The organism is Paraburkholderia gardini (genome assembly GCF_907164545.1).
In the GTDB taxonomy this organism is placed as follows: Bacteria; Pseudomonadota; Gammaproteobacteria; order Burkholderiales; family Burkholderiaceae; genus Paraburkholderia; species Paraburkholderia gardini.
On the sequence record NZ_CAJQZB010000017.1, the window covers coordinates 57672 to 114807 of the forward strand.

General features: G+C 63.0%; 49 protein-coding genes and 2 pseudogenes (1 of these 51 running past the window's edge). 26 read left to right on the forward strand and 25 right to left on the reverse strand.

Annotated features, from left to right (window positions below; translation table 11 throughout):
- The 3 genes from treS to LPA37_RS13910 all read right to left on the reverse strand — a co-directional run.
- Positions 1–2191, reverse strand: the 5' portion of a protein-coding gene (treS, locus tag LPA37_RS13900; protein WP_228978452.1) for a maltose alpha-D-glucosyltransferase. It extends 1268 nt beyond the left edge of the window; the window shows 2191 of its 3459 coding nt (coding positions 1–2191); it begins with the start codon at positions 2189–2191; its stop codon lies beyond the left edge, outside the window.
- Entirely contained in the window at positions 2188–5631 is a 3444-nt protein-coding gene (locus LPA37_RS13905) for a maltotransferase domain-containing protein (protein WP_228978454.1), read from the reverse strand. The genes treS and LPA37_RS13905 overlap by 4 nt, the downstream gene beginning before the upstream one ends.
- A 385-nt stretch (positions 5632–6016) precedes the next feature.
- A complete protein-coding gene (locus LPA37_RS13910; RefSeq protein WP_228978460.1) occupies positions 6017–6679 on the reverse strand; it encodes a DUF1345 domain-containing protein in 663 nt (220 codons plus the stop codon).
- A gap of 359 nt (positions 6680–7038) precedes the next feature.
- On the opposite strand from LPA37_RS13910, the gene LPA37_RS13915 reads away from it, so the two are divergent.
- From LPA37_RS13915 to LPA37_RS13930, 4 genes are all read left to right on the forward strand, one after another.
- A complete protein-coding gene (locus LPA37_RS13915) occupies positions 7039–7623 on the forward strand; it encodes a sorbitol dehydrogenase family protein (RefSeq protein ID WP_228978462.1) in 585 nt (194 codons plus the stop codon).
- A gap of 46 nt (positions 7624–7669) precedes the next feature.
- The gene (locus LPA37_RS13920) at positions 7670–9271 is read left to right on the forward strand and encodes a GMC family oxidoreductase (RefSeq protein ID WP_229012900.1); all 1602 of its coding nucleotides are present in this window, start codon (positions 7670–7672) and stop codon (positions 9269–9271) included.
- Positions 9272–9295: 24 nt separating this feature from the next.
- The gene (locus LPA37_RS13925) at positions 9296–10729 is read left to right on the forward strand and encodes a cytochrome c (RefSeq protein WP_228978465.1); all 1434 of its coding nucleotides are present in this window, start codon (positions 9296–9298) and stop codon (positions 10727–10729) included.
- Between the two features lie 152 nt (positions 10730–10881).
- Positions 10882–11619 carry a metallophosphoesterase gene (locus LPA37_RS13930; protein WP_228978467.1) on the forward strand — a complete coding sequence of 246 codons (738 nt, stop codon included), beginning with the start codon at positions 10882–10884 and terminating at the stop codon, positions 11617–11619.
- 47 nt (positions 11620–11666) lie between these two features.
- Here LPA37_RS13930 and LPA37_RS13935 read toward each other — a convergent pair whose 3' ends face one another.
- From LPA37_RS13935 to LPA37_RS13945, 3 genes are all read right to left on the reverse strand, one after another.
- Positions 11667–12368 (reverse strand): RES family NAD+ phosphorylase, encoded by a 702-nt coding sequence (locus LPA37_RS13935; RefSeq protein ID WP_229012901.1) that lies wholly within the window; start codon positions 12366–12368, stop codon positions 11667–11669.
- A complete protein-coding gene (locus tag LPA37_RS13940) occupies positions 12365–12802 on the reverse strand; it encodes an MbcA/ParS/Xre antitoxin family protein (RefSeq protein WP_228978472.1) in 438 nt (145 codons plus the stop codon). Before LPA37_RS13940 ends, LPA37_RS13935 begins: the two co-directional genes overlap by 4 nt.
- A 74-nt stretch (positions 12803–12876) precedes the next feature.
- Positions 12877–13728 (reverse strand): LysR family transcriptional regulator, encoded by an 852-nt coding sequence (locus LPA37_RS13945; protein WP_228978473.1) that lies wholly within the window; start codon positions 13726–13728, stop codon positions 12877–12879.
- 102 nt (positions 13729–13830) lie between these two features.
- On the opposite strand from LPA37_RS13945, the gene LPA37_RS13950 reads away from it, so the two are divergent.
- A complete protein-coding gene (locus tag LPA37_RS13950) occupies positions 13831–14214 on the forward strand; it encodes a tautomerase family protein (RefSeq protein WP_228978475.1) in 384 nt (127 codons plus the stop codon).
- 28 nt (positions 14215–14242) lie between these two features.
- On the opposite strand, the gene LPA37_RS13955 is transcribed toward LPA37_RS13950, so the two are convergent.
- Complete coding sequence (locus LPA37_RS13955) at positions 14243–14911, reverse strand: transglycosylase SLT domain-containing protein (RefSeq protein ID WP_228978477.1); 669 nt, start codon at positions 14909–14911, stop codon at positions 14243–14245.
- Between the two features lie 167 nt (positions 14912–15078).
- Between LPA37_RS13955 and LPA37_RS13960 the strand changes: the two genes are divergently transcribed.
- Positions 15079–15918, forward strand: a complete 840-nt coding sequence (locus tag LPA37_RS13960) for a TOBE domain-containing protein (protein WP_229012902.1) — start codon at positions 15079–15081, stop codon at positions 15916–15918.
- 23 nt (positions 15919–15941) lie between these two features.
- On the opposite strand, the gene LPA37_RS13965 is transcribed toward LPA37_RS13960, so the two are convergent.
- Together LPA37_RS13965 and LPA37_RS13970 are read right to left on the reverse strand one after the other, a co-directional pair.
- A complete protein-coding gene (locus LPA37_RS13965; RefSeq protein WP_407672525.1) occupies positions 15942–16088 on the reverse strand; it encodes a hypothetical protein in 147 nt (48 codons plus the stop codon).
- A 25-nt stretch (positions 16089–16113) separates the two neighbouring features.
- On the reverse strand, positions 16114–16812 hold the full coding sequence (locus tag LPA37_RS13970; protein WP_228978482.1) for a phosphatase PAP2 family protein: 699 nt from the start codon (positions 16810–16812) through the stop codon (positions 16114–16116).
- Between the two features lie 299 nt (positions 16813–17111).
- Between LPA37_RS13970 and LPA37_RS13975 the strand changes: the two genes are divergently transcribed.
- A complete protein-coding gene (locus tag LPA37_RS13975) occupies positions 17112–18287 on the forward strand; it encodes an extracellular catalytic domain type 1 short-chain-length polyhydroxyalkanoate depolymerase (RefSeq protein WP_229012903.1) in 1176 nt (391 codons plus the stop codon).
- A 107-nt stretch (positions 18288–18394) separates the two neighbouring features.
- Positions 18395–18571 (forward strand): DUF3563 family protein, encoded by a 177-nt coding sequence (locus LPA37_RS13980; RefSeq protein ID WP_228981499.1) that lies wholly within the window; start codon positions 18395–18397, stop codon positions 18569–18571.
- 57 nt (positions 18572–18628) lie between these two features.
- Here the strand turns inward: LPA37_RS13980 and LPA37_RS13985 are convergent.
- The 7 genes and pseudogenes from LPA37_RS13985 to LPA37_RS14015 form a co-directional block, all read right to left on the reverse strand.
- Positions 18629–18910, reverse strand: a pseudogene (locus tag LPA37_RS13985) (FAD-binding domain-containing protein); the annotation flags it as partial.
- On the reverse strand, positions 18811–19047 hold the full coding sequence (locus LPA37_RS13990) for a hypothetical protein (protein WP_229012922.1): 237 nt from the start codon (positions 19045–19047) through the stop codon (positions 18811–18813). The gene LPA37_RS13990 and the pseudogene LPA37_RS13985, both read right to left, overlap by 100 nt.
- 61 nt (positions 19048–19108) lie before the next feature.
- Positions 19109–19528 carry an organic hydroperoxide resistance protein gene (locus LPA37_RS13995; RefSeq protein ID WP_090536660.1) on the reverse strand — a complete coding sequence of 140 codons (420 nt, stop codon included), beginning with the start codon at positions 19526–19528 and terminating at the stop codon, positions 19109–19111.
- Positions 19529–19666: 138 nt separating this feature from the next.
- Positions 19667–20119 carry a MarR family winged helix-turn-helix transcriptional regulator gene (locus LPA37_RS14000; protein ID WP_228981330.1) on the reverse strand — a complete coding sequence of 151 codons (453 nt, stop codon included), beginning with the start codon at positions 20117–20119 and terminating at the stop codon, positions 19667–19669.
- A gap of 181 nt (positions 20120–20300) precedes the next feature.
- On the reverse strand, positions 20301–21107 hold the full coding sequence (locus tag LPA37_RS14005; protein WP_228981332.1) for a BPSS1780 family membrane protein: 807 nt from the start codon (positions 21105–21107) through the stop codon (positions 20301–20303).
- Positions 21098–22093: a homoserine kinase gene (locus LPA37_RS14010; protein WP_228981334.1), complete on the reverse strand. Its 996-nt coding sequence runs from the start codon at positions 22091–22093 to the stop codon at positions 21098–21100. The genes LPA37_RS14005 and LPA37_RS14010 overlap by 10 nt, the downstream gene beginning before the upstream one ends.
- A 150-nt stretch (positions 22094–22243) precedes the next feature.
- The gene (locus LPA37_RS14015) at positions 22244–22639 is read right to left on the reverse strand and encodes a hypothetical protein (RefSeq protein WP_229012904.1); all 396 of its coding nucleotides are present in this window, start codon (positions 22637–22639) and stop codon (positions 22244–22246) included.
- A gap of 185 nt (positions 22640–22824) precedes the next feature.
- On the opposite strand from LPA37_RS14015, the gene LPA37_RS14020 reads away from it, so the two are divergent.
- The gene (locus tag LPA37_RS14020) at positions 22825–24351 is read left to right on the forward strand and encodes an AMP nucleosidase (RefSeq protein ID WP_228981337.1); all 1527 of its coding nucleotides are present in this window, start codon (positions 22825–22827) and stop codon (positions 24349–24351) included.
- 60 nt (positions 24352–24411) lie between these two features.
- Here LPA37_RS14020 and LPA37_RS14025 read toward each other — a convergent pair whose 3' ends face one another.
- The gene (locus LPA37_RS14025) at positions 24412–24942 is read right to left on the reverse strand and encodes a chromate transporter (protein WP_229012905.1); all 531 of its coding nucleotides are present in this window, start codon (positions 24940–24942) and stop codon (positions 24412–24414) included.
- Positions 24939–25502 (reverse strand): chromate transporter, encoded by a 564-nt coding sequence (locus LPA37_RS14030; protein ID WP_228981341.1) that lies wholly within the window; start codon positions 25500–25502, stop codon positions 24939–24941. Before LPA37_RS14030 ends, LPA37_RS14025 begins: the two co-directional genes overlap by 4 nt.
- Before the next feature lie 101 nt (positions 25503–25603).
- Between LPA37_RS14030 and LPA37_RS14035 the strand changes: the two genes are divergently transcribed.
- A complete protein-coding gene (locus LPA37_RS14035; protein WP_228981343.1) occupies positions 25604–26485 on the forward strand; it encodes a transcriptional regulator GcvA in 882 nt (293 codons plus the stop codon).
- A gap of 69 nt (positions 26486–26554) precedes the next feature.
- Here LPA37_RS14035 and LPA37_RS14040 read toward each other — a convergent pair whose 3' ends face one another.
- Positions 26555–27298, reverse strand: coding sequence for an LOG family protein (locus LPA37_RS14040; protein ID WP_229012906.1), 744 nt, complete (start codon positions 27296–27298; stop codon positions 26555–26557).
- 1 nt (position 27299) lies between these two features.
- Between LPA37_RS14040 and polA the strand changes: the two genes are divergently transcribed.
- The 3 genes from polA to LPA37_RS14055 all read left to right on the forward strand — a co-directional run bounded on the left by polA (position 27300) and on the right by LPA37_RS14055 (position 32703).
- Positions 27300–30083: a DNA polymerase I gene (polA, locus tag LPA37_RS14045; protein WP_229012907.1), complete on the forward strand. Its 2784-nt coding sequence runs from the start codon at positions 27300–27302 to the stop codon at positions 30081–30083.
- Positions 30084–30268: 185 nt separating this feature from the next.
- A complete protein-coding gene (locus tag LPA37_RS14050) occupies positions 30269–31618 on the forward strand; it encodes an NAD(P)/FAD-dependent oxidoreductase (protein ID WP_229012908.1) in 1350 nt (449 codons plus the stop codon).
- Positions 31619–31830: 212 nt separating this feature from the next.
- The gene (locus LPA37_RS14055) at positions 31831–32703 is read left to right on the forward strand and encodes a dienelactone hydrolase family protein (protein WP_229012909.1); all 873 of its coding nucleotides are present in this window, start codon (positions 31831–31833) and stop codon (positions 32701–32703) included.
- Positions 32704–32763: 60 nt separating this feature from the next.
- Here the strand turns inward: LPA37_RS14055 and LPA37_RS14060 are convergent, their stop codons facing one another.
- Positions 32764–33633, reverse strand: a complete 870-nt coding sequence (locus tag LPA37_RS14060; RefSeq protein WP_229012910.1) for a sulfurtransferase — start codon at positions 33631–33633, stop codon at positions 32764–32766.
- Positions 33634–33806: 173 nt separating this feature from the next.
- On the reverse strand, positions 33807–34532 hold the full coding sequence (locus tag LPA37_RS14065) for a GntR family transcriptional regulator (protein ID WP_228981357.1): 726 nt from the start codon (positions 34530–34532) through the stop codon (positions 33807–33809).
- A 162-nt stretch (positions 34533–34694) separates the two neighbouring features.
- Here LPA37_RS14065 and LPA37_RS14070 point away from each other — a divergent pair, with 162 nt between their 5' ends.
- The 4 genes from LPA37_RS14070 to LPA37_RS14085 all read left to right on the forward strand — a co-directional run bounded on the left by LPA37_RS14070 (position 34695) and on the right by LPA37_RS14085 (position 41241).
- A complete protein-coding gene (locus tag LPA37_RS14070) occupies positions 34695–35915 on the forward strand; it encodes a pyridoxal-phosphate-dependent aminotransferase family protein (RefSeq protein ID WP_229012911.1) in 1221 nt (406 codons plus the stop codon).
- 231 nt (positions 35916–36146) lie between these two features.
- A complete protein-coding gene (locus LPA37_RS14075) occupies positions 36147–37433 on the forward strand; it encodes an MFS transporter (RefSeq protein WP_228981362.1) in 1287 nt (428 codons plus the stop codon).
- A gap of 14 nt (positions 37434–37447) precedes the next feature.
- On the forward strand, positions 37448–38197 hold the full coding sequence (locus LPA37_RS14080; RefSeq protein WP_228981363.1) for a 2-keto-4-pentenoate hydratase: 750 nt from the start codon (positions 37448–37450) through the stop codon (positions 38195–38197).
- A gap of 23 nt (positions 38198–38220) precedes the next feature.
- Positions 38221–41241 carry an FAD-binding and (Fe-S)-binding domain-containing protein gene (locus tag LPA37_RS14085; protein WP_229012912.1) on the forward strand — a complete coding sequence of 1007 codons (3021 nt, stop codon included), beginning with the start codon at positions 38221–38223 and terminating at the stop codon, positions 41239–41241.
- A 25-nt stretch (positions 41242–41266) separates the two neighbouring features.
- Here LPA37_RS14085 and LPA37_RS14090 read toward each other — a convergent pair whose 3' ends face one another.
- Positions 41267–42373, reverse strand: coding sequence for an aromatic ring-hydroxylating oxygenase subunit alpha (locus tag LPA37_RS14090; protein WP_229012913.1), 1107 nt, complete (start codon positions 42371–42373; stop codon positions 41267–41269).
- A gap of 276 nt (positions 42374–42649) precedes the next feature.
- Here LPA37_RS14090 and LPA37_RS14095 point away from each other — a divergent pair, with 276 nt between their 5' ends.
- From LPA37_RS14095 to folE2, 4 genes are all read left to right on the forward strand, one after another.
- Positions 42650–42958: an exodeoxyribonuclease VII small subunit gene (locus LPA37_RS14095; RefSeq protein WP_228875824.1), complete on the forward strand. Its 309-nt coding sequence runs from the start codon at positions 42650–42652 to the stop codon at positions 42956–42958.
- Positions 42955–43836, forward strand: a complete 882-nt coding sequence (locus LPA37_RS14100; protein ID WP_229012914.1) for a polyprenyl synthetase family protein — start codon at positions 42955–42957, stop codon at positions 43834–43836. Before LPA37_RS14095 ends, LPA37_RS14100 begins: the two co-directional genes overlap by 4 nt.
- 88 nt (positions 43837–43924) lie before the next feature.
- Positions 43925–45823 carry a 1-deoxy-D-xylulose-5-phosphate synthase gene (dxs, locus tag LPA37_RS14105; protein ID WP_229012915.1) on the forward strand — a complete coding sequence of 633 codons (1899 nt, stop codon included), beginning with the start codon at positions 43925–43927 and terminating at the stop codon, positions 45821–45823.
- A 134-nt stretch (positions 45824–45957) separates the two neighbouring features.
- The gene (folE2, locus tag LPA37_RS14110) at positions 45958–46767 is read left to right on the forward strand and encodes a GTP cyclohydrolase FolE2 (RefSeq protein WP_229012916.1); all 810 of its coding nucleotides are present in this window, start codon (positions 45958–45960) and stop codon (positions 46765–46767) included.
- A 79-nt stretch (positions 46768–46846) separates the two neighbouring features.
- Here the strand turns inward: folE2 and tsaD are convergent, their stop codons facing one another.
- A complete protein-coding gene (tsaD, locus tag LPA37_RS14115) occupies positions 46847–47872 on the reverse strand; it encodes a tRNA (adenosine(37)-N6)-threonylcarbamoyltransferase complex transferase subunit TsaD (protein WP_228981376.1) in 1026 nt (341 codons plus the stop codon).
- A 109-nt stretch (positions 47873–47981) separates the two neighbouring features.
- On the opposite strand from tsaD, the gene LPA37_RS14120 reads away from it, so the two are divergent.
- The 5 genes from LPA37_RS14120 to rpoD all read left to right on the forward strand — a co-directional run bounded on the left by LPA37_RS14120 (position 47982) and on the right by rpoD (position 54649).
- A complete protein-coding gene (locus LPA37_RS14120) occupies positions 47982–49199 on the forward strand; it encodes a BaiN/RdsA family NAD(P)/FAD-dependent oxidoreductase (RefSeq protein ID WP_229012917.1) in 1218 nt (405 codons plus the stop codon).
- A gap of 68 nt (positions 49200–49267) precedes the next feature.
- Positions 49268–49480, forward strand: a complete 213-nt coding sequence (rpsU, locus tag LPA37_RS14125) for a 30S ribosomal protein S21 (protein WP_228981379.1) — start codon at positions 49268–49270, stop codon at positions 49478–49480.
- 254 nt (positions 49481–49734) lie between these two features.
- The gene (locus LPA37_RS14130; protein ID WP_228981380.1) at positions 49735–50181 is read left to right on the forward strand and encodes a GatB/YqeY domain-containing protein; all 447 of its coding nucleotides are present in this window, start codon (positions 49735–49737) and stop codon (positions 50179–50181) included.
- Between the two features lie 75 nt (positions 50182–50256).
- Positions 50257–52128: a DNA primase gene (gene dnaG, locus LPA37_RS14135; protein WP_229012918.1), complete on the forward strand. Its 1872-nt coding sequence runs from the start codon at positions 50257–50259 to the stop codon at positions 52126–52128.
- A 94-nt stretch (positions 52129–52222) separates the two neighbouring features.
- Positions 52223–54649 (forward strand): RNA polymerase sigma factor RpoD, encoded by a 2427-nt coding sequence (rpoD, locus tag LPA37_RS14140; protein WP_228981385.1) that lies wholly within the window; start codon positions 52223–52225, stop codon positions 54647–54649.
- 783 nt (positions 54650–55432) lie between these two features.
- Here rpoD and LPA37_RS27915 read toward each other — a convergent pair.
- Together LPA37_RS27915 and LPA37_RS14145 are read right to left on the reverse strand one after the other, a co-directional pair.
- Positions 55433–55651 (reverse strand): annotated as a pseudogene (locus LPA37_RS27915) (IS3 family transposase); the annotation flags it as partial.
- A 12-nt stretch (positions 55652–55663) separates the two neighbouring features.
- The gene (locus LPA37_RS14145) at positions 55664–56713 is read right to left on the reverse strand and encodes an IS110 family RNA-guided transposase (RefSeq protein ID WP_407672523.1); all 1050 of its coding nucleotides are present in this window, start codon (positions 56711–56713) and stop codon (positions 55664–55666) included.
- Positions 56714–57136: the final 423 nt, after the last annotated feature.

Below are 57136 nucleotides of genomic sequence, written 5' to 3' on the forward strand. Positions count from 1 at the left end.
GCTTGCGCAGCACGCCGTGCGCGAATTGCGGCAGCGAAAAGGCATCCGTCAGATGCCCGATGTTGCGCACGCGCCGCACGCGTGCAAGCGCGAGCTGCATGAAGAGCGGTGTAGTGGTGTCGCTCCCCCAGGTGATCGCGAGCGGCACGACGTAGCGTTCCGTGTGACCGCCGACGTCCGCTTCGATTTCGGTGAAGGCAAAGCCCGCATCGGGAATCGTTGTCAGTGCGGCGAGGCGCACGGCCTGCAGCTTCTGGTCTTTCGACGCAAACCAGCGCCGGCGGGTGAGCCATGAAGGCAGCACTTCCGATTCGAGCAGACGCACGTTCTCCGGCGTCGGGCCGAGCTGGCCCTCGCGGATCACGATCGTGACGAATTCGGGCAGCGGCTCCGAATGCGCCTGGCTCCATGTCGGGCGCTGGTTGCCCGGGCAAAGCAGGAACCACAGAAAACCATATGGCGGGAACGTCAGCAGATAGGTCAGCTGCCCGATCGCCGGGAACACGGAATCGGCGGTCATTTCGATCGGCACGGTGCCGGCGAATTCGGACAGATCCAGTTCGACCGCCTGCGGCGCGCGCGAAAGATTGGCGACGCAGAGAATCGTCGGCTCATCCGGCACTTCGCGCAGATACGCGAGAATCTTGCGGTTGTCAGGCCTCAGAAAGCGGATCGTGCCGCGGCCGAACGCGCGCTTGGCGCGCCGGGTGGCGAGCATGCGGCGCGTCCAGTTCAGCAGCGAGTGGGGATCGCGGCTCTGCGATTCGACGTTGACCGCGTCGTAGCCATAGAGCGATCCCATCACGGGTGGCAGCACCAGTTGTTCAGGATCGGCGCGCGAAAAGCCGCCGTTACGGTCGGACGACCATTGCATCGGCGTGCGTACGCCATCGCGATCGCCCAGGTGAATGTTGTCGCCCATGCCGAGCTCGTCGCCGTAATAGATGACCGGCGTGCCCGGCATCGAGAGCAGCAGCGAATTGATCAGTTCGATGCGTCGGCGGTCGCGCTCCATCAGCGGCGCAAGCCGGCGACGAATGCCGAGGTTCAGACGCGCGCGCCGGTCGCTCGCGTAGGTATTCCACAGGTAGTCGCGCTCGGAATCGGTGACCATCTCCAGCGTGAGTTCGTCGTGATTACGCAGGAAAATCGCCCACTGGTTCGTCTCGCCGATATCCGGCGTCTGCCGCATGATGTCGGTGATCGGAAAGCGGTCCTCGCTCGCAATCGACATGTAGATGCGCGGCATCAGCGGAAAGTGGAACGCCATGTGGCATTCGTCTTCGTCGCCGAAATATTCCTTCACGTCTTCCGGCCACTGGTTCGCTTCGGCAAGCAGCATCCGGTTCGGATATTCGGCGTCGATCGTCGCACGAATCTTCTTCAGGACCGCGTGGGTTTCCGGCAGGTTTTCATTGTTCGTGCCTTCGCGTTCGACGAGGTACGGCACCGCGTCGAGCCGCAGACCGTCGATGCCCATATCGAGCCAGAACCGCATCACCTGCAGCACTTCCCTGAGCACCGCGGGATTGTCGAAGTTCAGATCCGGCTGATGCGAGTAGAAGCGATGCCAGTAGTACGCGCCCGCAACCGGATCGTGTGTCCAGTTCGACGGCTCGGAATCGATGAAGATGATGCGCGTTTCCGTGTACTTCTGGTCGGTATCGGACCACACGTAATAGTTGCGATGATTCGAGCCGGGCTTCGCACGACGCGCGCGCTGGAACCACGGATGCTGGTCCGACGTGTGGTTGATCACCAACTCGGTAATCACGCGGATACCGCGCGCGTGCGCTTCCTGGATGAAGTGTCTGACGTCGGAGAGATTGCCGTAATCCGGATGGACGTTGCGGTAATCGGCGATGTCGTAGCCGTCGTCGCGACGCGGCGACGGATAGAACGGCAGCAGCCAGATCGCATCCACACCGAGTTCGGCGATGTAGTCGAGCTTCGCGATCAGCCCGGGAAAATCGCCGACGCCGTCGTTGTTCGCATCGAAGAACGACTTGATGTGCACCTGGTAGATGATCGCGTCCTTGTACCAGAGCGGATCGTCGCTCAACGCCGAGGGCTTGCCGCGCCGCGCGCCGGCCTTGTGCGGTGTGGGGTGGCCAACCGGTGCCGCCACGCTGGTCGCCGCACCGGTCGTGCGGGCATGCGAGGCGCTTTCGGGGGTGTCGTCGCGTTTCATATCGCACCTTCGTTCGGTGAGTCGACGTCGAAGTCCGTGCCGGTCTCGCCGTGGTTGTCGGGGATGTCGCGGGGTAATCCGTCAGCGGGTGCAATGCGCCAGATCGCGAACGGTCGCGTGCCGGGATCGAGCCGCACGTGTTGCCACCTTCCGTACCATTCGAAGTGCTGACCCGTCATCTGGTCGACGACTTCGATTGCCGCCTGATCGTTCAGGTGCCAGTGCGCGAACGTCGCCCACGAAAGCTCGATATCCGCGCCCTGTTCGTTGAACGGATCGAGATTGATCGCGACGACGATCACGTTGTCGCGCGCTTCGGTTGCCTTTTCGAAGAACAGGATGTGCTCGTTGTGCGCGGGCAGGAACGTGACGCCCAGATGCGTGTGCAGCGCGGGATGCGCGCGGCGAATGCGGTTGAGCGCGGTGATTTCGCCGACGATGTTTCCCGGGCGGTTCCAGTCCCATGCGCGCAGCTGGTACTTCTCGGAGTCGAGATATTCCTCGCTGTTCGGCAGTGCGGCGGCCTCGCACAGTTCGAAGCCGCTATAGACGCCCCACAGCCCCGAGAGCGTCGCGGCCAGCGCCGCGCGGATCACGAAACCCGCACGCCCCTGCGACTGCAGATGGCGCGGATTGATATCGGGCGTATTGACGAAGAAATTCGGCCGGTAGACCTCGCGCGCGCTGCTCTGCGTGAGTTCGGTCAGATACTCGATGAAATCGCGCTTCGACTCGCGCCAGGTGAAATACGTGTACGACTGCGAGAAGCCGATCTTCGCAAGGCGGTTCATCATGCGTGGCCGCGTGAAGGCTTCGGCGAGAAAGATCGTGTCGGGGTGACGCGCGCGCACGTCCGCGATCATCCATTCCCAGAACGGCAGAGGCTTCGTATGCGGGTTGTCGACGCGGAAGATATGCACGCCCGCGTCGATCCAGAACAGGATCACGTCGCGCAACGCGATCCACAGGTCGGGCTTCGCGTCGTGCGTATAGAAGTCCGGATTCACGATGTCCTGATACTTCTTTGGCGGATTTTCCGCGTAACGCAGCGTGCCGTCGGGGCGCCACGCGAACCACGTCGGATGTTCCTTCAGCCACGGGTGATCGGGCGAGCATTGAATCGCGAAATCGAGTGCGATTTCGAGGCCGTGTTCGTGCGCGGCGGCCAGCATGCGCTTGAAGTCGTCGAGCGTGCCGAGTTCGGGATGCACGGCCGTATGGCCGCCTTCCTTGCCGCCGATCGCGTACGGACTGCCGACGTCGCCTTCGAGTGCGTTCAGCGTGTTGTTGCGTCCCTTGCGGTTCGTGACGCCGATCGGATGGACCGGCGGGAAGTACAGCACGTCGAAGCCCATGTCGCGGATGCGCGGCAGCTTCGTGACGACATCGGCGAACGTGCCGTGACGGTTCACGTCGTCGCTCATCGAGCGCGGGAAGATTTCGTACCAGCTTGCAAAGCGCGCGGCGGCACGTTCCGACTCGATCCGGTAGATCACCGGGTCGCGCGTGAGGAACGGCCGGTGGCGCGCGGCGGCGACGGCTTTCGCGGTGGCCGGCGCGAGCAGCAGTTCGAGGCGGCCCGCGGCGTCGGCTTTGGTGAATTCGCGGACGACGTGCGTGAGCGGCCCGGTGACCGCGCTTTCAGCGGTCTCCACTTCGGCAAGCACGAGTGCGAAGAGATGACTCGCTTCGTCGATTTCGAGTTCGACGGTCTGGCCGGCTTTCAGCTTCTTCTGTATGTGTTCGGTCAGCGACGCGAAGTCGTCGCGCCATGCGGTCACCGTGAACTCATGACGGCCGACCCGTTCGAGCGGAATGTGCGCGGACCAGAGATCGTTGCCGGCAGGCTGCGCGGGAAACATCGGCGCTTCGTGCCAGACGGTTTCGTCGGCGGCGCGCCAGATGACGGCCGCGGCGATCCTGTCGTGGCCCTCGGCGAAGATGGCGGCTCGCACCTCGACGTGCTCGCCCACGATGCGCTTGACCGGGAAACGTCCGTCGTCGATCGAGGGCGTCACGCTTTCGATCGCCACGCGCGCCGCTGCAATGGCGTCCATCACCGTCTTGTGGCCGCTATGCTTGCTGCTGGCCTTGTCGACAGGCGGCGCGAGGATCACGGGCTTGCCGGCGAGCGCGCTGAAGAGCCGGCACGCGCCGGGTTGCAGTGTGAAGGACGGCAACGCGTGCGTTGGCGCTTCGGCGGTTTCCCTGTCGAGCGACGCGAAGCGCGTGAAGCTGCCCGGCACGCCATCAAGGAAGCGCGCGGGATCGATTGGTACCGGTACATCGCGATCGGGATTGACGACGATGAGCACCGCTTCGCTCGCGTCGCGCAGATCGGCACGGTTGCCGCGCAACAGCACCGTGGCCGGCGCGCCGGGTCCGCTCAGCGCGCGCAGTTCGCCGGACGTGCCGAGCGTGTTCAGATCGCGCTGGAGCGCGTTCGCGTGAGCAACTTCTTTCGTCAGGTCAAAGTGTGCCGACTGGCGCGCGGCCGCGTAATCGGCTGCGTTGCCGCGTGTGTACGACATCGGCAGCGCCATGCCGTATTCGAAACCCATCGGCACGAGCCAGCCGGTGCCGACGGCCGCCGCCACGTTCAGCGCGCGCCGGTACGCGCGCTCGATGGCGCCCGCGTCATGCACGCCGGGCAGGTCGGCGACGAGGCGCGTGCCGTACGGTGCCTCGGGAAACGCGATGGGCGGCGCGATACGCGTGAGCGTCGCGTGTTCCTCGGTGAGCCACGGGGCGCGAAAATCCCACCAGCGCACCGACGAGAACACGCTGTCGAAGCCCGCGCCCGCAAGTTTCATCATGTCGTCACGTGTGAGACCGGGCGTGGCGGCGAGAAACCGCGCGCGCGGATGGCGCGCGCGCACGCCTTCGCCAAGCCGTCGCCATCCGTCGGCAGGCACGTGTTGCGGGGAGTCGAGGCGAAACCCGCCGACGCCCGCCGCGGCGAGCGCGGAGAGCTTCTGTGTCCACCAGTCGAGCAGATGGCCCGATGCTTCGGGGTTCGCGAAGTTCGCGTACGCCACGTTGTCTTCGCGTAGCCCGTGGCGCGGGTCGAGCCGCGCTTCCTCGGGTTCGAACGGATGAAACCAGCCGGTGTGATCGCGAAACAGCGCGCCATCGGCGGCGACGCGATCGAGCACGATGTCGAGCAGCAGCGTCAGCCCATGCTCGCGCGCCGCGGTAGCGAGCTCCTGCAGCGCGGCGGTGGCGGGCTGATGTGCGTCGAATACGGGATGCAGCCGGTCGTGATCGGCGACGATCTGACCATGGTTCGCGTTGCCGGGCTGGAACGGCGCGCCGATCAGCACGTGATCGAAGCCGAGCGATGCCGCATGTTCAAACTGGGCTGCCCAGGCCCTGAGTGGTCCGACGAGGGTGGGATGAAGGAAATAGATCCGCGGCGCGTAAGCGTGAGGAGGTTCCATCTGTCGTGTCCAGTTTGGTCCTGCCACGGTGTGGATGCACGTACGGTGCGATCACATCGCTCGTTGGGCTTCCAGAGCCGGATGCCGCGCGATGCCTGACGGATGCCTGGGGCACGTGCGCGTACTGGTCAATGTAGTGCAAAGATCGACATGTCGCCGCATGGAATCGCGAAGCGGTCCGCAAAGATGCCCGCAACGGCGCCAGGCCGGATCGACCGAGCGGATGCAGCAAGCGCTGTGCCAGACAGGGCGCAGCGGACGATACCCGGCCCTGCCCAGCCTCACGCAGCCGCACGCCGGCCACACGGCAAGGCAGCGTGCGGTGCGCGTGTAAATCGGTTGGTCGACGCGCGGCTTTTACACGGCCACGGGGAATATCAGGGAATCAGGAACCGAGCAGGCCGGCGGCGATGTTCACACACAGCCCGAGTACCGCGACGTTGAAATAGAACGAGAGCACCGACTGCGCAAGCACGGCGCGCCGCATCGGGCGTGAACGCAGCGCGATGTCGGCCGTCTGCGAGGCGACGGCGATCGTGAACGAGAAATACAGGAAGTCCCAGTAGTCGGGCTTGAGACCGTGATCGGGAAACTGCAGCGGGGTTTGCTCGTGGTCGCCGCCGTAGTAGAGGCGCGCGTAGTGCAACGTGAAGATCGTCGGGATCAGGAACCAGGCGCCCATCAGCGTCGCGCCGGTGATCGCGTAGTGCAGCGCGCCGGTGCCGCCCTTGAAGCTCTTGACCGTGGCCAGTTCGAGCACGATTGCAGCGATGCTGGCGACCGTCGCGAGGCAGACCATGAAAAGCACGACGCCCGCATTCTCGTCTTCGCGCACGGCGAACTTGCGTACCTGGGCCTGCTCTGCGGTCGCCATGTGGAACCACAGGAACACGAGATACGCCCACACCGCGACGTCCCATGCGAACAGGATCCGCACCATCGGACGCAGACCGCCCGGCAACAGCAGCGCGGCCGCCACGCCGACGGCGAGCCCGAGGACCATGCGTGGCCGGTTGCGAAGCACCTGCGGATACGGATTCATGTTCATGTTGATGTGAGAAGAAGCGTTCTCTTCGTTCGCGGGGCTGGGCGTGCGCAGGTCTGGACAGCCTCGTTGATTCTACCGGGATGTCCGGCCCGCAATTGTCGAATACGCACACTTTGGCTATAGTCTGTCGCAACGGACGTCGGTCTTCCCGCACCGCCTTCACAGATGAAAGGCTGATGTCAGGCCGGTAGCCGCGTGTATTCCGCCAGCATCACCATGACATCAAGAGACCGCACAAGCGGCGATGACCAGGTTTGGGGCAGACAGCCCGCATGCCGGCCCTGGCATAACGAACGTAACGTACGCACCGCGTTGCCGCTGGCCTGCTGGCTGATCCAATAACATCATCTGGAGCCCCCATGACAGATGTTCGCGAGAACGATGCACCCGCCGCTCACGTGACGGCGCCGCAATCCGCTCGCCGCCGGGCACTGGTCCTCTGCGCGTTCGCCGGCGCGGCCGTGCTCGCTTTCACGACGGCGGGCCGTCCCGGCCTGCCATACGGCTTCTCCGCCATTTCTCCCGCATTCGCCGACGCTCCCCAAGGTGGCGGCCTCGATGCCTTCCTTGCCCTGTCGCAGCATCTCACCGGTCGTTCGAGCTTCGATCCGGTACTGGGACGTCGCATCTACGACACGTTGCTGAAATCGGACAGTGTGTTTGCCCAGAACGTCGCCGCGCTCAACACATGGCTGCAGAGTCACGGCGGCGTGCCCTCCGATACGGTCACGCAGGCGCTGCAGGCCGACCAGCCGCCGCTTGCGAAGGCCGTCGGCGCGATCATGCGCGCGTGGTATCTCGGCCTTGTCGGCGAGGCGCCGCACGTGCAGGTCGTGGCATACGAGCGTGCGCTGATGTTCGACCCGGTGAAGGACGTCCTCACGATCCCGTCGTATTGCCTCGACGTGCCGTTTTACTGGACACAAAAACCGCAACATGTCTGAGCAGCGCCGGCTGCCGGGCATCGCCGGTCGACACTAGAGGGTAACAATGGCAAATTCACATTCCGCCGACGTGGTCGTGGTCGGCTCGGGTGTCGCGGGTGGTCTGATCGCGCATCAGCTGGCACTGGCCGGTGCGTCCGTGATCCTGCTCGAGGCCGGGCCACGCATTCCGCGCTGGCAGATCGTCGAGAATTTCCGCAACTCGCCGGCAAAGGCCGATTTCGCGACACCGTATCCTTCGACGCCCTACTCACCGCATCCCGAGTACACCCCCGCGAACGGCTATCTGATCCAGAAGGGCGAGTATCCGTATAACTCGCAGTATCTGCGGCTTGTCGGCGGTACGACATGGCACTGGGCGGCGGCGGCCTGGCGCCTGCTGCCGTCGGATTTCAAGTTGAAGACGTTGTACGGCGTCGGGCGCGACTGGCCGCTTCCGTACGAAGCGCTGGAACCGTGGTACTTCGCCGCCGAGGTGCAACTGGGTGTGTCCGGTCCGGATGCGTCGGTCGATCTGGGCTCGCCGCGCTCGAAGCCTTATCCGATGAGCGCATTGCCGCTCTCGTACATGGACCAGCGTTTTTCCGACCTGCTGAATCCGCAGGGCTTCAAGGTCGTGCCTGAGCCGGTCGCGCGCAACAGCCGCCCGTACGATACGCGTCCAACCTGCTGCGGCAACAACAACTGCATGCCGATCTGTCCGATCGCGGCGATGTACAACGGTGTCGTGCACGCGGAAAAGGCCGAACAGGCAGGCGCGACGTTGATCCCGCAGGCGGTCGTCTACAAGGTCGAATCGGACGAAAAGGGGCTTGTCACGGCGGTGCACTACAAGGACCCCAATGGCAACAGCACGCGCGTGACCGGCAAGCTCTTCGTGCTCGCGGCGAACGGTATCGAAACGCCCAAGCTGATGCTGATGTCGACCTCCGACCGGTTCCCGAAGGGCATCGGCAACAGCTCCGACCAGGTGGGCCGCAACCTGATGGACCATCCGGGCACGGGCGTCACGTTCCTCGCGAACGAGCCGCTATGGCCGGGGCGAGGGCCGATGGAGATGACCTCGATCGTCAATTTCCGCGACGGCGAGTTTCGCTCGGAATACGCGGCAAAAAAGCTGCATCTGTCGAACGGCGTCGCGACGATGGGCGTGACTGCCGATCTGCTCAAGAAAGGCCTGACGGGCGCCGAACTCGACCGGCAGATTCGCGACCGTGCGGCGCGCACGCTGAACATCAACAGTTTCCACGAACATCTGGCCGAGCCGCAGAACCGCATCGTGCCTTCGGCGGATCACAAGGATTCGCTCGGCATTCCACAGCCTGAGATCTACTACTCGATCAACGATTACGTGAAAAAGAGCGCCGCGAATACACACGAGCTTTACGCGCGGATCGCGAGCCTTTTCGGCGGTACGGAAGTGAGTTTCGACGACACCTTCGCGCCGAACAATCACATCATGGGTACCACGATCATGGGTAGCGATCCGTCGGATTCGGTCGTCGACCCTGAATGTCGCGCGCATGATCATCCGAATCTCTTCATCGCGAGCAGCGGCGTGATGCCGACGGCGGCATCGGTGAACTGCACGCTGACGATCGCCGCGCTTTCGCTGCGGATCGCCGACAAGCTCAAGCGCGAACTCTGACCCTCAACCTGACGGAGAGCCACCATGACGAAAAAAACGTCGAGCGTGCAGCCGGCCGGGCCGGGCGCACAGTCGCACATTCCTGTCGAGCGCCGGCGTCGCCGGCATATGGCGACGCTGGCTGCCGCGTTTTCGCTGCTGGCGCTGTATCTCGCGTGGTACGCATCGCACGCCATGGACGTGCGTCACGAGGATGAATCGCCGATCAGCGCGGCGTTCGCGCAGGACGCAGGAGGCAACAGCATGGGCAACGGCGTGGGTAGTGCGACGCCGGATCTCGTGAAGCGCGGCGAGTACCTCGCTCGCGCGGGCGACTGCGTGGCCTGTCATACGGCGGACAAGAGCCGTCCGTTCGCGGGCGGTCTGCCGATCGCGACGCCGTTCGGCACGTTCTACACGCCGAACATCACGCCCGATCCGGATACCGGCATCGGCAGCTGGACGGATGCCGATTTTCTGAAGGCGATGCACGAAGGCATTGGCAAGGGCGGCGAGCGGCTCTATCCGACGTTCCCGTACGCCGAATACACGAAGGTTACCGAACGCGACGTGCTCGCCATACGCGCGTATCTGAATACGCTCACGCCGGTTCACTACACGCCGCCCGCCAACGACGTGAAGTTTCCATTCAACCAGCGCTGGCTGATGGTGTTCTGGAACATGTTCAACTTCACCGAAGGACGCTTCGTTCCCGATCCGAAGCAGAGTCCGGAGTGGAATCGCGGCGCGTATCTCGTCGAGGGACTCGCGCATTGCGAGGAATGCCATACGCCGCGCAACATCACGCAAGGACTGAAGACGGATGAACGTTTTGCCGGCGCGACGCAGGCCGGCTGGCACGCGTTCAACATCACGCCGCACAAGATCAGCGGCATCGGCAACTGGAGCGACGAAGACGTCGCGCGCTATCTGTCGACGGGCGTCGTATCCGGTCGCGCGAACGCGGCTGGGCCGATGGCGGAAGTGGTGGCGGACAGCACCCAATATCTGACGCCTGAAGACCTGCGCTCGATCGCGGTTTACCTGCGCTCGGTGCCGCCCGTGAACGGTGGCGACGCACGGCCGCGCACGGCATGGGGCGCGCCGGCGAACGACGTCGTGGCCCTGCGCGGCACGAAGATCAGCGGCGTGAACGGCGCGCAGCTTTTCATCGCGAACTGCGCGTCGTGTCACAACTGGACCGGACAGGGCGTCGGCGCGAGCGCGCCCGGTGCGTATCCCGCGCTGATCCACAACAGCGCAGTGGGCGCGAGCCCCGCGAACAATCTGGCGATGGTGATCCTGCACGGCGTCGAGCGTAAGACGAAAGACGCCGATGTGTTGATGCCTTCGTTCGCCTCGCAACTCTCCGACGAACAGGTTGCGGCAATTGCGAACTACGTGACAAAGCAGTTCGGCAATCCACAGTCGACGTTGTCGGTCGGTCAGGTCGCGAAGCTTCGTGCGACGCAACAATGACCGCTTTTTCCTGCTTTTCCCGCGGCGTCCGGTAGACCTTGCTGGACGCCACGGGACGCCGCCGGAACCGGTAACGGCCCCGGCAAACGATACGCGCCGGAAACGATAGACACCCCGCATACGCTATTTTTGCGTGGCACTATCATGGGGCTATGGACCCCGTACTCTTCAACGACGTCTGGCACCATCCCGTCAACCGCAAAGGCCGCGATTTCATCGTGGGCGACCTGCATGGATGCGTGGATGCGCTACGCTATCTGCTTCGCGAAATCGGGTTCGATCCGGCGCACGACCGGCTGTTTTCGGTCGGCGATCTGGTCGATCGCGGCGCGCAGTCGGAAGAAGCGCTCGCGCTGCTCGACAAGCCGTGGTTCCATGCCGTGCTCGGCAATCACGAAGACACGTTGTGCGCCGTCGCCGAAGGGCGCTTGCGGCGTCACTGGTGGTATGGCATCGGCGGATCGTGGGCCGCGGCGCTCTCCGACGAGAAGCTGCGCGACTACGCGGAACGGCTCCGGACCTTGCCGCTCGTGCGCGTGGTGGGCAGCGGCGCTGAGCGTTTCAATATCCTGCACGCCGAGTTCTTCGGCAACGATGACGATCTCGATGCTGGCGATTTCTCCGAGGACGTCCGCCAGAAACTGCTGTGGGGCCGTGAACTTGCGATGGGCACGGGCGACCCGCTGCGTCAGCGTGGGCTTTCGCTCACGTATTGCGGCCACACGCCGATGCGTGAGTTGCAGCAGATCGGCTCGCAGGTGTTTGTCGATACCGGTGCGTTCGGGCCTGGCGGCAAGCTGTCGATCGTCGAGGCGCGGCGCTCGCAACGCTGGTCGGTGACGGTGGACGTGGCGCGTGCCCAGGGCGCGGCCGAAATGGCGCTGCCCTGAGCAGCCTGGCCTGCAACGTCACGGCATCGCGGCATCGCCGATACCGGTCAGCCGATCTGGTTCAGTTCAAACACCACATCCACAGCGCTGCCATTCCAGTTGTATTCCAGATACGCGGCGTGATGGCAGTCACGCAGCAGCGTCGTTCTGAACGCGGCGAGACATTCGCCATCGGCATCCCGCACCGACGGATACACGATGCCTGATGCGCCTGCGGCCCGCACGGCGCGCCCGAGCGCCTGGCCCGCGACGTAGTCGCCGGGCGACAGGACGCCCGGGTTCAGCGCCGGATCGTCGCGCAGATCGGCGACTTCGCCGTGCGCCATCACCGTGTAGAGACGCATCTGCTGCCGCAATGGCGGCTCGTTCGTGGCCGCGAGGAAATTGCCGGTGTGATAGCGCGTTTCCGCGATGGCCGTGGCGCGCGCGCGCGCGCAATAGAACACGCCGTACGTGCCGTCGGAAAAGCGGCTGCCGAGCGGATTCAGATGTGTGAACGCCGCCATGATCGGCCCCCAGCCGGGCCCGAAACGCCGCTCTTCGCGCGGCACGAGATCGAGTTCGCCGGTTTCGGTACGCAGACGGTCGTTGGTCATCGCTTCGAGCGCGTAGAGCGCCTCGAAATCTTCCGGCGACGCGACGCGATCGAACAGGTTCACGGCCGGAAAACGCGTGGGTATCACCCGGTATGCGGGCGACCAGTCGAGCGGCGTCGCACGCCAGCGGTCCTGCCAGTGCGGAGAAGTCACGCCCATCCGCCTCGCATTGCATCGAGATACTGCCGCACCGCGACGAGATCGCTGATATTGCCGGCCAGCATGCGGTCGAGCGCGCGACGGCCGCCGAACGGCGGCGCGCTGTTCGGGCGCCGGATCCAGGTATCGGCGGCGGCTGGCGGCGGCAACAGGATCTGCAGACCCTTGTAAATGCCGAGCAGCAGCGACAGCCGCTCGAGCGTGTCGCGGCCAAGCCTTGCCGTTTGCGGCGCCTGCTTCCATTTGAAGAACGTCGAACGACCGGGCGAGCCCAGCAGGACGATCTGCTCGTCGGCGCTCAGGTCCCAGTCGCGGGCGATATTGAAGAACGCACGCAGGCCAGCCGCCGACATTTCGGTGACCGACGGCTCGCCGGCGGCACGCGCAATGGGGCGTTCGGCAGAAAATGCACGGGCGGTACTGGACATGATGATGTAGTCCTTAAATAAACTATAAGTTAATAATAGTCCATTTGTGGATTAACGCAAGACCATGTGCCGGATTATCCGCTCGCGAGGCCGCTTGCCAGCAGCCTCACGGTTTCGAGCGTGCGCCGGTCGCGAACCCGCGAATGCAACGTCACGCGCGACCCAGGCAGCGCGGGCAGACCAAGTCGCGAACCGGCGTCGACGAGTCCGCGCGGTGCGACGCGTCGCGCCAGCGGCGACACCGCGATGCCCGCCGCCGCTGCCGCGCCGACAGCCGCCACGCCGCCGCCGATAAACGTTTCATGCCACGCTACGCCCGCGTCGTCGAGCGCGCGTAGCGCCGCGGCGCGCACGCTGCAGGGCGCCGCGAGCAGCGCAAGCGGCAGCGGCTCGTTCACGGGAGGCAGCCAGTCCGGCGTCGCGAGCCATGCGATCGGTTCGGTGAAAAGCGGCTGGGCGTCGTCACGCGGCGTTTCGTCCGGCTCGTAGCGAACGATGACGGCGTCGAGCTGCCGCTCGTCGAACTGCTCCAGCAGCGCCGCCGACATGCCCAGATGCAGCTCGACGACGAGCCCCGGATCGTGTGTCTTCAGCCGGCCAAGCAACGCCGGCAGATTCGCGCCCGCGACGTGCTCGCTCAAACCGATCGCGAGCTTGCGATGCTCGACGGAAAGCGCGCCGAGCGCGCGCTCGTGCGCCTGCAACAGATCGCGCGCGGCGTCGAGAAACGCCTTGCCCTCGGCGGAAAGCCGCACGAGCCGCGGCGTACGATCCAGCAACGGGCGGCCGAGGTGTGCCTCCAGCCGCTTCAGCTTGAGACTGACAGCCGACTGGGTGGTATCGAGCGCAACGGCTGCGCGCGTGAAACTGGCGAGATCGGCGACCAGCACGAACGCCCGGACTGCATCGAGGTCGAGTACTTTCATTTCTATTGAAAATGACTGATATCTTCAGTGATATCTATTCATTATGTGACGACCGGCGCAAGATGGCTACCTGAACTTTTCATTTTCTTGTGGGAGTCCATCATGCCGCTTACCCGAATTTCGCTTCGCGCTGGCAAGTCCGTCGAATATCGCAAGGCCCTCACCGAGGGCATCCAGCGCGCGCTGGTCGAACATTGCAAGGTGCCGCCGGACGACATCTTCATGCTGATCAACGAACACGACGAAGGCAATTTCGTGTTCGACCGGCACTATCTGGGCGTCGAGCGCAGCGACGATCTGGTCATCGTCCAGATCACGTTCAACAACACCCGAACCATCGAGCAGAAGAAGGCGTTCTACAGGCAGGTCGTCGATAACCTGGCGGAGTCGCCCGGCGTGCGGCGAGAGGATGTGCTCATCAATCTCGTCGAGGTGGTGAAGGAGAACTGGTCGTTTGGGAACGGCGTCGCGCATTACGCGCTTTGACGGCGCGGCGCGTTGGTATCAGCAGGTATCAGGGCGAGGGGATCAGGCCGTTGAGGAGGCTGGTCCTCGCCGGCGCGATGGCAACGACGCAACTGTCCGCGATCGCGAAAAAGGGCGTGGAAACGACGACAGGCGCGGGGCCGCTACTGGTCCAGCGCAGGTTGCATGCGTTGACGCCGGCGGCATCCGGCTTCGTGTCGTCGGGTTGCGCGACGACCTGCGCGAACGAGTTCGCGCGCAGGCTCACCTTTTCCGCGTAAGCCTTCGAGCCGCCGTAGCTCTTCAGCGCGGCGTTCAGGTCGCCGCCGGCCGATCGCATGTATCCGTAAAGGATCGCCGAACCCACCTCGATATTGGCGGTCGGCTCGGTCAGATCGTTCACGTTTTTCAGCAGCCGCCTGTGGGCGCTCGGCACGACCTGCATGAGGCCCGTCGCGCCGTTGGCGCCTTTCGCCTTTTCCTTGAAGCGCGATTCGATCGAAATGATCGCGAGCAACAGCGCGGGCGGCAGCGAGTATTTCGATGCGGCGGACGTGACGGCAGCCGAGATCTGCTCGGCCTTTTCCCTGGCGACACCGAACTTCTGCGTGAGATACGCGGAAATCTGCGCGACCTGCTCGTTCTCCCCAGCCATCGCGCAGGGCGAGAGGCCGATCAGACCGATCGGGAGCAGGATCAGGACAAGGAGACGTCGCATGCTTCGGGGGAAAGACGTGAAAGGCTGAATTATAGCGGCGGAGGCAAAAAGTACCAGATTGATCAGATGAAAGCCGCCAGCGGCGTGAACGGCTGTGCCCCGATGCAGCGTTGCGGACGTTGCATGGCCGTGTACCATCGGTACATCTTCCTTATCCGTAGCCAGCCATGACTGAAAAAAGCGCATCCGGTACCCGTCCCGAGCAGCTCGAACTCGGCGGATCGGTGTGGTTTCAGGCGGGCGAGCGGACGCTCGGCGGCGCATCGCGAATCGCACTCCTGGCGGCGATCCGCGAGACCGGTTCGATCACGGGCGCCGCGCGTGCCGTCGGCATGAGCTACAAGGCCGCGTGGGACGCCATCGATACGATGAACAACCTGGCCGGCGAGCCGCTCGTCGTGCGCGCGGCAGGCGGCAAGGGCGGGGGCGGCACGACGCTTACGCCGCGCGCGATGCGTCTGATCGAGACGTTTCGCGCCGTCGAAAACGAGCACCGGCGGTTTCTGGAGCGGGCCGGCGCGGCAATCGAACACTTCGCCAGCGACTGGTCGCTGATCGGCAGGATCGGCATGAAAACGAGCGCGCGTAACCAGTTGTACGGCTCGGTGTCCGAGATCGTGCGCGGCGCGGTGAACGACGAAGTGTCGCTCGTATTGCCCGGCGCCCAGACGGTCGTCGCGATTCTCACGCATGAAAGCACCGAGACGCTTGGGCTTGCCGTCGGTGCGGCCGCGTTTGCGCTGATCAAGGCCTCGTGGGTCATGCTGATCATCGACGAGGGTGCTGACGAACCCGCGCGGATCTCGGCGCGCAACCAGTTGCGCGGCACGGTCACGGCGGTGAAGCGCGGCGCGGTCAACGCGGAGGTGTCGCTGGAACTGCCCGGCGGCGTGGTCGTGACAGCGGTGATCACGAACGGAAGCGCCGACACGCTCGGCCTCGTCGAAGGCGCGCCGGCGATCGCGGCGTTCAAGGCTTCGAGCGTGATTCTCGGCGTCAGCGACTAGCAGGCGCCTGATGCGACACGTCGTCAATAACTGCTGCGTGCGTAGCCGGTGAAGGCGGTGTGCGGTTGAACCCGGCCGCCGACCACATGCACGACCTGATCGCCGAACGCGGCGATGTCATCGGGATCGTGCGTGATCGGTGGCCATGGCGAAGATATCGGCGGCCACATGTGCCATGCAGAACGTTGATGGAGATTACGCGTCGGTTGCGGGCGGCGGAGGAAGCGACGTGTCGCGCGTACGCGAGACCGGCGGGGGCGGCCGATGGTGGCCGGCCTTCCAGCGGGCGCGAACGAATGGCCGCTCATGACCGGATACCTTGAGCGCGACGTGGGTGATCCAGCGCTGCGTCGGCACGCGGACGTCATGCAGGCTGACCGTCAGCGCGACGAGGCTCAACGCCACCGCCGCCGCTGACAGCTGGCCCGGGCGTGCGTGCCAGGCGGCGCGCACGAACAGCAGCGCCGCACCCGCGCCGACCAGGCAGCCCGTAACGGCTTCCGACGGCGAATGCGCTACGAGCACCACACGTGAAAGCCCGACCGCGATGCCGGCGGCGAGCCCGAGCAGCACGCCGGCCAGGCGGATCGAGGGGCGCGCGGGCAGCAGCATCATGAAGAGGGCGACGGGATAGACGGCCGTCGAGAGCATGGCGTGGCCGCTGACGCCGGTGAAATCCAGCACGCGCACGCCGACCCCCCAACCGAGGAACGCAAGCTTGGTGAGCGTGACGACGCCGATCGCCGCGCCGAGCAGCCCGAGCCACAACACCGCCATGCGCCAGGTGTAGCCGACCGCCAGCCACAGCGCGATGGCGATCGCGAGCGGCAGCGTGAGGCCTGCGCCACCGAGGCTGGTAATCATGAACCACAGATGAAGAGGCAGATCGGGCATGGCAGCAACTGCGCCGGTGAGCGCAGCGAATCCGGCAAAAAATGGGAGTGAAGAAGCGAAAAGCGCGCGCTGCCTGACACCCTGCGACAACAGACGGCCTTAAGCACGCGGCCCGATAGCCGCAAGTATAAAGTGAGTGAGGGTGGCGTGGTCGTGACATACCGGTACTCGCACCCGGCAGATGGACAGAAACGGGGCTGGCCGGCGCTTAGCAGGTTGCGGGAATTGGTGTTATTGTGCATTGCACAACAATCCACCCATTCTGGCCCGGAACCGTCCCTTTTTGCGAGGTTGATCCGATGGCAAAAAATCTGTCGAAACTCTGGCTGGGCGGTCTCAAACGCCTGATCGCCGCACAAACCAGGCAAACCCGCGAATCACTGAAGCACACTGCAGCAAGACCGGCGCGTCCCATCGCGAAATCCGCAAAACCGCCCGCGAAATTGCGCACCACCAGAACCCGCGACCTGCCGCGCGCCGGCGCGCGTGAATCCCGCGGGCGGCCGCGCGCCGCCGCATGGGCGAGCGGCGACTGGACGCGCTCGTTCCATTCCGCGCCGGTGGCGCCGGGGCGTCTCGTCAATCATCTGTCGTATGGCCTGTATGTCCCACCGGGTCGCGCGCTCGAGGGTTTGCCGCTCGTTGTGATGCTGCACGGCTGTACACAGTCGATCGACGAATTCGCCGAAGGCACGCGCATGAACCTGCTCGCCGATCGTTTCGGTTTTGCGGTCGTTTATCCGGAGCAGTCGAAGCATGTTCATGCCCATCGCTGCTGGCACTGGTACGACGCCGGCGAGCAGGCGGGCGGCGCGGAGGCCCGCGCGGTGGTATCGCTCGTGGATACGCTGGTGGCGACCTACCGGTTCGACGGCGAGCGTGTGTATGTGGCGGGTCTGTCGGCGGGCGCGGGGCTTGCCTCGCTGCTGGCGCTTCTCTATCCCGAGCGTTTCGCCGCGGTCGGGCTGCACTCCGGTCCGGCCATGGGCGAAGCGCGTTCGGGCATCACCGCGATGGATGTGATGCGGCGCGGAGCCCGTCAGCATCCAGTCATGCTCGTCGATGCCGCCGTCGATATCGACGCCTATCCCGGCATGCCGGCGATCATCGTCCACGGCGATTCTGATCACGTCGTGGCGCCGGAAAATGCCGAGCAGCTCGCGATCCAGTTCGCGCGCCTGAACGGCGTGCTCGACGCGAGCGGCGAGCTGCGCGTCGGCGAAGTGCGCGAGGAACGGAAAGCCGGTGTCGTGACGCGCGACTACATCAAGGGCGGCCGGCGCGTGGTGCGTCTGTGCCGTGTGCAGGGCCTCGGACACGCGTGGAGTGGCGGCGACGACGCCGTTCCGTTCCACTCGTCAAAAGGGCCGGATGCATGCGCGCTGCTGTGGGAATTCTTCCGCTATCAGCGCCGCGTAACCGAAGCGGCACCGGCCCACGTGCCGTTGCACGCGGCGGCCGCACGACCGGCGTAGCGCGCGTCCAACGGTCGCATCAGATAAACATGGCAAACGATCAGGGTTTTCCCTATAATAAGGGTTATCCACTGGGGTAAAGCCCTGGATCATTTTCGGAGTTGACCATGTACCTGCTGACCCGCCTGTTCCTGTTCCTGACGAAATCGCCCGACCAGATCGCCAAAGAATACAACGACGAGTATCTCGCCGAAGCCACCGATCTGCACGACCTCGAATATCGCATGCGCAAGCTGGATCGCGAAGCGAATCGCCGCCAGCCGTCGTGGATGAGCCAGCACTAAGCTTTTTTTCAGTGCCCGGCCGCGTGCCTTGTAGTAAAGCTTTGCCGCAGTCTCAGGTCACTTTCCGAAGCGGGCCAGCGTGCGCTGACGCGCTTCGGCATGGTCTACCGCCGGTGATGGATAGTCTTTTCCCAACGTCACGCTTCATTTTTTCAGTTGTCCGGTTTTCGCCATCCATGGCGCATGGATCCACTTCGTGGATACGTCGGACAGTTGAGGCAAATAGCGCTCGATATGCGTTACCGGATTGAATATCCGGAATCAGGGTTGCGCGTCGCACCCAGTCGATGCCGCCCACTGCCATCCATCGTTATCCACCGAAAAATCGAAATCGTGCAGCAGCATGCGCGCACGGGTTGCGCCGCCAGTTTGGGGATGCAGGTGCGCGGATTGTCGTGCAGCACGATCAGATCATCGCCCATACGACCTGCTGTACCGACAATACCCTTGAAGCTGAACGCCGCATAGTCGGTCAACGGCGCCCTACGGGCGCCGCGCCGGCAATCTTTTACTGCACGCTGCAACGCAAGGCGGCGCTCAGACGATCTGCAGACGCACTGCCACGTTGTTGCGTGTTGCGTTCGAATACGGGCACACCTGATGAGCGGCATCGACGAGTTCACGTGCTGCGTCGGCGGCGAGGCCCGGCAGCGAGACGCGCAGTTCGATATCCAGTGCGAAGCCGCCCTTGTCGTTCGGGCCGACACCGACTTCCGCCGTGACGGTCGTATCCGCCGGAACCGCCTGCTTGCGCTGGCCAGCGACGAATTTCATCGCGCTCAGGAAACATGCCGAATAACCGGCTGCGAACAACTGCTCCGGGTTCGTGCCCTCGGCGCCGTTGCCGCCGAGTTCGCGCGGTGCGGCCAGTTTCACGTCCAGCACCTTGTCCGACGATACCGCGCGACCATCACGTCCACCGGTGCTCGTTGCCGTTGCCTTGTAAAGTACGCTCATGGTGTTGCTCCTTGAAAGTAGGTGCCACGCAGTGGGTGGCGGTCGCCATCGATCTGGCGTGTCGTTAAGATAGTACACAAATCATTTGTGTGCAAACTAATTTGGATATTATTCGAAGCGTCGCCAGGCAACAGGCGGCTAGCTTTCGTTGTAGTCGTTGAGGGTGGTGCGCAGGCGCGTCAGGTCGTCGCGCAATTTGAGGAGGAATTCGGGTGTCTGCTGCGTTGCGCAGAAGATTTCGGCCGGCACTTCACGGGCGGTGCGTTTGAGCGCCGCGCCCGCCTTCGTGAGCCGGATATAGACGAGCCGCTCGTCGCTCACGCCGCGTGCACGTTCGATATAGCCCTGCGTCTCGAGGCGCTTGAGCAGCGGCGTGACCGTCGCCGAATCGAGATTCAGGCGGCTAGCGATGTCCTTGACCGTGATGTTGTCGGATTCCCAGAGCACCAGCATGGTCAGGTATTGCGGATAGGTCAGCCCGAGTTTTTCGAGGATGGGCTTATACGCTTTCGTCATCGCAAGCGAAGTCGAATAGAGCGCGAAGCAAAGCTGCTCGTCGAGCGTGAAAGGGAAAACCGGGCGCTGGGTCATGGTGCTTACCGTCCAGAAAGTGTGCGCTAATCAATCGCGCGCAAATCATTGTGCACCAATCGCGGATGGCTTGCGAGTGGCTTGCGTCCCACGTAGCGGCGAGCCGCGACGATGCGAGCGGTTCGATTCGGCGCGCCGCGGGTGCGGTTTCCAGCGAACTGCACGTCGCGGCGGCGCGGTTTCAGGCTGCTGGCGTAGTGGGTGAGCCCGGCGTTTCAGGCGACTGGATGCCGAAACAGCCGCGATACGTGGCATAAAACGAGCAGTACAGCATCGTGGTGACGACGATCGTCGCGGGCATCAGCACGACAAACGCGTATTCCCCGGCGCCGAGCGCCTGCATCAGCGTGGACAGCCCAAGCGAAACGGTGATCGCCATCGCAAACCACAGCGCGCCGAAGACGATGAACGCGCCACGATTGCGCCAGCAGCTCACGAGGCTGAAGAACATCGCCTTCACGGGCGGCACTTCGTGCCACGTAATCAGGATGGGCGAAAACCAGAACAGCATCGCGACCGGAATGTAGAACGCGAGCGCGGCCAGAATGCCGAGCGGAATATCGCTGCTGGCCATCGCCTCCGGCTCCATGGAGGCGGCGCCGATCATCACTTTCAGCAACGTGCCGCCGTCGGCGAGCGCCGAGCCGCCCAGCACGAGCGCCATCGCCACTACGTACAGCAGGCCGAGCGCGGCGAGCCGCTTCGCGGCCGTGCTGCCGTACGAGCGGAAACCGTCGGCGAGAATCGTCGGAAAAACCGGCTTGCCCGCGATCGTGTCACGACACGCCGCCATGAAGCCGACCGCCACGCCCGGAATGAACACGAGCGGCAGAAATCCGCCGATGACGGGAATCTGCGAGATCAGCATCATCGCGAGCAGATACGTGAAGAACAGCGTCAGGAACGCGAGCGGATTCTTGCGGAACAGCCAGATACCCTGCCGGAACCAGACGTAGCCGGTTTTCGCGGGAACTTCGATCAGTTGCATGGAGTGTGGATGCCTGGAAGTGCAACGCCGGACAGGCGCTCACGAAGAATGCGTTCGAAGTGGCCAGGATCGTGCGGCTTCAGCATTTCAGCTGCACGTGGCATGTAAAAGTCATAAAGGCGCGAGACCCAGAAACGGTATGCGCCCGCACGCAGCATGTCGCCCCAGTGACGGTTTTCCTGCGTGGTGAACGGACGCACGGTCTGGTACGCACGCAGCATTGCCTCGACGCGCGGCATGTCGAGCGCGCCTGTGGCGAGATCGGTGCACCAGTCGTTCACGGTCACGGCGACGTCGAAGAGCCACTTGTCGCAGCCGGCAAAGTAGAAGTCGAAGAAGCCGCCAAGGCGCACGTCGTGGCCGCTTTCGGGCGCCGCATGCGCGAACAGCACGTTGTCGCGGAAGAGATCGCAGTGGCACGGGCCCTCGGGCAGCGCAGCATAGTCGTCCGAGGCGAAGAACGCCTGCTGATGGGCGAGTTCCGTGCTCAACAGTTCGCGTTGCGCGCCGGTCAGAAACGGCAGCACCGCCGGCACGGTTTCCTGCCACCAGTCGAGGCTGCGCAGGTTCGGCTGATGGTTCGGGAAATCGCGTCCGGCGAGATGCATGCGCGCCAGCATCTGGCCGACTTCGACGCAGTGTTCCTCGCGCGGCGCGAGTTCCGGTGCGCCTTCGAGGCGCGTGACGATCGCCGCGGGCTTGCCGTGCAGCAGGCCGAAGAGCGCGCCGTCATCGCGCGGCATCGGGTCCGGCACGGGCACCTTGTGGGCGGCCAGATGGCGCATCAGATCCAGATAGAACGGTAATTGTTCCGCCGTCAGTTTTTCGAAAATCGTGAGGACGTAATCGCCGCGCGTCGTCGTCAGAAAGAAATTGCTGTTTTCGATGCCGGACTGGATGCCGCGAAAATCGACGGCTTCGCCGAGATCGTAATGACGCAGCCAGTGAGCGAGTTGGGTGTCGGTGACAGCGGTGAAGACGGCCATGCGGGAATGATGGAATCAGGTTGGTCGGACTGGCGCGTGTGGCCAGTACATTCGGAACGATCGCAGACGAAACCGGGGGCCGGCGCACCTCACGCGCGCCATCCATCCAGGCATGCAGGCAGGCAGCGCACGCGCGCTGCCGCTGCACGATCAATAGTGCAGGTTGACCGACGGCAGGCGCGTGCTGGCGCGACCGTTGTCACGTACCTGCGGCGACGTGTCGAGCGGTGCGCTCATCTGGTAGCGCGTGCCGAAGTTCGAATGCACGTCGATTTCGACCGGTTTGCCCTTGTCGCGGTATTCGGTGATTTCGGTGCCGTTACCGCTGCGTTCGTAGAAACTCGGCGTGCGCGGCTGGTTGATTTCCACCTTGGAGCTGACTTCCGCGGCTGGACGGTTGATTGCCTCCAGATCCGGCAAACCGGCCCGTTCGTTGGCGGCGTGGGCCTCGGCGGCAGCCTGGGCGTCGACGGCAGGCTGCGCGGCCATCGCGACGCCGCTAAAGGCGAGCGTCAGCGCAACGGCGACGGGAAGGAGCGGCTTCATGGTAATTCTCCGGGTAGGTGCCCCGATTCTAGCAAATCCCACCTGCCAGAAGGGCGTGACCGCCTTATTTTGCGCTGCTTTCGCGACACCCGCCGGGATTTTCAGTACCCTTCCCGCGTGCGGGTTGCCACATCTGGACGTGTAATTTCCGTGGTAATGTCATCTCATCAAATGAGGCGATGAAGATGAATTACGACACGAACCCGCGCACTGTGCAGACGCCGGCCAGCGACTTCCCGACCGAGTCATTCGAAGACGCCACCGAAGCGGTCACGCGCCTGTCCGCCATTTACGAAGCCAACACATCGTTCCTGCGCGACGCGTTCGCGCGCTATCGCCGCAACGAGCCGTTCGAGCGCCGCGTGCGCGCGTGCTATCCGTTCGTGCGCATCCGCACCGAGGTCAACACGCACGTCGATTCGCGCCGCTCGTACGGTTTTGTGGCCGGCCCGGGCAGCTTTGAAACGACCGTTACACGCCCGGATCTGTTCGGCAACTACTATCGCGAACAGCTTCGCCTGCTCACGAAGAACCATCATGTCGCAATCGAAGTCGGCGTGTCGCAGTACCCGATTCCGGTTCACTTCGCGTTTGCCGAAGGCATTCATCTGGAAGGCGACCTCGATCGCGACCACCTGCTCGCGATGCGCGATGTGTTCGACACACCCGATCTCGCTTCGCTGGACGATCGCATCGTGAACGGCACGTACGAACCGCCACCGGGCGAGCCGCATCCGCTTGCGCTGTTCACGGCGGCGCGCGTCGATTTCTCGCTGCATCGTCTGAAGCATTACACGGCGACGTCGCCCACGCACGTGCAGAACTACGTGCTGTACACGAACTATCAGTTCTACATCGACGAATTCGTGAAGCTCGGCCGCACGATGATGACCGCCACCGACGACGAAGACCTGCGCGCATATCGCAGCGAATACACATCGTTTGTCGAGCCCGGCGACGTGGTCACGTACAACGCGAACGTCGGCGAGCAGCAGGACGAGGGCAATGCGCCGCCGCGTCTGCCGCAGATGCCCGCGTATCACCTGAAGCGCGCCGACGGCAGCGGCATCACGATGATCAACATCGGCGTTGGGCCTTCGAACGCGAAGACGATCACCGATCACATCGCCGTGCTGCGTCCGCATGCGTGGATCATGCTCGGCCATTGCGCCGGTTTGCGCAACACGCAGCGGCTTGGCGACTATGTGCTCGCGCACGGCTATGTGCGCGAAGATCACGTACTCGACGACGATCTGCCGCTATGGGTGCCGATTCCGGCGCTCGCGGAAGTGCAGGTCGCGCTGGAGCGCGCGGTCGCTGAAGTCACGAAGCTCGAGGGCATCGAGCTGAAGCGCGTGATGCGCACGGGCACCGTGGCGAGCGTCGATAACCGCAACTGGGAGCTGCGCGATCACCGCGAACCGGTGCTGCGCCTGTCGCAAAGCCGCGCGATCGCGCTCGATATGGAGAGCGCGACGATTGCAGCGAACGGCTTCCGGTTTCGCGTGCCATACGGCACGCTGCTGTGCGTGTCGGACAAGCCGCTGCACGGCGAACTCAAACTGCCCGGCATGGCCGACCAGTTCTATCGAGGGCAGGTCGACCAGCATCTGCGGATCGGCGTCAAGGCGATGGAGATACTGCGCACGAACGGACTGCACCGATTGCACAGCCGCAAGCTTCGCAGTTTCGCCGAGGTTGCGTTCCAGTAACGCGCCATGGCGCGCAGTTTGCAGCCCGCAATAGCAGGAAATAGCGGGGCATAGCGCGGATTAAAGCTGGCCGAATCCTGTCAGCCCGATCAGGCTGCCGGCGGCCAGCAACCACAACGGATGGATACGTGTGCGCCATGCAAGCGCGGCGCACACGCCTGTTGTTGCCCACGCGATCCACGTCGTATCGGACGCCTGCGCGATCAGCATGGCGCTCGCCGCGACGATGCCCGCGGTCACGGGCACCAGCGCCCTTTGCACGATCGTACGCCATGGCCGGTCCTTGAAGCGCTCCCATGCGTGTAACGCAAGGATCGTCACGATCGAAGACGGTCCAAACTTCGCGATGGACGCGACCAGCATGCCGGCCCATCCCGCAACGTGCCAGCCGACGAGCGTCACCACCATCAGGTTCGGGCCCGGCGCGGCCTGGGCAAGCGCGAACAATGCGCTGAATTCGCTCGCCGGCATCCAGTGATGCACGTCGACGACCTGTCGCTGCATCTCGGGAAGAATCGTATTGCCGCCGCCGAACGCAAGCAGCGAAAGCTGCCCGAAAATCACGCCGAGCGAGATGAGGGTATCGGTCATCGTGCGGCCCTCACAGCGATGACGATGCTGAGCGCGGTGAGAACGAGCATCGTGGGGAGCAGTGGTAAACGCATGATCGCGATCGCGATGAAGCCAGGCACCGCGATGGCCAGCGCGACAGGATTGCGTCGCAACGGCAGCAGGATTTTCACGGACATCGCAACAAGGAGCCCCGCTGCGGCAGCGGCGAGCCCGGCGAAAAGATGCTTCACGTGCAGGTCGTTCTGCGTGTGTTCGTACAGCACGCCGAGTGCGATCACGACGAGCGAAGGGCCCGCGATCAGGCCGAGCAGGGCAGCCAGCGCACCGGACAGGCCTCGATATCGCATGCCGATCGCGACCGAAAGGTTAATGACATTTCCGCCGGGCAGGAACTGGCACAGGCCCAGCAGGTCGGTGAATTCGGCGGGAGTCAGCCAGCGCCGTTTTTCGACGACGATGTGTCGCGCGTGCGGTAGCGCGCCACCAAACGAGATGAATCCGAGGTTAAGAAAGCCGAGAAACAGGGCGACCGGCCCTGGTGCCGGCGCGGATCGGGTGGTGGACGTATCGTGATCCATATGTCATTGCGGGTGAAGTCTGAAGCTGTCGAGGTTATCGCGCTTCACACGCCGCGCAAAACGATTTTTACAGCGTCGTCTTGTGATCTAGAATCACAAGCATGGCCCGTGAACTTCCTCCCTTTTCCGCGCTGCGCGCGTTTGAAGCCGCCGCGCGGCACGAAACCTTTACTGCCGCCGCGAACGAACTGCATGTGACGCACGGTGCGATCAGCCGTCAGGTGGCGGCGTTCGAGGCGTGGGTCGGCGTGCAGGTATTTCATCGCAACGGCAAGCGCGTGCGGCTCACCGAAGACGGGCGCCGCTACCTCGCCACCGTGCAGGCCGCGTTCGACAGCATTGCAGTCGCGACGGAGCAGCTTCGCGATACGGGCGTCGTGCATGTGCTGCGTGTGAACGCGCTACCGACCTTCGCGATGAAGTGGCTGTTGCCGCGCCTGAACCAGTTTCAGCGTATCGCGCCCAGCGTGGAGTTGCGTCTCGCGACATCGAACGCGCCCGTTGAAGCGCTGGAGAACTTCGACGTGGCCGTGCGACGCGGACCGGCGCACTGGGCCAACTGTGCCAGCGGCCACTTTCTGGATGAGGCGGAGATACCGGTGTGCAGTCCGGCACTGCTGCAGCGCTCGCCGATCAACGTCGCCGACGATCTCGCGAAGCACGTGCTGCTGCATTCAGATACGCGCCCGGATGCATGGCGTCACTGGCTCGCCGCCGCGGGCGTCAAGGCGAAGTGCCGCAAGAAGCAGTCGTTCGATCACTTCTATCTGGCGTTACAGGCCGCGGTGGACGGTCTTGGCGTGGCGCTTGGGCCGTTGCCGCTGCTGTCGGAGGAACTGGCGTCGGGGCGTCTTGTATTGCCGCTCGACGGCCCGCGCATCGATGCGCGCGGTTACTGGTGGGTCGCGCGGCGCGAAGTGGCCGAAGCCCCGCTCGTCGCGCAGTTCTGCCGCTGGCTCGAGTCGCAGGCCGGGGCTGCATGAGGGCATGGCCCGTAAAGCCGCGAAGATCACGAAGCCATGAAGAGGGCGGCACGCGGCCGCCCATCGACATCAAAGATAAAACATGCGGTCTTCGTCGGACTTCGCCGGGGGATGTTCGCCTTCGTCGCGATCTTCGTAGAACGCGAGCACGGCTTCGAGCACCTGTTCCGGCTCGTCGATCACCTGCATCAGGTTCATGTCGTCGGGATTGATGAGGCCCATCGGCACGAGCGCTTCCTTGAACCACCCGAGCAGGCCTTTCCAGAACTCGCCGCCGACGAGAATGATCGGCACATGCCGCGACTTCTTCGTCTGGATCAGCGTGAGCACTTCAGCCAGTTCATCGAGTGTGCCGAAGCCGCCGGGCATCACGATCACGGCGTCCGAGTTCTTCACGAACGTAACCTTGCGCGTGAAGAAGTGGCGAAAGCGCAGCGAGATGTCCTGCCACTGGTTGCCCGACTGCTCGTGCGGCAGTTCGATGTTCAGGCCGACCGAAGGCGCCTTGCCCGCATGCGCGCCTTTGTTGGCCGCTTCCATGATGCCGGGGCCGCCGCCGGAGATCACGGCGAAGCCCGCGTCGGACAGTTTTCGCGCGATCTGCGTGGCGAGTTTGTAGTACGGCGAGTTCGGTTTCAGGCGCGCTGAACCATAGATGCTGACAGCCGGGCGGATCTCCGAGAGGTACTCGGTCGCCTCGATAAACTCTGCCATAATCGTGAACATCTGCCACGATGCGCGGGCCTTCTTGGCTGTCGCGCGCTCTTGATCTGCGAGTGATCGCAGACTCGGAATCACTTTTCTTTTGTTCATAATGCCCGAAGAACGAGTCCTTGAAACTGATCGGAATGCCAGGCTGGTAACTGGGCTGGAAGGTAAGACCCTGCTACTGGTGGACGGTTCGAGTTATCTGTACCGAGCCTACCATGCGATGCCCGATCTGCGTGGTCCCGACGGCGGGCCGACGGGTGCGCTGTACGGCATGATCAACATGCTTCGCCGCATGCGCAAGGAAGTTACGGCAGAGTATAGCGCGTGCGTGTTCGATGCAAAGGGCAAAACGTTTCGCGACGACTGGTATCCGGACTACAAGGCAAACCGGCCTTCGATGCCCGAGGATCTGGCGAAACAGATCGAGCCGATTCACGTCGCCGTGCGCGCGCTGGGCTGGCCGCTTTTGATGATCGAAGGCGTCGAAGCCGACGACGTCATCGGCACGCTGTGCTGTGCGGCCGAAAAACACGGCATGAACGTCGTCGTGTCGACGGGCGATAAAGACCTGGCGCAGCTCGTGACGGATCATGTCACCCTCATCAATACGATGACGAACGAAACGCTCGACCGCGTGGGCGTGCTCGCGAAGTTCGGCGTGCCGCCGGAGCGGATCGTCGATTATCTGTCGCTGATCGGCGATACCGTCGACAACGTGCCTGGCGTCGAGAAGTGCGGCCCGAAAACAGCGATCAAGTGGCTCACGCAATACGAAACGCTCGATGGCATCGTGGCACATGCGGACGAAATCAAAGGTGCGGTAGGAGACAATCTGCGCCGGGCGCTCGATTTTCTGCCGATGGCGAGAAAGCTCGTCACGGTCGATACGAACTGCGACCTGGCGGACCAGGTGGTGTCGATCGCCGATACGCTGCCGGCGCGGCCGGAATCGCGCGAGGAGCTGCGCGACGTGTTCACGCGCCACGGCTTCAAGACGTGGCTGCGCGAAGTGGAAATCGCCGACGCGGTGGAAGGTCCCGAGACCGACGTGCCACCCGCGCCCACCATCGAGGCGCCGGGCGAGCGCGAATACGACACGGTGCAGACGTGGGAACAGTTCGACGCGTGGCTCGCGAAGATCGAAGCCGCTGAGATCACCGCGTTCGATACGGAAACCACGTCGCTGGATCCGATGACGGCGCAGCTCGTCGGCCTGTCGGTGGCGGTCGAGCCGGGCAAGGCCGCGTATATTCCGATCGCGCATCGCGGGCCGGATGCGCCGGTGCAGTTGCCGCGCGACGAAGTGCTCGCGAAACTCAAACCGTGGCTCGAAAACGCCGACAGGAAGAAGGTCGGCCAGCACATGAAGTACGACGAACAGGTGCTCGCGAACTACGGCATCGAGATGAACGGCATCGAGCACGACACGCTGCTGCAGTCGTATGTGCTGGAGTCGCATCGCCCGCATGACATGGACAACCTCGCGCTGCGCCATCTCGGTCTGAAGACCATCAAGTACGAGGAGGTGGCGGGCAAGGGCGCAAGCCAGATCGGTTTCGACGAAGTCGCGCTCGAAACGGCCGCTGAATACGCCGCTGAAGATGCAGACATCACGTTGCGTCTGCATCAGGCGTTGTATCCGCAGATCGCCGTGGAGAAAGACCTCGATCACGTGTATCGCGCGATCGAACTGCCGACGTCCCGCGTATTGCGCAAGATGGAGCGCACGGGTGTGCTGATCGACGCCGAAAAGCTGCGCGTGCAAAGCGGGCAGATCGCGACGCGTCTCATCGAACTCGAAACCGAAGCGTATGTGCTCGCCGGCGGCGAATTCAATCTCGGCTCGCCCAAACAGATCGGCCAGATTTTCTTCGAGAAGCTGGAACTGCCGGTTGTCAAGAAAACGCCGAGCGGCGCGCCTTCGACGGATGAAGAAGTGCTGCAGAAGCTCGCCGAAGACTATCCGTTGCCGAAGATCCTGCTCGAACACCGCGGGCTGTCGAAGCTGAAGTCGACCTACACCGACAAGCTGCCGCGCATGGTGAACGCGCAGACGGGCCGTGTGCATACGAACTACGCGCAGGCCGTTGCCGTCACGGGCCGGCTTGCATCGAACGATCCGAATCTGCAGAACATTCCGGTTCGCACAGCCGAAGGCCGGCGTATTCGTGAAGCGTTTATCGCGAAGCCTGGCCACAAGCTCGTGTCGGCCGACTATTCGCAGATCGAGCTGCGCATCATGGCGCACATTTCCGGCGACGAGTCGTTGCTGCGCGCGTTCGCGCAGGGCGAAGACATCCACCGGGCGACGGCCGCCGAAGTGTTCACCGTGACGCCGATCGAAGTCTCGAACGACCAGCGCCGTATCGCGAAGGTGATCAACTTCGGTTTGATCTACGGGATGAGTGCGTTTGGCCTCGCGTCCAACCTCGGCATCACGCGCGACGCGGCGAAACTGTATATCGACCGCTATTTCCAGCGTTATCCGGGCGTCGCGCGCTATATGGACGAAACGCGTCTGAGCGCCAAATCGAAGGGTTATGTCGAAACGGTGTTCGGGCGGCGCCTGTGGCTGCCGGAGATCAACGGGGGCAACGGCCCGCGCCGTCAGGCGGCGGAGCGCGCGGCGATCAACGCACCGATGCAGGGTACCGCGGCCGACCTCATCAAGCTGTCGATGATTGCCGTGCAGGACTGGATCGAACAATCGAAGATCGACACGCGGATGATCATGCAGGTTCACGATGAACTGATCCTCGAAGTGCCCGACCGCGAACTCTCCGAAGTGCGCAAACGTCTGCCCGAACTCATGTGCGGCGTGGCCGGGCTGAAGGTGCCGCTCGTCGCTGAAGTGGGCGCGGGCGCGAACTGGGAAGAGGCGCACTGATCAGGCGCGGGCTTGAGCCCGCTTCAGCGCCCGCGCACGCCGATATCGTCGTGCGCATGTCACACATGTGATTTGACAGCTTGTGACAAAGCGCATTGCTCGCTGACAATCGGTAATGGACGGCGTGTTACTGGCAGCGTGCGCCGTCCGCGACGCACAACCCCCGGTTAGCACGGAGAGTCTCGATGCATCGTTTCATTATCGTTGGTGGCGGGGCAGGTGGTCTTGAACTGGCGACACGTCTGGGCGATCGCTACGCTTCGCCCAGCAAGCGACACGCGGCAAAAGCGCAGGTGACGCTGGTCGACCGCTATCCCACGCACATCTGGAAGCCGCTGCTGCATGAGGTGGCGGCGGGCAGCATGGATCCGTTCACGCAGGAGCTCGAATACGCCGCACAGGCGCGCTGGCACGGCTTTGAGTTCCAGCAGGGCGAGCTTGCCGGGATCGACCGTGCGGCGAAGCGCATCACGCTCTCGGCCGTCGCGGACGATGACGGCGCCGAACTGCTTCCCCCGCGCGACCTCGAGTACGACACCCTGATCATCGCGATCGGTAGCACGACGGCTTTCTTCGGTGTGAAGGGCGCGGCTGAATTTTCGATCGCACTCGATACCGTGAGCGAGGCGGAGCGCTTTCGCAAGCGTCTCATCGCGGCCTGCATGCGCGCGGAGCATCAGGTGCACGAGCGCGTCGAGTCGGGGCCGGGGACATCGGCTTCCGGGGAACCGCGCATTCAGGTCGCGATTGTCGGCGGCGGCGCGACCGGCGTGGAATTGTCGGCCGAGCTGCGCAACACCGCGCAGGTATTGTCGGCGTACGGATTGCACAAGCTCGATCCGCGTCATGACGTCGGCATCGTGCTGGTCGAGGCCGGCGCACGCATTCTGCCCGCGCTGCAGGAGCGTGTTTCGACGGCCACCGCCGAACTGCTGACGCGGCTCGGCGTAAAAGTCATGACCGGCGAGACGGTCGCGGAAGTGGCGCCCGGTATCGTGCGAACCGCGAGCGGCAAAACGATTCGCGCCGATCTGACAGTGTGGGCGGCCGGCATCAAGGCGCCTCCGATTCTCGGCGAACTGGACGGTCTGCCAGTGAACCGGCTGGGCCAGATCGTCGTGCGCCGCACGCTGCAAACGGAAACCGACGACAACATTTTCGCGCTCGGCGATTGCGCGGCGTGCGCGTGGCCGGGTAACGAGCGCAACGTGCCGCCGCGCGCCCAGGCGGCGCACCAGCAGGCGAGTTTTCTGATGAAGTCGTTCGCGGCGCGCCTCGAGAACCGTCCGTTGCCGGAATTCACCTATCGCGACTTCGGCTCACTGGTGTCGCTCGGGCATTTCAGCGCTGTCGGCAACCTGATGGGCGGGGTGATCGGCGGCAACATGCTGATCGAAGGACTGTTCGCGCGCTTCATGTACATGTCGCTCTATCGTCTGCATATTGCCGCGCTGCACGGCTATCCGCGGATGGTGCTCGACACGTTCGCGCACTGGCTGCGTCGCTCGACGCTGCCACGCGTCAAACTTCACTGAGGTTTCCCGCGCTCCGCGACGGGGTCAGCGGGCTCCTGCGGCAGGGTGGCGACGGTTGTATCCTGTCGACCAGAGTTCGCGCTTCAGCGCGTTACTCTGGTCCCATGCAAGGCACTTGCGGTCGACTGGAGTTCGGGCTTTAGCGCGTTACTCCGATCCCATGCAAGAGGGTTGCTGTCTTCGTTCCCATGCCGTTCACACAAGGAGCTCGCATGCTGAAGCCTGATGTCGACAGTCTGGTCCCGCACATTCCTTTCGATCGCCGTACCTTCATCAAGGCCGCGCTCGGCACGGGCTTCGCCGCCGCCGTGATGCCGGTCTCGGCGCAGACCATCCATACCGATGACGAAGGGCTCGAAGCTGGCGAGATTGCAGTCCGTTCGGGCGGCACGATCGTACCGGCGTATCGCGCGCAGCCGAAGGGCAAGACGCATCTGCCGGTGATCATCGTCATCCATGAGATTTTCGGCGTGCATGAGCATATTGCCGACGTCTGCCGCCGTTTCGCCAAGGCCGGCTACCTGGCGATTGCGCCCAACCTGTACGAACGCGAAGGCGACCCGACGGTATACACGTCGATACAGCAGATCAACGACAACATCGCGAGCAAGGTGCCGGACGCGCAGGTCATGGGCGATCTCGACGCGACCGTCGCATGGGCGGGCGAGCATGGCGGCGATCTGAAGCGGGTTGGTATCAATGGCTTCTGCTGGGGCGGCCGGATTGCGTGGCTTTATGCGGAACACAATCCGCACCTGAAGGCCGCAGTGGTGTGGTACGGACGCGTGGTCGGCACACCGAATGCCGCCCAGCCGACGAATCCGCTCGATCGCGTCGGTGACCTGCGTGTGCCCGTGCTGGGCCTCTTTGGACGGCAGGACCAGAGCATTCCGCAGGACACGCTCGACAGGATGAAAGCGGCGATTGCCCAGGGGCCCGCGTCGGCACGTGGATCACAGTTCGTTGTCTATGACGATGCCGGGCACGCATTTTTCGCGGACTACCGGCCGAGCTATCGCAAGGCCGATGCGGAAGATGGCTGGCGGCGCGCGTTGGCCTGGTTCAGGCAACACGGCGTGGCCTGACCTGACCGGGCGACGCGACAACGCGCCATTGCCCGGGAGCAATGGCGCTTCACATGTTGCCTAAGGATTCGGGCCCGTTGCTACCGGACGCGACGGGTCGGCAACCCACTCGCTCCATGACCCACCATACAGCGACGCGCCGTGCAACCCGGCGATTTCCATCGCCAGCAGATTGTGACAGGCCGTCACACCTGAGCCGCATTGCGCCACGACGCGGTCGGGCGCCGTCGTGGGCAGCAGCGCGCCGAATTCCTCGCGCAGTGAATGCGCCGGCTTGAAGCGGCCGTCGGCGGTGAGATTGTCCTTGAAGAAGCGGTTCAGCGCGCCCGGAATGTGGCCGCCGACAGGGTCGATTGTTTCGTTTTCGCCGCGATACCGGTCGGGCGCGCGGGCGTCGACCACCATCAGTTCATGCGTGGTCAGATTGCGCTGGATCGCCTGCGTGTCGGTAGTCACCGACAGCGGCGCGCCAGGTGTGAAGTTGCCCTTCGTTTTGGCCGGTGCGTCCTTCGTGAGCGGCTGGCCCGCCGCCTGCCAGGCGTCCAGGCCGCCGTCGAGTACCGCGACCGAATCGTGCCCGACCCAGCGCAGCAGCCACCACAAACGGGCGGCATACATGCCGCCCTGAGCGTCGTATGCGACCACCTGCTTGCCGTTCGTGAGCCCGTGCGCAACCAGCGTTTCGATGAACTTCGCGCGATCAGGCAACGGATGGCGTCCGTTTGAACCCGTTTTTGGCCCGGACAGGTCACGATCGAGATGCAGATACTGCGCGCCGGGAATGTGTTCTTTAGCCCAGGCCGTTTCGCCCGCGGCCGTATCGGCGAGATCGAAACGGCAATCGAAGGCCAGCACGCTGTCCGGCGCGGCAGCGAGCCGTTCCGCAAGATTCGTGGCGGAAATGAGCGTGGTGTAGTGAGTGTGCGGCATGACGACTCCTGAGACTGGCGTTTCCGGCGCGGCCGGCTGACGTTTCCAGTCTAAACAAAAAAAGACGGGCCGAAATCATATGGGGTGTTTCCGGCGTACTTAATTCGCCCAGCTCTCCCGTTTCTGGAGCCGCAAGCGCACAATCCATGCCGCCGCCCAAGGCAAAAGACCGCTTAAGCCTTCAGCGGCGAAGCAGCCATCTCTTCGCGCGATTGCACCTGCAAAACCGCATCCCGCTTGTCGAGCAAATGCTGCCGGAGAATCGCGCTCAGCTTCTTCCCATCCCGCGCCTCGAGCGCTTTCAACATCTCATCGTGATCGTGAATCGCGCTATCCCACTTGGGGATCTGAAAATTCGACCGGAATCTCAACGCCTGCAAGCGCCGGTTAACGGCGACGTACGTTTGCCGCAGTGCTGAATTCCGTGCTGCTTCATTGATCTTGTCGTGAATTGCCTGGTTGCGGCTGTAGTAGCCAGCCAGATCGTTCTGCGTGCGACAGGCGAGCATCGCGTAATGCAGCGCCTTGATCTCGGCAAGCTCGGCAGCCGTCATCCGCTCTGCCGCCAGCTCTCCGGAAAAAGCTTCAAGACCACTCATCAATTCGAAGGTCTCGCGCAACTCCGCTACCGACATCTTCGATACCGACGCACCTCGATTCGGCGAAATCTCGATCAGCCCTTCCGCAGCCAGCACCTTCAGCGCTTCTCGCAACGGCGTGCGCGAAATCCCAAGCGTTTCGCATAGCTCGCGCTCGTTCAGTTTCTTGCCCGGTTCAAGTACCCCTTCGACGATAAAGCGGCGAATGTGCTCCACCACCGTGTCGTGCAGGCGCTGGCGCTCGACCTTTGGCATGAGCGGAGAAGTGACCACACCTACGTCGAAATTCGAATTTTGCATACAAAAATCCTCAACATCGTATGAGTCAGGATTTTATCGGAAGCGCGCAGATTAGTTAATAGCGAGGGTAAACACCGGTCTCAGCAGCCAATTTTCGGCTTGGGAATGCCGCCTTTCCTCTGATATAGTTTTTTGAATGCAAAATTCAAAAGGAGAAAACAGATGCTCAAGCTAGACTTTCACCCCGCTGGCCGTCACTTTCTGCAGATCCCGGGTCCGAGTCCGGTGCCCGATCGCATTCTCCGGGCGATGAGCTACCCGACTATCGATCACCGCGGGCCCGAGTTCGGCGAACTCGGTCTGAAGGTGCTGGAAGGCATCAAGAAAATCTTCAAGACGCAGCAACCGGTGGTGATCTATCCGGCCTCCGGCACCGGTGCATGGGAAGCGGCGTTGTCGAACACGCTGAGTCCCGGCGACCACGTGCTGATGTTCGAAACCGGGCACTTCGCGACGCTGTGGAAAAAGATGGCAGAAAGTCTCGGGCTGAAGCCTGAGTTTCTCGGCCTGCCCGGTATCGAGGGCTGGCGGCGTGGGGTTCAGCCGCAAATGATCGAGGAGCGTCTGCGCGCCGACACGCAGCACGCGATCAGGGCGGTATGCGTCGTGCACAACGAGACGTCCACGGGCGTCACCTCGGACATCGCCGCCGTGCGCCGCGCGATCGACGCCGCCGGCCATCCAGCGCTGCTGCTGGTCGACACGATTTCGGGCCTCGCCTGCGCCGACTATCGCCACGACGAATGGGGCGTCGACGTCACCGTGTCGGGCTCGCAAAAAGGTTTGATGCTGCCGCCCGGCATCAGCTTCAACGCAATCTCGCCAAAGGCGTTCGCCGCCAGCAAAGAGGCCAGACTGCCGCGCAGTTTCTGGGACTGGAGCGACATCGTCGAGATGAACAAGACCGGCTACTGGCCGTACACGCCGAACACGAATCTGCTATACGGGCTCAACGAGGCGCTGGAGATGATTCTCGGCGAAGGGCTCGAGAACGTGTTCGCCCGTCACGCGCGTCTCGCTGAAGCGACCCGCCGTGCGGTGCGGGCATGGGGTCTTGAGATTCAGTGCGTCGATCCGGCTGTGTATAGCCCTGTGCTGACCGGCGTGATGATGCCCGAGGGAATCGATGCCGATGCGGTGCGCAAGGTCATCTATGAACGCTTCGACATGTCGCTCGGCACAGGCCTCGGCAAGATGAAAGGACGCATGTTCCGCATCGGCCACCTGGGCGACTGCAACGACCTGATGCTGCTGGCGACGCTCGCCGGTTGCGAAATGGGCCTGCAGCTCGCGGGTGTGCCGCTCAAGGAAAGCGGCCTGCCTGCCGCCATGGCGTGGTTGAGCGAGCCGACGCAGGCCTCGGGGCTGAAAGCGGCGGCTTGAATGTTTCAGCGCGTCGGCGCCTGGTGCATCAGCGCAATGACTCAATGACGTGCAGCGACGCAGCAGGCATCTCGCAGCGAGGGAAGGCAGAGAGCGCTTCTCTCACGAAGCCGCGCATAGAACGCGGCTCATCAGCAACATGCAATGTCCCCGCAGCGTATGCCGCTGACGGGCGACGACGCAGCGCGCCATTCCAGGCGTGCCGTCGACAGACTGCAATGGAGAGAGACGATGAAGCGGTTTCGTGTAAGCAGTGCGACCAGTATTGTTCTAGTGATGCTATGCATCATGTACTTCATCACTTACCTTGACCGCGTCAACGTCAGCACCGCGGCGGCGGGTTTCGGCAAGGAGTTCGGGCTCTCGCATACGGAAGTGGGCCTGGTGTTTTCGGCCTTCGCGTATCCGTATCTGATTTTTCAGATCATCGGTGGCTGGGTCAGTGACCGTTTCGGTGCGAAGCGCACGCTGATTTTTTGCGGCGCTATCTGGGGCGTTGCGACTTTGCTGACCGGCCTTGCAGGTGGGCTGGTCTCGTTGCTGGCCGCACGCGTGCTGCTCGGCTTCGGCGAAGGCGCCACGTTTCCGGCCGCGACCTCCGCGATGGCGCGCTGGGTCGCGAAAGAAAAGCGTGGCTTCGCGCAGGGCATCACACATGCGGCGTCGCGTATCGGTAATGCGGTTGCACCCGGCCTGATCGTGCTGGTGATGGCGACCTGGGGCTGGCGCGAATCGTTCTATATCTGCGGCGTGTTTAGCCTGCTGTGGGTGGCGGTGTGGTCGTTCACGTTCACCGAACATCCGAAAGATCATCCGCGCATCACGACCGGGGAACTCGAAGTCTTGCCCCCGCCGAAGCCGAAAGCGACCAACGTGCCGTGGGGAAAACTGTTTCGCCGCATGTGGCCGGTCACGATCGTGTACTTCTGCTACGGCTGGACGTTGTGGCTGTTCCTCAGCTGGATTCCCCAGTACTTCCTGCACAGCTATCACCTGGAACTGAAAAAGTCGGCGATCTTCGCATCGGTCGTGTTTTTTGCCGGTGTGATCGGCGACACGCTCGGCGGTATCGTGACCGACTGGATCTTCAGACGTACCCGCAGCCTGAAGCGCGCACGTAGCTGGATGGTGTCGGCGTGCATGCTGTTCTGTCTGCTCTCGCTCATTCCGTTGATGTTCACGCATAACCTGTATCTGTCGATGACGTGTCTCGCGTCAGGCTTCTTCTTTGCCGAAATGACGATCGGTCCGATGTGGGCGATCCCGATGGACATCGCGCCGGAATACTCGGGCACCGCGAGCGGCATGATGAACACCGGCTCGGCGTTGGCCGCGATCATCTCGCCGGTGGTCGGCGGATTTCTGATCGACTACTTCGGCAACTGGCAATTGCCGTTCGCCGGCAGCATGTTGTTGATGGCGATTGGCGTGGTGCTTGCGTTCCGCATGCAGCCGGAAAGCAGGTTCGAGCGCGACGTGGGCGACAAAGCGCACATCGCGACGGGAGCAGGTGCGTAAACGCCATGCAGAACATGACGACAATTTTGAGTCAACGCCTCGCCGAGGCGCGCAGCAATCACCTGACGCTCAATGCGTTGCCGCTGGAGCAAACGCCCACTGACAGCGCCGCAGCCTACGCGATCCAGCACGCAATCCTGCGCGAACTGGGTGCGCCGGTCGGCGGCTGGAAGATCGGCGCGAAGTCGGACAGCGGGCCGGTTCAGGGGGCACCTTTGCCTGCCCCCGATCTGCATGCCGATGGCGCACGGCTACCGCGCGAAGCTTTTGCGCCATTGGGGCTCGAACTGGAGATCGCATTTCGTTTCGGTCGCCGCTTCGAGCCTTCGACAACACCTTATAGCGAAGCGGAAGTGCACGCGGGCATCGGCTCGTTCGGCGCGACCATCGAGATCGTGGCAAGCCGTTATGCAGCGTGGCCCAACGTCGACAAGCTGGCGCAACTGGCGGATCTGCAGAACAACGGTGCGCTGATCGTCGGTGAATTTACGCCGTATCGGGAAGACTTTCCGTTTGTAGCGCCGTCGTTGCAATTCAGTTTCGAGGGGGAGGATGTGGTCAAGGCAACACCTGCCAATCCAGCCGGTGATCCGCGGCGCCTGCTGACATGGCTCGTCAATCACGCCACGTCGCGTGGTATCGCGGTGACGCCGGAGATGGTCGTCACCACTGGCTCGTACACGGGAATGTTTTTTCCGCGGAGCGCGGGCACGGCGAGCGGACGCATTGATGGCCTTCCGCTGGTCAGCCTGACGCTGTACTAGCCGCTTTCTCATAGACCGACGATATGACGAACCCCACTTCCGCTTTACTCGTCAAGCCGATCCATCTGGTTCCTTCCACCGCGCGCCTGACGACGCCACTCGCGCAGCATCTGCGCAAGTCCTTGCGTGGCGACGTGTTATTCGACGCCGCGAGCCGCGGCCGTTACGCGACCGATGCGTCGATCTATCAGATCACCCCGATCGGCGTGGTGGTGCCACGAGATCAGGACGATCTGCGCATCGCACTGGAAATTGCGCGCAGCGAGAAAGTGCCGCTGCTCGCGCGCGGCGCGGGCACGAGCCAATGCGGGCAGACGGTCGGCGAGGCGCTGGTAATCGATACCAGCAAATGGCTGAACAACATCGTCGCATTCGATGCCGACGCGTGCACCGTGACGGTTGAACCGGGCATCGTGCTGGACCATCTGAACGCATGGCTGAAGCCGCATGGTCTGTGGTTTCCGGTCGATGTCTCGACCGCCGCGCAATGCACGATCGGCGGGATGGCGGGCAACAATTCGTGCGGCTCGCGCTCGATCGAATACGGCAACATGGTTCACAACGTCGAAGCCATCGACGCGATTCTCGCCGATGGCAGTGAAGCACGTTTTGCCTCGCTGCGCGAGGCGCCACAAGGCGCACGCCTGCAGCAGATATTCGAGGGCGTGAAGCAGATTGCCCAGCGCGAGCGCGATGAAATCGCGGCGCGCGTGCCAAAGGTCTTGCGTCGGGTAGCGGGCTACAACATCGACCTGTTCGATTGCCAGAACCCGCGCGCCTATACCGACGACGGCATCGCCAATCTTGCCCATCTGCTGGTCGGCTCCGAAGGCACGCTTGCATTCAGCCGGCAATTGACGCTGAAGCTCGTGCCGCTGCCCACGCACAAAACGCTAGGCGTAGTGAACTTTCCGACATTCTGGCAGGCGATGGATCTGACGCAGCATATCGTCAAGCTGAAGCCGGTAGCGGTGGAACTGGTCGATCGCACCATGATCGATCTGGCGATGGGCAATCCCGCCTTCCGTCCCGTGATCGGGAAAGCGCTGGTCGGCCGGCCGCAAGCAATCCTGCTGGTGGAATTTGCTGGCGAGGACCGCGATGCGCAACTCGCGTCGCTCAGGCAACTCACCGAACTGATGGCCGACCTCGGTTTGCCCGATTCGGTCGTCGAGATGCCTGCCGCGAACGAACAAAAAGCGTTGTGGGAAGTCCGTAAAGCGGGCTTGAACATCATGATGAGCATGAAGGGCGACGGCAAGCCGGTTTCCTTCATCGAAGACTGCGCGGTGCCGCTCGAACATCTGGCGGAATACACGAGCCGCCTGACCGAGGTGTTCCACCGGAACGGCACGGAAGGCACCTGGTATGCTCATGCGAGCGTTGGCACGTTGCACGTGCGGCCGATTCTCGATATGCGACGTGACGGCGCGCTCAAGATGCGCGCGATCGCCGAGGAAGCCGCCGCGTTGGTGCGCGAATACAAGGGGGCCTATTCGGGCGAACACGGCGATGGCTTGTGCCGGGGCGAATGGGTCGCGTGGCAATACGGGCCGCGTCTGAATCAGGCGTTCAGCGAGATCAAGGCCCTGTTCGATCCGGATAACCGCTTCAATCCCGACAAGATCGTGCGTCCGCCGAAGATGGACGACACGCGCAATTTCCGCTTTGCGCCGGGCTACAACGCGCTTCGGATCGAGACCGCGCTCGACTGGTCCGCATGGAACGTCGAACGCGATCCGTTGACGGGGCAGGAGACGCTGCCAGGCAGCGGCAACGATCTGTCAGGCGGGCTCGCGAAAGCTGTCGAGATGTGCAATAACAACGGCCATTGCCGCAAGTTCGACGCGGGCACCATGTGCCCGAGCTATCGCGTGACGAAGGACGAACAACATGTGACGCGAGGGCGCGCGAACACCTTGCGTCTGGCGATTTCCGGCCAGCTTGGCGAAGCGGGCCTCGCCAGCGACGAGGTCAAGGACACGCTCGATCTGTGCGTCTCATGCAAGGGCTGCAAGCGCGATTGTCCGACGGGCGTCGACATGGCCAGGTTCAAGATCGAGGCGCGGGCGGCACGCGTCAAAAGCCACGGCCTGCGTCTGCGCGACAGGCTGGTGGCCTTCATGCCGCGCTATGCGGCAACGGCGAGCCGCGTGCCGGGGTTGATGGCGCTGGCCGACAACGTGCCGGTGCTGTCGGCGTGGTTGAAGCGTTCGATCGGATTCGCGCCTGAACGCAGGTTGCCGCGTTTCAGGAAACCGTTTCTGTCTGGCGCCGTGGCGGGCAAACTGGCTCAAGGCGGTGCGCTGAGAGAAGTGCTGTTGTTCGTCGATACGTTCAACAACAACATGGAGCCGGAAAACGCGCGCGCCGCGCAGCAGGTACTGGAAGCGGCCGGTTACACGGTGCACTTCAACACGCGACAGGGCGAGCGGCCGGTGTGTTGTGGTCGCACGTTCCTCGCTGCGGGTCTGGTCGACGAAGCGAAGCAGGAAGCGCGGCGCATGCTCGATCTGTTCAAGCCGTTCGTGGAGCGCGGCGTACCTGTTGTCGGACTGGAGCCGTCGTGTTTGCTATCGTTGCGCGACGAGTTTCTCCATTACGGTTTCGGCGAGGAAGCTGAGCGGCTTTCGAAGCAGGCTTTTCTATTCGAAGAGTTTCTGGTGCGGGAACAAAAAGCCGGCCGTCTGCAGCTTGCGTTGAAGCCGTTGGCAAAGCGGCAGGCGCTCGTGCACGGCCACTGCCATCAAAAAGCCTTCGACGCGTTCACGCCCGTGCAAACCGTACTGAACTGGATTCCCGAACTGAATGTGTCGACGGTCGAATCGTCGTGCTGCGGCATGGCAGGCAGCTTCGGCTACGAGGCGGAGCACTACGCGACGTCTCAAGCGATGGCGGAACTGTCACTGCTGCCCGCGGTGCGCAAGATCGACGGCAATACGGTGATGGTCGCGGACGGCACGAGTTGCCGGCATCAGATCCACGATGGCGCGGGCGTTGATGCGATCCATGTGGCGCGAGTGCTGGCGATGGCGTTGGAGTGAGGGCAGGGCGCCGCCCTGCCGCTCTTCAGATCGTGCCGAGTTCGCGGCGCAGAAATTCGTGGAAGTGCTGCATGCCATCTTCCATCGGGCTCTGATACGGACCGACCTGCGATTCGCCACGCTCCATCAGCGCACGACGCCCGGCGTCCATCCGTTCGGCGATTTCGTCGTCTTCGCGAGCCGTTTCCATATAGGCGGCGCGTTCGGCTTCGACGAATTCCCGCTCGAAGAGCGCGATTTCCTCAGGGTAATAGAACTCGACGACGTTCGTCGTTTTCTGCGGTCCGCGCGGAATCAGCCACGATACGACCAGCACATGCGGATACCACTCGATCATGATCCCCGGGTAGTACACCATCCAGATCGCACCGAATTCCGGCGGCGTGCCGTTGCGAAAGCGCAGCACTTCGTCGTGCCACTTGCGGTACGTCGGGCTGCCCGGCTGTTCCAGACCCTTGTGGACGCCGACCGTCTGCACGCTGTACCAGTCGCCGAATTCCCACGTCAGGTCGTCGCACGAGACGAAGCTGCCGAGGCCCGGATGGAACGGCGCGACGTGGTAATCCTCCAGATAGACCTCGATGAAGGTCTTCCAGTTGTAGTTGCACTCGTGGACTTCGACGTGATCGAACATGAAGCCCGAAAAGTCGAAATGCTGCTTCGTGCCGAGCCTGGCCAGATCGTTTGCGACGTTGCGCCCCTGCGACTCGAACAGCAGGCCCTGCCAGTTCTGCAGCGGCGTGGCGCCGAGATTCAGGCAGGGGTTGTCGGCGAAATGAGGGGCGCCGAGGAGTTGACCGTTCAGGTCATACGTCCAGCGATGCAGCGGGCAGACGATGTTCTGCGTCTGCCCGCGGCCGTTGAGCATGATCGCCTGGCGGTGACGGCACACGTTCGACAGCAGTTCGACCTGCGACTGCTGGTTACGGACGAGCACACGCCCCTCGCTCTCGCTCGGCAAGGCAAAATAATTCCCCGCTTCGGGCACCATGAGATCGTGGCCGATGTAACGAGGACCTTTCCTGAAAAGGGTGTCGATTTCGCGCGTAAGCAGCGCTTCGTCAAAGTAAGCCGTGACTGGCAGCTGGCTGTGAACAGACTTTAGCTGCAATGCATTGCTCAGATTGGACATTCCCACTCCCGATGAAAACGTGAAAGCAGTGAACAACCCAACCATCGAAGATTCGATTTAGGGAGCCCGCAATTATACCTGTTTCCCCTTTCGGGGGGCGCTTAAGTGCCTGATTTGGGTCAAAATTGTTACGAAAGCCCCCGATTTCGCCGTGCAATCGACCGGTTTTTTTCTATCGGGTGCAAGCTGTCGGCTAGTCGACGTGCGACCACGACCGGGTTGGGTTTTGCGCTTTTGCCGTAGAATGTCCGACTTGTTTTAATTTTGCGACGACTCATGGCGAAGACCGCACCGAACGACACCGCTGCAGCATCCGCGCAGGACGCAAGCGGCGTGCCGCTGCCCGAAAACTACGAGGCGGCGGTGGCGGAACTCGAAGGCCTTGTCGGGCGCATGGAAGGCGGCAGTCTGAGCCTCGAGGAATCGCTGTCCGCCTACCGGCGCGGCGCGGCGCTCGTGGCCTTCTGCCAGCAACAACTGGAAAAGGTCGAGCAGCAGGTTCGCGTTCTCGATGGCGAGACGCTCAAGCCCCTGCCGACGAACGCCGCAGGCACAGCCGCTGGGGAGAGCGGAGACGACCTATGACTTTCGAACAATGGATGCGCTCGGTACTCGACCGCGTCGAGACGGCACTCGATCATTACCTGCCGGCACAAACGACCGAACCCGCCACGCTTCACGAAGCGATGCGCTATGCCGTGCTGGGCGGCGGCAAGCGGGTGCGTCCGCTGCTCGTGCATGCGGCCGGCGAACTGACGGATGCGCGTGCCGAATGCCTCGATGCGGCGGCGTGCGCGCTCGAAATGATTCACGTCTATTCGCTCGTGCACGACGACATGCCGTGCATGGACGACGATGCGCTGCGTCGCGGCAAGCCGACGGTACACGTCCAGTATGACGACCCGACGGCACTGCTGGTCGGCGATGCATTGCAGTCGCAGGCTTTCGTCACGCTGACGGACGCCGTGCTGGCGCCTCTTCAACAGGCGGCGCTCGTGCGCGAACTGGCGCTCGCGAGCGGCTCGACCGGCATGGCCGGCGGCCAGGCGATCGATCTGGCGAGCGTCGGCCACACGTTGACGCGCGCGCAGCTCGAAACGATGCACCGCATGAAGACGGGCGCACTGCTGCGCGCCTCGGTGCGCATGGGCGCGCTGGCGGGCACGACGCCTTCGGCGGACGCAATGAATTCGCTGGATGTGTATGCAGCAGCCGTGGGCCTGGCGTTTCAGGTCGTCGATGACATTCTCGATGTGACGACCGATTCCGCCACGCTCGGCAAAACCGCCGGTAAGGACGCGAAGGACGGCAAGCCGACCTACGTGTCGATTATCGGGCTCGACGCGTCGCGTGCGCTTGCCGCACAGCTGCGCACGGACGCGCACAACGCACTCGCGCCGTTTGGCGCGCGTGCGCGGCGTCTGGCCGAGCTCGCTGACCTGGTCGTCGACCGGGTGAGTTAAAAACGCGAAAGCCCGCCGCCGCGCACGATTCACACCGGGTGCGCGTAACGAAGTGCGGGCGCGTAAGTTTTCCTACACTGGAACGACGATGTACGACTTGCTGAAAACCATCGACGACCCGGCAGCCCTGCGCCGCCTCGATCGCCGCCAATTGCAACCGCTCGCGGACGAGTTGCGTGCCTTCGTGCTCGACAGCGTCTCGCAGACGGGCGGCCACCTGTCGTCCAATCTCGGGACGGTCGAACTGACAATCGCGCTGCATTACGTATTCGACACGCCGCGCGACCGCATCGTCTGGGACGTCGGCCATCAAACGTATCCGCACAAAATCCTGACGGGTCGCCGCGACCAGATGCATTCGCTGCGTCAGCAGGGCGGCATTTCGGGTTTCCCGAAGCGCGACGAGTCAGAATACGACACGTTCGGCACGGCGCATTCCAGCACGTCGATTTCGGCTGCGCTCGGCATGGCGATCGCGAGCAAGCTGAAGGGTGAAAACCGCACGGGCATCGCCGTGATCGGCGACGGCGCGATGACGGCCGGCATGGCGTTCGAGGCGATGAACAATGCGGGCGTCGAGGACGACGTGCCGCTGCTCGTCATCCTGAACGACAACGACATGTCGATTTCGCCGCCGGTCGGCGCGCTGAACCGCCATCTGGCGCGTCTGATGTCGGGCCGCTTCTACGCGGCCGCACGTGCGGGCGTCGAACGTGTGCTGCGGGTCGCGCCGCCGATGCTCGATCTCGCCCGCAAGCTCGAGGAACACGCGAAGGGCATGATCGTGCCGGCGACGCTCTTCGAGGAATTCGGTTTCAACTACATCGGCCCGATCGACGGTCACGATCTCGATTCGCTGATCCCGACGCTGCAGAACATCAAGGAACTGCGCGGCCCGCAGTTCCTGCACGTCGTGACGAAGAAGGGCCAGGGCTACAAGCTCGCCGAAGCAGATCCGGTGCTGTATCACGGTCCGGGCAAGTTCAATCCGGCCGAGGGTATCAAGCCGTCCACTACGCCCGCGAAAAAGACCTACACGCAGGTCTTCGGCGAATGGCTGTGCGACGCGGCTGAGCTCGATGCGCGCGTCGTCGGCATCACGCCGGCCATGCGCGAAGGCTCGGGCATGGTGGAGTTCGAGAAGCGCTTCCCGGATCGTTATTTCGACGTCGGCATCGCGGAACAGCATGCAGTGACGTTCGCGGGCGGTCTGGCCGCTGACGGCATGAAGCCGGTCGTCGCGATCTATTCGACGTTCCTCCAGCGCGCGTACGACCAGCTGATCCACGATGTCGCGCTGCAGAACCTGCCGGTGGTGTTCGCGATCGATCGCGCGGGTCTCGTCGGCGCCGATGGCGCGACGCACGCGGGCGCGTACGACCTCGCGTTCATGCGCTGCATTCCGAACATGACGGTGATGGCGGCCTCGGACGAAAACGAATGCCGGCAGATGCTGTACACGGCGCTGCAACAGCCGAATCCGACGGCCGTGCGTTATCCGCGCGGCGCGGGCACGGGCGTGGCGACGATCAAACAGATGGCGGCGATTCCGCTCGGCAAGGGCGAAATTCGTCGCGAGACGTCGCAGCCGGCGGGCAAGCGCATTGCGATTCTGGCGTTCGGCACGATGGTCGCGCCTTCGCTCGCGGCTGCCGAACAGATCGACGCTACTGTCGCGAACATGCGCTTCGTGAAGCCGCTCGACGCCGAACTGGTTCGCAAGCTCGCCGAAACGCACGATGCCATCGTCACGGTCGAGGAAGGCTGTGTGATGGGCGGCGCGGGTTCGGCCTGCGTGGAAGCCCTCCTCGAGAGCGGGGTTATCAGGCCCGTTCTACAATTGGGCCTGCCTGACCGTTTCATCGACCACGGCGATCCGGCGAAGCTCCTGTCACAATGCGGTCTGGACGCCGCGGGCATCGCGAAATCGATCCGTGAACGCTTCCTGGATCACGCTGCCGGCAAGTCGGTTAAACGCGTCGCGTGATGCCGCGGCCGTCCTGAGACGGCAATTTCTCTTCAGACGAACCGGCGGGCCGCGTGGCCCGTCGCGCAGCGTCGGCGGCATGCCGGCGTATGCGGTTGCGCGAATCGACACGCGCAGCCAGCGAGGACAACAACATGAACCAGATGAATCCCGCTTTCGTGATGCCCGACGTGCAGAGCACCGTCGATACACGCCAGATCGCGATCCAGCGCGTGGGTGTGAAGGCGGTACGTCATCCGCTCACCGTGCGCACGCCGCGCGGCGACGCCCAGCCGACGATCGGCACGTGGAGCCTCGACGTTCATCTGCCCGCCGAAGTAAAGGGCACGCACATGTCGCGCTTCGTCGCGCTGCTCGAAGAGAACAGGGCGCCGCTCGATACGGCCACGTTCCGCGCGATGCTGACGGCGATGCTGGAAAAACTCGAAACCGAAGCCGGGCGTATCGAGGTGTCGTTTCCGTACTTCGTGAACAAGATCGCGCCTGTTTCCGGTGTCGAAAGCCTGCTCGATTACGATGTGACGCTGACTGGCGACACGCGCGATGGCGCGACGCGTCTGTTCCTGAAGGTGCTGGTGCCGGTTACGAGCCTGTGCCCGTGCTCGAAGAAAATCTCGCAGTACGGCGCGCATAACCAGCGCTCGCACGTGACGATCAACGTCGAGCTCGCGGACGACGTGCCGGTGGAAGACCTGATCCGTATCGCCGAAGAAGAAGCGTCGTGCGAGCTGTGGGGCCTGCTGAAGCGCCCCGACGAGAAGTTCGTGACCGAGCGTGCCTACGAGAACCCGAAGTTCGTCGAGGACCTGGTGCGCGATGTGGCGCAGCGTCTGAACGCGGATTCGCGGATCGTCGCGTATGTGCTCGAAGCCGAGAACTTCGAGTCGATCCACAATCACAGCGCGTACGCGTTGATCGAGAACGACAAGCGCACCGCGCGATAAGGATTGCGCCTGCGTTGAATGACAGAACGGCCGCTGATGCGGCCGTTACTGTTTGTGATGTCGGTCGTAAGCTTCGATGCTAGCGGGCCAGCGACGACAGATCCCATCGCGGCTTCACCGTGAACGCGTAATCCTTGCCTGCCTGTTCCGGCCAGCGCTGCAGACGCAGCGCGCCCGCGAGCGCAATCATCGCGCCGTTATCCGTGCATAGCGCGAGATCGGGATAGTGCACTTCGAAGCCGCGCTTTTGCGCGGCACCTGAAAGTGCCTCGCGCAACTGCCGGTTCGCGCCGACGCCGCCTGCCACGACCAGCCGCTTGAGCTTCGTCTGCCTGAGCGCCGCCAGTGATTTCGCCGCGAGCACGTCGACGGCCGCATCGACAAATCCGCGCGCGAGGTCCGCTTTCGCCTGCTCGCAGACGTTGCCGCCGAGCTTTTTCGTCTGTGTCAGCACTGCGGTTTTCAGGCCGCTGAAACTGAAATCGAGGTCGCCGGAATGCAGCATCGGGCGTGGCAGCGTGACCGCCCCCGGCGTGCCGAACTCCGCCATCCGCGACACTTCCGGGCCGCCCGGATACCCGAGGCCGAGCAGTTTCGCCGTTTTGTCGAAGGCTTCGCCGGCGGCATCGTCGAGCGTCTCGCCAAGCGTTTCGTATTCGCCGACGTCGGTCACGCGCATCAGCTGCGTATGTCCGCCCGACACCAGCAGCGCGACGAACGGAAACGGCGGCGGCGCGTCGACCAGCAGCGGCGAGAGCAGGTGCCCCTCGAGATGGTGGATGCCGATCGTCGGACGGTCCCACGCCATCGCGAGCGCGTTGGCGATGCTCGCGCCGACAAGCAGCGCGCCGGCGAGCCCCGGCCCCTGTGTATACGCGATCGCGTCGATTTCGGTGCGCGCCGTGCCGGCCCGTTCGAGGACCTCTTCGAGCAGCGGCAGCGCGCGGCGGATGTGGTCGCGCGAGGCCAGTTCCGGCACCACGCCGCCGTATTCGCGATGCATTGCGATCTGCGAGTGCAGCGCGTGCGCGAGCAGGCCGCGCTCTGTGTCATAGAGCGCGAGACCGGTTTCGTCGCAGGAGCTTTCGATGCCGAGAACGAGCATGATTTTGGGGGGCTGGACGGGCGCCGCGAAGGCGGCCGAAACGTAAGGGGAGCCTGAAAGTATAGCAGTGGCGGCAGGGGAGCGAAGGGCGGCAGGTACAATGCGCGCCATGGAATCCTTCGATATTGCGGTCATCGGCGCGGGCGCGGCGGGCATGATGTGCGCGGCGGTGGCCGGGCAACTCGGCCGGCGTGTGGTGCTGATCGACCACGCGCCGCGCCTCGCGGAAAAAATCCGCATTTCTGGCGGCGGCCGCTGCAATTTCACGAACCTGTACGCCGGGCCGGGCAATTACCTGTCGGCGAATCCGCATTTCTGCCGCTCGGCGCTTGCGCGCTACACGCCGCGCGATTTCATGGCGCTTCTCAAGCGCCATCGCGTCACGTGGCACGAGAAGCACAAGGGCCAGCTTTTCTGCGACCAGTCGAGCGAAGCGGTCATCGATGTACTCAAGCACGAATGCGACGCCGGCAATGTCGCGTGGCGCCGTCCGCTCGCCGTCGAGCAGGTGCGACACGACGCCGCCAGCGGTTTCACGCTCGACACCCACGCCGGGCCGATCCAGACGCGTGCCGTCGTGGTGGCGACCGGCGGGTTGTCGATTCCGAAAATCGGTGCGACTGACTTTGCCTACCGCCTCGCGAAGCAGTTCGGCCACAAGCTGATCGATACACGCCCGGCGCTCGTGCCGCTGACGTTCGCCGCTGACGACTGGGTGCCGTTTTCGGCGCTATCGGGCGTTTCGCTGGAAGTCCAGCTGACGACCGGCGGCAAAAAGACAGGAGGTGAGTTCGTCGAAGATCTGCTGCTCACCCATCGCGGGCTGTCCGGGCCGGGGGTCCTGCAGATTTCGAGTTACTGGCAACCGGGTGCGCCGATCCACTTGAACCTGCTTCCAGACCGTGACGCCACGACGGCGCTTCTGGAGGCCAAGACCGGCACGAAGCGGCAGATCGCGAACCTGCTCGCCGAGTGGGTGCCGACGCGTCTCGCGCACGTGTGGCTGGAAACGCACGCGATTCCAGCCGAGGCGCGCGTTGCCGATCTGCCGGACAGGACGCTGCGCCGGATCGGTGAGGCGCTTTCGCGCTGGACGCTCACTCCGAATGGCACCGAAGGCTATCGCAAGGCTGAAGTCACCCGCGGCGGTATCGACACGCGCGAACTGTCCTCTTCGACGATGATGAGCGCGCGTGTGCCCGGGTTGTACTTCATCGGCGAGGCCGTCGACGTCACGGGCTGGCTCGGCGGCTACAACTTCCAGTGGGCGTGGGCGTCGGGTGTTGCGGCAGGTCAGGCGGCCGCGGAGCAGGTTTTGGGGGCTTGACGGCGCGGTGTCTTTGTGCGAAACGTCTGCTATAATTTCAAACCTTTGCAAAGCTCCGTTATTGAAAAATGACGACTATCCGCGTAAAAGATAACGAGCCCTTCGAAGTCGCCATGCGCCGCTTCAAGCGCACGATCGAGAAGAACGGCCTCCTGACCGAACTTCGCGCGCGCGAGTTTTACGAAAAGCCAACGGCAGAGCGCAAGCGCATGAAGGCGTCCGCGGTCAAACGGCACTTCAAACGTCTGCGCAGCCAGATGCTGCCCAAAAAGCTTTACTGATTCCCTGTTCGCCGCAGTCGCTTTGAGCTCAGTGGCGGGCAACCGGTGATGGCATCCAGTCGATGTCGTCGCGAGCGGAAAAAACCCAGGCCGCGAGGCCGCACCGGTGAGGCCGCATCCATTACGTGAATTCGCGACAACCCGCTTGAGGAAGGTGTCCCAAGCGGGTTTTTGTCTTGACGCATGCGTCTTGCCGGACCGTTTTCAGGGCTTGTTCATCAGGCTTGTTTAAATCCAACGCATTCAGGTGAGTGATGAGTCTCAAGGACCAGATCAACGACGACATGAAAGCCGCCATGCGGGCGCGCGAGACCGAGCGTCTCGGCACGATCCGCCTGCTGCTTGCCGCGATCAAGCAGCGCGAAGTCGACGAGCGCATAACGCTCGACGATACGGCGATCACGGTCGTAATCGACAAGATGATCAAGCAGCGCAAGGACTCGATCAGCCAGTTCGAAGCGGCTGGGCGTACCGACCTCGTCGACAAGGAAGCGGCCGAACTCACGGTGCTGGCCGCCTACATGCCGCAGCAATTGTCTGATGCTGAAGTCGCCGCTGAAGTACAGGCCGCGGTCGCGCAGACGGGCGCCGCCGGCCCGCAGGACATGGGCAAGGTGATGGGCGTGCTCAAGCCGAAGCTCGCTGGCCGCGCGGACATGACGGCCGTGTCCGGGCTTGTCAAGGCAGCACTCGCGAAGTAATACCCCGTTCGTACCCCGGCAAGCCGCGCCGGCTTGCCGCCGGACTTTCATGTCATTCGAGGCCGCCTTTCCACTGTGATTCCACACGCGTTCCTGCAGGATCTGCTGAACCGCGTCGATATCGTCGACGTGGTCGGTCGTTTCGTGCAGTTGAAGAAGGGCGGCGCGAATTTCATGGGACTGTGCCCGTTTCACAACGAAAAGAGTCCTTCGTTTACCGTTAGTCCGACTAAGCAGTTTTATCACTGCTTCGGTTGCGGTGCGCACGGCACTGCGATCGGCTTCCTGATCGAGCATGCCGGGCTGACGTTCCCGGAGGCGGTGAACGAGCTGGCGCAATCGGTTGGCCTCACGGTGCCGCAGGAACCATCGCCGATGCGCGGCGGAGGCGGCGGTGGTGAAGGTTATGCGCCGGCGGTGTCGAAAGCCGTCACCATCGCGCTGTCCGACGTGATGCAGGTCGCGTGCGACTTTTACCGCAAGCAGCTGCGTGGCGCGCCCAACGCCATTCAATACCTGAAAAAGCGCGGCCTGACCGGCGAAATCGCGGCCCGTTTCGGGCTCGGCTACGCGCCGGAAGGCTGGCAGAACCTCGAATCGGCGTTCCCCGATTACCGGGACGATTCGCTCGTCGAGTCCGGGCTCGTGATCGTCAGCGAAAAGGCCGATGCACAGGGTCAGAACCGCCGTTATGACCGCTTTCGCGAGCGGATCATGTTCCCGATCCGCAACGTCAAGGGGCAGGTGATCGGCTTTGGCGGCCGCGTGCTGGACAGCGGCGAGCCCAAATATTTGAATTCGCCGGAAACGCCTCTATTTAACAAGGGCAGCGAGCTGTACGGTCTCTTTGAGGCGCGCCTCGCCATCCGCGAGCAGCAGTACGTGCTGGTGGTCGAAGGGTATATGGATGTCGTCGCGCTGGCGCAGCTGGGATTCCAGAACGCGGTTGCGACCCTCGGAACGGCATGTACGCCGGTGCATGTGCAGAAACTGATGCGCCAGACGGATACGGTGATCTTCAGCTTCGACGGCGATTCAGCCGGCCGCCGCGCCGCGCGGCGCGCGCTGGACGCCTGCTTGCCGCACGCGGCCGACAACCGCACGATCCGCTTCCTGTTCCTGCCGACGGAGCACGATCCGGACAGCTATGTGCGCGAGTTCGGCACCGAGGGTTTCTCGGAGCAGGTTGCCCGGGCGATGCCGCTGTCGCAGTTCATGCTGAACGAAGTGCTGACCGGCAAGGAGCTGGATCAGCCGGAAGGCAAGGCGCGTGCGCTCTTCGACGCCAAGCCGCTGTTACAGGCGCTGCCGGCGAACGCGCTGCGCGCCCAGATCATGCATATGTTCGCCGACCGGCTCGACGTGCCGTTCGACGAAGTGGCCGCGCTCTGCGAGGTCGATGCGCGGATTGCCGCGGCGTCGCGCGCCGCGCCGCCGCGCAAGGATCGTCGTAGCGTGACCGGAATCGAACAGCGGGCGCTGCGCAATCTGGTGATGCACCCGCGCATTGTCGCGGTGCTGGACGAAGACGCTGAGCAGGCGCTGCTGACGGTGACGCGTCACGGCGAACTGTTCGAAGAGGTGACGACCCATGCGCGTGCGCTGGGCGAATCGGCCGAGTTTCAGTTGCTGTCGGATCTGCTCAGAAACAGCGCCAATGCCCCGACTTTCGAAGAAATTTTCCGCGAAATTCTGGACTATGATGAAAACGTGCGTGACCTGCTGCTGAAGAATCCTGAGGACGAAACGGTCGCTGAGGAACGTCGCGAGCAGGAGCGGATTGTCGGCGAGGAACTGAAGGCGGCGATCTTCAGGATGAGCTATGACGCGTACAGCGCGCGGCTCGACCAGTTGTCGCGGCAGTCGCGACATACGCCGGAAGAGCTGGCTGAATACACCGATCTGAACCGGAAGCGGGCGGACATGAAACGTCAGCTCGGGCTCTAACGGAGGGTGCTGGAACCTGAGGTGCTATAATAAAAGGTTCCCAGCAGTTTGTTTGCAGTTTTTGTTTGTTTTCCAGGCAAGAGGGCGAATTGCGATGGTAAAGACTACAGGCGGAAAGAAAGCGACGGGCAAAGGCTCCGAGGAGCCGACCAGAAAGGTCACGCAGGCCAGGTCTGCTTCTTCTTCCGCGAAAAAAACGTCTGCCACGAGCGTCGCGCCTCCTCCTGGGAAAAGATCCTCGCCCACTTCTGCCGCGCGAGCGGCGCCGGTTGCGGCATCTGTAGCTAACGTGGCTGGCGCCACGAAAGCCTCAAAAGCCACGCAGCCAGCAACGAAGCGACCGGGTTCCAGAAGCACCAGGGAAGCGGCTGCCGCGCAGGACACTGCGGCAGTGCGCGAGACTCCAGTATCCACGGTTCAAACGGCTGTTGTCCAGCAGCCGCGAGTCGAGACTACAGCCGGTATGGCGAACTCCATGACGAAAAAGCTGAACGAAGTATCCGTCGATGACGACGCAACCCAGAACGCAGAGGCAGCAGCAGCGCCGGTCGTTCCGGGCAAAGTCGAAAAGGTCAAGGCACGCGACCGTCGCGCAAAGGAAAAAGCGCTGCTGAAAGATGCGTTTGCGTCCACGCAGCCGGGCACCGCCGAAGAGCTCGAGGAGCGTCGCGCGAAACTGCGCGCGCTGATCAAGCTCGGCAAGGAACGCGGCTTCCTGACGTACGCAGAAATCAACGATCACCTCCCGGACAACTTCGCCGAGACGGAAGCGATCGAAGGCATCATCAGCACGTTCAACGATATGGGCGTGGCGGTGTACGAGCAGGCGCCCGACGCTGAAACGCTGCTCCTGAACGACAACGCGCCGGCGGCTTCGTCGGACGATGAAGTCGAGGAAGAAGCCGAAGTCGCGCTTTCCACTGTCGACTCCGAATTCGGCCGCACGACCGACCCGGTCCGCATGTACATGCGCGAAATGGGTACGGTCGAGCTGCTGACGCGCGAAGGCGAAATCGAAATCGCGAAGCGCATCGAGGACGGCCTGAAGCATATGGTGATGGCCATCTCCGCATGCCCGACGACGATTGCCGACATCCTCGCGATGGCCGAGCGTGTTGCGAACGAGGAAATCCGCATCGACGAACTCGTCGACGGTCTGATCGATGCCGCCGCGGAAGATGCGGATGGCTTCTCCGAGAAGGAAGCGGAAGCAATCGAGGCTGAAGAAGAGGAAGCCGAAGAGGAAGCCGGGGAAGAAGAAGAGGACGACGGCACCGCGCAGGCTACGGCCAACGCGGCGCAGCTCGAAGCATTGAAGCGCGCGTCGCTCGAAAAATTCGCGTCGATCAGCGAATGGTTCGACAAGATGCGTCGTGCGTTCGAGAAGGAAGGCTACAAGTCGAAGGCGTATCTGAAGGCTCAGGAGACGATCCAGAACGAGCTGATGATGATCCGCTTCACGGCGCGTACTGTCGAGCGTCTGTGCGACACGCTGCGCGCGCAGGTGGATGAAGTGCGTCAGGTCGAGCGTCAGATCCTGCACACGGTGGTCGACAAGTGCGGCATGCCGCGCGCCGAGTTCATCGCGCGTTTCCCGGGCAATGAGACGGACCTCGAATGGTCGGAAAAGATCGTCGGCGAAGGTCACGCGTACAGCGCGATCCTCACGCGTAACATTCCGGCGATCCGCGAACAGCAGCAACGTCTGCTCGATTTGCAGGCGCGTGTCGTGCTGCCGTTGAAGGACCTGAAGGAAACCAACCGTCAGATGGCGGCGGGCGAACTGAAGGCACGTCAGGCGAAGCGTGAAATGACCGAGGCGAATCTGCGTCTCGTGATCTCGATTGCGAAGAAGTACACGAACCGTGGCCTGCAGTTCCTGGATCTGATCCAGGAAGGCAACATCGGCTTGATGAAGGCGGTGGACAAGTTCGAATATCGCCGCGGCTACAAGTTCTCGACGTACGCGACGTGGTGGATCCGTCAGGCCATCACGCGTTCGATCGCGGACCAGGCGCGTACGATCCGGATTCCGGTTCACATGATCGAAACGATCAACAAGATGAACCGCATCTCGCGTCAGATTCTGCAGGAAACCGGTCTTGAGCCGGATCCGGCGACGCTGGCTGAAAAGATGGAGATGCCGGAAGACAAGATCCGCAAGATCATGAAGATCGCGAAGGAGCCGATCTCGATGGAAACGCCGATCGGTGACGACGACGATTCACATCTGGGCGACTTCATCGAGGATACGAACACGGTCGCACCGGCTGACGCAGCGTTGCACGCCAGCATGCGCGACGTCGTGAAGGACGTGCTCGATTCCCTCACGCCGCGCGAAGCGAAGGTGCTGCGCATGCGTTTCGGTATCGAGATGAGCACCGATCACACGCTCGAAGAAGTCGGCAAGCAGTTCGACGTGACGCGTGAACGGATCCGTCAGATCGAGGCGAAGGCGCTGAGAAAGCTCCGTCACCCGAGCCGTTCGGACAAGCTGAAGTCGTTCCTCGAAGGGAATTGACCGGAAGCGGCTGGCTGCAAGGCTGGCTGCTGCCGGAGAAGGGGTTTCCAGATCGTTCTGCGCTATGCAGGGCGGTCCCGGAAGCCCCTTTTTTCGTGTACTATGTCGGCCACATAGGGCCTCTAGCTCATGCTTGGTTAGAGCAGCGGACTTAGCAAGGGCTCACCTAAACCATGCAACACGGCACGGTGGGTCATGAATGGGTTGCCTTGGGGTAAGTTAGCTCTGCCCTCTGGTAGAACTGCTCAAATTCGGGGAAACCTCTGCTGCTTTGGCAGCGTGGCAATCCCGAGCGAAGCTCTCTTTTGAGAGAACGTGTAGAGACTGAACGGGCAGGTCGTAAAGACAAGAGACAGTCCAGACCACAAACCCGAAAGGGGCGGTGAAAGCCGTAGCTGGTTAGCATAATCCGTTGGTGCCGTGTTCGACTCACGGGAGGCCCACCAAACACTTGAAGGCCACTCTTCATGGGTGGTTGTGCCGTTAAGCATAAAGTGGCCACCTGGACAGGTTATGCTTTATTGTCCGTTGGGACGCATTTTGCTTTATCGGATAACGGTGCTAGCGCAGAAAAATTTGTGCGCATCGTGATGCGAATGGACGTAAAAAAGCCGGCCCTGGTAGCCGGCTTTTGCGTTACTGGGAGGCTGTAGGGGAGCTAGATCCTGAAGTACGTCTATGAGCCCCGAGTGCTGGCCTGAACCATCCCTTGATGGTCGACGTTCGCAGTACAGGGAATCCAGCCTCCCGGATTTCCCGTCCGAAGCCGCGGCATTGTGGTGGTCAAGTAATTTCGGACAGGCAGACAGGTTCTTTTGCTGTCGATTTCGCCTCGTAGGCGGCGGGCGACAGATAGCCCAAGGTTGAGTGCAAGCGCACGGGATTGTAAAAGCCGGCGATGTACTGCGTGACGTCGCGCCGGGCCTCCTCGTGATTGGCGTATTGGCGCTGCCATACGCGTTCCATCTTCAGGTTCAGGAAGAAGCGTTCCATCACCGAATTGACGCTCCTATGTCAAGCGGTGCGCGTCGAACCGGCCAAATCGGCAAGGATGAGCGGGTACAACTCCCTGACGATATATCGCTTCAGGCAGCGGTGAATTTCCTTGTTCGACATACCCTCCTTGGTCCGGCGCTCGACGTACGCTCGCGTCCGTGGATCGCTACGCATCCGTACCATTGCAATGGTCCACAAGGCGTTGTTTGCGGACCGATCTCCGCCCCTGTTCAAGCGATGCCGGACCGTTTTACCGGACGATGCCTGCAACGGGCTTGTGCCGCACAAGGCCGCCAATGCGGCTTCGCTTTTCACTCGTTCAGGGTTAGCTCCGGCGACGGCAACCAGCACTGCCGCGGTTTGCGGGCCGACACCAAACCTCTCCCGCAGCCGCCCGGCGTGCTGCCTGGTCAACTGATCGAGCATGGCATCGAGCGTGTTCAATTCGTCCGCCAACGCCAGCCAGCGCTTCGCCAGCAAACGCAGCGTCGCAGTCAGCGTTTGCAACATCGGTGTGCTACCCAGCGAGCGAAGTCGTGCACAGCCCGCCACACATTCCGCGGTCTTTGTTTTCAGAAGACGCTCGCGGATTTCCTGTGGCGCATTGACCAGCAAAGCCCGGAGCTGATTGATGGCTTGTGTTTTTGCCTTGACGACACTGCGCCGTGCAACAGAGACTGCGCGCATCGCCTCGGCGGCGCCCGACTGCTCCTTGGGAATGGCCGTCGCTTTTCCAGAGAGAACCGCTCGTGCGGCATTTTCAGCGTCGGTAGGATCGGATTTACCGCGAGAGCGGCGCATTGCCCGGTCAGGACGATTGACCTCCAGCACTTCGATCTCGTGATCGCGCAACACGCGAGCCAGACCCGCGCCATAGGTGCCAGTCCCTTCGACACCAGCGCGGTGCAGATGACCGAGAGAATTCGCCCAGGTCAGCAGTTTGAGATATCCCGCTGTGTCGGCAGTGACCGACAGCGTGCCAAGGAGCTTTCCGATTCCGCTGATCACAGCGCCGACATGCGTATCGAGATGCGTGTCGACGCCTAGAATGACTTCGTTTTGTTCCATGCGTGCGTGTTTCCGTCGTAGTGGGCACATCGCCAACCACACTCGCTGGACAGGACACTCACGGTGCAGGACAAAGCTCCTATCAGGTCACAAACGGTGAGCCCGGCAATGCTCGGGGAACGCCGGAACCCGATCGACAGGTCAATGCCAAGGCAACTCGGTCAATCCCAGCACGGGTCAGATCGGTCCGGCGTTCAGAAGCGATCTTAGACTGAGTGTCCCAACAATTTCCTTTGCGGCTCATGCTGCAAACCACGTGATGGCGCTTGAGCAAGGCTTGATACTGGTCGCTTGCGTATTGCAGCGGGCTGTTCCAGGACACGCTGAAGGCCTACGGCGTCGGCCCTGAACAATCGGGCGAGCCTTGAGCGGTAAGGCGTTGATATCGAAATGGGGTTGTAGGAATTGCAGGAACCTGGCAAA

Excerpts from the sequence above, each read along its gene's own strand:
- LPA37_RS13920 (WP_229012900.1), top strand. The coding sequence starts at position 7,670 with ATGGCAAATTCACATTCCGCCGACGTGGTCGTGGTCGGCTCGGGTGTC.
- LPA37_RS14035 (WP_228981343.1), top strand. The coding sequence starts at position 25,604 with ATGGCCCGTGAACTTCCTCCCTTTTCCGCGCTGCGCGCGTTTGAAGCC.
- LPA37_RS13975 (WP_229012903.1), top strand. The coding sequence starts at position 17,112 with ATGGCAAAAAATCTGTCGAAACTCTGGCTGGGCGGTCTCAAACGCCTG.
- LPA37_RS13915 (WP_228978462.1), top strand. The coding sequence starts at position 7,039 with ATGACAGATGTTCGCGAGAACGATGCACCCGCCGCTCACGTGACGGCG.
- LPA37_RS13905 (WP_228978454.1), bottom strand. The coding sequence starts at position 5,631 with ATGGAACCTCCTCACGCTTACGCGCCGCGGATCTATTTCCTTCATCCC.
- LPA37_RS14040 (WP_229012906.1), bottom strand. The coding sequence starts at position 27,298 with ATGAACAAAAGAAAAGTGATTCCGAGTCTGCGATCACTCGCAGATCAA.
- LPA37_RS14075 (WP_228981362.1), top strand. The coding sequence starts at position 36,147 with ATGAAGCGGTTTCGTGTAAGCAGTGCGACCAGTATTGTTCTAGTGATG.
- LPA37_RS14010 (WP_228981334.1), bottom strand. The coding sequence starts at position 22,093 with ATGGCCGTCTTCACCGCTGTCACCGACACCCAACTCGCTCACTGGCTG.
- LPA37_RS14145 (WP_407672523.1), bottom strand. The coding sequence starts at position 56,713 with ATGGAACAAAACGAAGTCATTCTAGGCGTCGACACGCATCTCGATACG.
- LPA37_RS13950 (WP_228978475.1), top strand. The coding sequence starts at position 13,831 with ATGCCGCTTACCCGAATTTCGCTTCGCGCTGGCAAGTCCGTCGAATAT.
- rpsU (WP_228981379.1), top strand. The coding sequence starts at position 49,268 with ATGACGACTATCCGCGTAAAAGATAACGAGCCCTTCGAAGTCGCCATG.
- LPA37_RS14025 (WP_229012905.1), bottom strand. The coding sequence starts at position 24,942 with ATGACCGATACCCTCATCTCGCTCGGCGTGATTTTCGGGCAGCTTTCG.
- LPA37_RS14095 (WP_228875824.1), top strand. The coding sequence starts at position 42,650 with ATGGCGAAGACCGCACCGAACGACACCGCTGCAGCATCCGCGCAGGAC.
- LPA37_RS14000 (WP_228981330.1), bottom strand. The coding sequence starts at position 20,119 with ATGACCCAGCGCCCGGTTTTCCCTTTCACGCTCGACGAGCAGCTTTGC.
- polA (WP_229012907.1), top strand. The coding sequence starts at position 27,300 with ATGCCCGAAGAACGAGTCCTTGAAACTGATCGGAATGCCAGGCTGGTA.
- LPA37_RS13955 (WP_228978477.1), bottom strand. The coding sequence starts at position 14,911 with ATGCGACGTCTCCTTGTCCTGATCCTGCTCCCGATCGGTCTGATCGGC.
- LPA37_RS14030 (WP_228981341.1), bottom strand. The coding sequence starts at position 25,502 with ATGGATCACGATACGTCCACCACCCGATCCGCGCCGGCACCAGGGCCG.
- tsaD (WP_228981376.1), bottom strand. The coding sequence starts at position 47,872 with ATGCTCGTTCTCGGCATCGAAAGCTCCTGCGACGAAACCGGTCTCGCG.
- LPA37_RS13925 (WP_228978465.1), top strand. The coding sequence starts at position 9,296 with ATGACGAAAAAAACGTCGAGCGTGCAGCCGGCCGGGCCGGGCGCACAG.
- LPA37_RS14120 (WP_229012917.1), top strand. The coding sequence starts at position 47,982 with ATGGAATCCTTCGATATTGCGGTCATCGGCGCGGGCGCGGCGGGCATG.
- LPA37_RS13960 (WP_229012902.1), top strand. The coding sequence starts at position 15,079 with ATGACTGAAAAAAGCGCATCCGGTACCCGTCCCGAGCAGCTCGAACTC.
- LPA37_RS13970 (WP_228978482.1), bottom strand. The coding sequence starts at position 16,812 with ATGCCCGATCTGCCTCTTCATCTGTGGTTCATGATTACCAGCCTCGGT.
- LPA37_RS14005 (WP_228981332.1), bottom strand. The coding sequence starts at position 21,107 with ATGCAACTGATCGAAGTTCCCGCGAAAACCGGCTACGTCTGGTTCCGG.
- LPA37_RS13945 (WP_228978473.1), bottom strand. The coding sequence starts at position 13,728 with ATGAAAGTACTCGACCTCGATGCAGTCCGGGCGTTCGTGCTGGTCGCC.
- LPA37_RS13995 (WP_090536660.1), bottom strand. The coding sequence starts at position 19,528 with ATGAGCGTACTTTACAAGGCAACGGCAACGAGCACCGGTGGACGTGAT.
- rpoD (WP_228981385.1), top strand. The coding sequence starts at position 52,223 with ATGGTAAAGACTACAGGCGGAAAGAAAGCGACGGGCAAAGGCTCCGAG.
- LPA37_RS14015 (WP_229012904.1), bottom strand. The coding sequence starts at position 22,639 with ATGAAGCCGCTCCTTCCCGTCGCCGTTGCGCTGACGCTCGCCTTTAGC.
- LPA37_RS14050 (WP_229012908.1), top strand. The coding sequence starts at position 30,269 with ATGCATCGTTTCATTATCGTTGGTGGCGGGGCAGGTGGTCTTGAACTG.
- LPA37_RS13910 (WP_228978460.1), bottom strand. The coding sequence starts at position 6,679 with ATGAACATGAATCCGTATCCGCAGGTGCTTCGCAACCGGCCACGCATG.
- LPA37_RS14080 (WP_228981363.1), top strand. The coding sequence starts at position 37,448 with ATGACGACAATTTTGAGTCAACGCCTCGCCGAGGCGCGCAGCAATCAC.
- LPA37_RS14085 (WP_229012912.1), top strand. The coding sequence starts at position 38,221 with ATGACGAACCCCACTTCCGCTTTACTCGTCAAGCCGATCCATCTGGTT.
- LPA37_RS13930 (WP_228978467.1), top strand. The coding sequence starts at position 10,882 with ATGGACCCCGTACTCTTCAACGACGTCTGGCACCATCCCGTCAACCGC.
- LPA37_RS14100 (WP_229012914.1), top strand. The coding sequence starts at position 42,955 with ATGACTTTCGAACAATGGATGCGCTCGGTACTCGACCGCGTCGAGACG.
- LPA37_RS14090 (WP_229012913.1), bottom strand. The coding sequence starts at position 42,373 with ATGTCCAATCTGAGCAATGCATTGCAGCTAAAGTCTGTTCACAGCCAG.
- LPA37_RS14070 (WP_229012911.1), top strand. The coding sequence starts at position 34,695 with ATGCTCAAGCTAGACTTTCACCCCGCTGGCCGTCACTTTCTGCAGATC.
- LPA37_RS14020 (WP_228981337.1), top strand. The coding sequence starts at position 22,825 with ATGAATTACGACACGAACCCGCGCACTGTGCAGACGCCGGCCAGCGAC.
- LPA37_RS13965 (WP_407672525.1), bottom strand. The coding sequence starts at position 16,088 with ATGTGGCCGCCGATATCTTCGCCATGGCCACCGATCACGCACGATCCC.
- LPA37_RS14130 (WP_228981380.1), top strand. The coding sequence starts at position 49,735 with ATGAGTCTCAAGGACCAGATCAACGACGACATGAAAGCCGCCATGCGG.
- dxs (WP_229012915.1), top strand. The coding sequence starts at position 43,925 with ATGTACGACTTGCTGAAAACCATCGACGACCCGGCAGCCCTGCGCCGC.
- LPA37_RS13940 (WP_228978472.1), bottom strand. The coding sequence starts at position 12,802 with ATGTCCAGTACCGCCCGTGCATTTTCTGCCGAACGCCCCATTGCGCGT.
- LPA37_RS13980 (WP_228981499.1), top strand. The coding sequence starts at position 18,395 with ATGTACCTGCTGACCCGCCTGTTCCTGTTCCTGACGAAATCGCCCGAC.
- LPA37_RS14065 (WP_228981357.1), bottom strand. The coding sequence starts at position 34,532 with ATGCAAAATTCGAATTTCGACGTAGGTGTGGTCACTTCTCCGCTCATG.
- LPA37_RS14060 (WP_229012910.1), bottom strand. The coding sequence starts at position 33,633 with ATGCCGCACACTCACTACACCACGCTCATTTCCGCCACGAATCTTGCG.
- LPA37_RS14055 (WP_229012909.1), top strand. The coding sequence starts at position 31,831 with ATGCTGAAGCCTGATGTCGACAGTCTGGTCCCGCACATTCCTTTCGAT.
- folE2 (WP_229012916.1), top strand. The coding sequence starts at position 45,958 with ATGAACCAGATGAATCCCGCTTTCGTGATGCCCGACGTGCAGAGCACC.